This window comes from Rhodococcus sp. H29-C3, assembly GCF_030063405.1.
Classification (GTDB): domain Bacteria; phylum Actinomycetota; class Actinomycetes; order Mycobacteriales; family Mycobacteriaceae; genus Rhodococcoides.
In genome coordinates, this window is the sequence record NZ_JASITC010000002.1 from 66,768 (window position 1) to 124,438 (window position 57,671).

The following is a 57,671-nucleotide window of genomic DNA, read 5'->3' on the forward strand; positions in this document are numbered from 1 at the left end:
GGTGGTCCCCCGCTTCGTACTGTCGGACTATGCGCCCAGACGCTGCTTCAGCGCTTCGAACTCGTCCTTGATTCCGGTGGGAAGCTTCTCACCGACGAACTCGAACCACTCTTCGATCAGTGGGATCTCGGCCTTCCACTCGTCGACGTTCACCGCGAGCGCCTCGGCGACGTCTTCGACGGTGGTGTCGAGGCCCGTGATGTCGAGTGCTGCTGCCGTCGGGACGACACCGATGGGCGTCTCGACGCCTTCGGCCTTGTGCTCGATGCGCTCCACGATCCACTTCAGGACGCGGGAGTTCTCGCCGAATCCTGGCCAGAGGAAGCGCTTGTCGTCGCCGCGGCGGAACCAGTTGACGTAGAACACCTTCGGGAGCTTCGACTCGTCGGCGTTCTTGCCGAGGTCGATCCAGTGCTGGAAGTAGTCACCGACGTTGTAGCCGAGGAACGGCAGCATGGCCATCGGGTCGCGGCGGATGGCTCCGACCGTGCCCTCGGCTGCTGCTGTCTGCTCGGATCCGACGGTGGCGCCCATGAACACGCCGTGCTGCCAGTCGCGAGCCTCGGTGACCAGCGGAACCGTCGTCTTGCGACGTCCTCCGAACAGGATCGCCGAGATCGGCACACCCTCCGGGTCGTCCCACTCGGCCGCCATCGACGGGCACTGAGCCATGGGCACGCAGTAGCGCGAGTTCGGGTGTGCGGCGTTCTGATCGGACTCGGGCGTCCAGTCGTTGCCCTTCCAATCGATCAGATGCTGCGGGTCTCCTTCGAGACCCTCCCACCACACGTCGCCGTCGTCGGTCAGTGCCACGTTGGTGAACAACGAGTTGCCCTGATCGATGGTCTTCATCGCGTTGGGATTGGAATCCCAGTTGGTGCCGGGTGCGACTCCGAAGAAGCCGAATTCGGGGTTGACGGCGTAGAGACGGCCATCCTTGCCGAAGCGCATCCACGCGATGTCGTCACCGATGGTCTCGGCGCGCCAGCCCGGAATGGTCGGCTGAATCATCGCGAGGTTGGTCTTGCCACATGCGGACGGGAATGCCGCGGCGATGTAGTAGGCCTTGTCCTCCGGCGAAATCAGCTTGAGGATCAGCATGTGCTCGGCGAGCCAGCCCTCGTCGTGAGCCATTGCCGACGCAATGCGCAGCGAGTAGCACTTCTTGCCCAGCAGAGCGTTGCCGCCGTAGCCGGAACCGAAGCTCCAGATCTCGCGGTCCTCGGGGAAATGCGTGATGTATTTGGTGCTGTTGCACGGCCACGGGACGTCGTCCTGGCCGTCGGCGAGCGGGGCGCCGAGCGAATGCAATGCCTTGACGAAGAATCCGTCGTTACCGAGCTTGTCCAGTACTACCGAGCCCATACGAGTCATGACGCGCATCGAGACGACGACATACTCCGAGTCGGTGATCTCCACGCCCAACTTGGGGTCCTCGGCGGCGAGCGGGCCCATGCAGAACGGGACTACGTACATGGTGCGTCCGCGCATGCTGCCGCGGTAGAGCCCGGTCATCAGCTCACGCATCTCCGACGGGTCCATCCAATTGTTGGTGGGACCTGCGTCGATTTCTTCCTTGGAACAGATGTAGGTCCGCGACTCGACGCGTGCAACGTCGGTCGGATCGGAATTGCCGAGGAACGAGTTCGGCTTCTTTTCGTCGTTGAGCCGCGTGAAAGTGCCTGCGTCCACCAAGTGTGTGGTGAGTCGCTCCCACTCTTCGTCGGATCCGTCAGCAAAAACCACCCGCTCCGGCTCGGTGAGTTCTGCTACTTCCCGCACCCATGCAAGAAGTTCCTTGTGTTGGGTGGGAAGTGCGGCATCAGTGCCGTTCAAACCGGGAATGGTCGCTGAGGTCATCTAACTCTCCTGGGGTGAGCCGGAACCAGATTCAACTTCGTCGCTGCCGGGCTGAGCAGCGGTACAAAGCAAACCTGATCATCCCTTTCTGTGGGGCGCTGCCCGATTGCCGACTTGCGTATACCGCATACTACCGGTCACGTCAATCGAGAACACGGGCGCCGGGTGTCCTGGTCTCAGGTTAACGCCGAGTGACGCCGTTCCGGAACCGGGGTGTTGTCCGATTGGTCACAAGAACGATTCAGCTGATGGAAAGACGGTTCGCGCCGACGCGCTTATCGGTACTGACATGGAAGAACGATCAACTACAACTAATCGAAAATCTCGCCCGAATCGGTACGCTCCCACCGCGAAGATCCGTCGGCGGTACGAAAAATCTCCCAGGATTGGTAACCGCCGTCACGTCCGAAACTTGTGAAGGTTTCGATCACGCCGTCGGCGTCCGCGTCGCGTGCAATGGTCACCCCTGCATCGGTGTGGGTCACCCGAGTCTCGTCGAACCCATCGCCGTCGACGTCGAACATCTGTGTCGAGAGCGCCTCCGACGGTTCGTCGCGGTCGACCGCGGTGCTCGCGTCTACGAAGAACGCATCGGTAAAGTCCATGGTCCCCACCTCGAAGTCTCGTACGAGAAGTACTCTCGCGCCCTATCTGTTCAGACGCGCCGCGGACCGCGTCGGTTCCACCCTTCGTTCGAGAGATTCTGGGTGAGAATTCGCCGGGTCGGACACGTCGAACTTCTCGATTCCGCGATCCAGCGATGCAAGGTCTCTATCGCACGCTGCGAGAACCGCCGCCCGATGTTGCGCGGCACCTCTCAGTGCGGCCTCGACTCGCCCGAGTTCGGTCTCGACCGAGATCGCCATCGCACGCGAAGTCTCACCTTCCGCCTGCGCGAAGGTGGTTTCGGCGGCGAGGATACGGGCGAGTGCACCCTGCTCCCACAACGACTTGGCCGATCTTGCCCTCTCGTACGCCCACGTACGCACATGTACCCGATCGGCAACCAGCGAGCGGGCGTGCACCAGCCACCACGCAGCGAGGGCGCCGAGTATCAGCGAGAAGGGAATGACGGCGATCGCCAGCGCGGGCACCATCGACAACGGCGACACCGCAATTCGACCCAACCCGACACCGGCGGATGCACCGACGAAAATCATGATGCGGTCTTCCATGCTTCGGCGACGCGAGGTCGGTTCCTCGATCTCGGTCCGAGCCTCTACCTCAGCGGGCACTTCCGCGCCCAAACCTAGATCGGCATCGATCGAGCGCAGTCTCGTCACCAACGAGGATTCCACCCCGTCTCTGGCGCGTTCGAGCATCCGAGTCAGATGAGCGGGTAGTTGAGAGAGCTCCGCTCTGCTCGCGTTCTCGACAGATTCCCTTGCATGAGAGGTGAATTGGCGTACCGCCTCGTTGATCTCGTGCATCGTTTCCGCGCGGCTCAACTGGAGCCTGCTACGCAACGTTGCAGCGCGGTCGGTCCGCCCGCGATCACGTGAGTCGGCGAGACGAGCGCGCTCTGCGCGCAGCCCTGCTGTCGTCGACGCGCTCGTCACCGCCCGCGCCTTGTTCACGATCTCGCGACGCGCACCCGCGGCGGCCGCACGTACTGCTGCGTTGTACTTCCGCTCGCTCACCGTGTGGTCCGCCTGCACCATCGCTGAGCAGACGAACGCCCCGAGCGCATCGATCCCCGACTCGTCCGCGAGCGAGTCGCGCGCGTCGCGATCTGCCGAGGTGCGGCTGCACTCGGCGAGCTTGGCGGAAATGGGCCACAGCGACACGTCGACAGCACGAGGAACGCGGTCGCTGATCACTGCCGACACCGATCGCCGAACCTCACGCCAATCTCGGTGGGCATCGATCTTGTTGATCACCACAGCGACGGTCGTCGACTCCAACGCGGGCGCCAGCTCGGCCAGGGCGTCGCGGCCGAGCGGTGCGGACGCATCGAGTACGTACACCACCACCGCTGCCGTGGTGACGTCATGAGCCCACTCGAGTACCCCGTCTGCTGCCACTGCCAACTCTTTCTCGACGGCAGAGACGCCCGATCCGCCGACTCCGGAGAGATAGACGCCGCGGGGAACCGCGCGTCGTGCGTTCGCGATGTCGTCCGTCCCGATCGGATACCACCGGCGAACGACGCTGTCCATGTCGGCGGGTACGTCGATCACGAGCGTGCTCGCATTCGCAGATACCCCCGCGAGATCGCGCGTGCTGCCCGGCTGTAGTTCGGATCTTCGGTGGATTGTGAGCGTGCGAGCCACAGTGCGGCCGATTCGACCTTGTTCCCCGGCTCGGCCGTCTCGCCGAGCGCATCCAACGCCGACCGCATGATCGCCAGGACTGCCTCGTCGGACGCCAGGAAGGTCTCGAGTTCCTCGGCGCTGGTCGGATGCTCGGCAGCAAGTTCGGTCAACCGGTGCAGTAGGCGCGCCTGCCTTTCGATGCGCACCCGCTCGACGCTCTGCCGAACTGTGTCGGTGAACCGCGCCGCTCCACTGACACCGAGAAGCAGAAGCCGGATCCGCACGTCATCCATCGTGGGATCGGAACCAAGCGCCTCTACTGCAGTGCGCACACCGAGAATTTCGATGCGTTCGACGAGTTCGTCCCGCTCGGCCGCAGTCGGCACGTCCCGCGACTCCGAGGTGTGGCGAATGTCGGCACGCAGAAACCTCTCCCTCGTCAGCATCATGTCCGGGGAAAGGTGTGGAGCCGCTCGGCGAAGCATCTCGAAGGACTTCGGCTCTCCCTCCGACACCGCCCGGGCGATCGTCCCCATCAGCGGAAACACTTCGATACCGACCGCGGACGTCAACCGGTCCAGCGCCCCCACAAGATCGTCGACGGTGTCGGCTTTGGCCAGTACCGGCACTACGTGCGACGCCGACGCCACGGCGTCGACATCCGCCTTCTGGGCGCCACTCGTGAGCACGTAGACCACTACGTCCCCGTCGAGATCGGGATCGGGTGCGCTCGGCACGTCCATCGCAGCGGTCTCGGTGATCTCGACGTCTTCCCAACCGACGTCTGGGAACCGGGAAACAGTGGATGCAGTCAGCACCGCACGCACCGAGGACTTGCCCACCCCGACCCGACCGGACACTTGAATGCGAATCCGGGCGAAGCAGCGGTCGAGCGCGAGACCGATCTCACGGCCCGAACCTGGATCGCGTTCGGACACACTCGACGCAAGAGAGCGTATTCGTCCCTGGTTCACTCCGCTCATGACTTCCCCCCACCGAGATTGCTGCACGTAACCGGGCTTTGCGCTCACGACAGGGTCCCCACCCGTCGTGCGGACCGATTCTGACACAGACCCGCCAGAAACTTTCCACAGAAGACACCCGCTGGCCTGCATTTACACGCAAAGTCTCAACTTCAACTCCAGACCCATCTGTCACACGCTCGCCCGATGGGCGACAATGGTCCAGTGAACGACGCACGAAGCACCACGCCGAACCTCGAACCAGGGGACGACCAGGGCCAGAATCGAGGGTCCCGGCTGTACCCGAGGGTGACGAGCTTTCGCTCCCGGCGCGGAGCTTTGACCGCCGCGCAGCAGACCACCTGGGACACGCTGTGGCCGAAGATCGGCCGCGATGTCGCCGACGACCTCATCGACGTCGATGGGTGGTTCGGCCGTCAAGGGCCCGCGATCCTCGAGATCGGATCCGGAACCGGCACCGCCACGACCGCGATGGCTCAGGCCGAACCGCATGTGAACTTGATGGCCGTGGAGGTCTATCGCCCAGGTCTCGCACAGACGCTGCAGCAAATCGAGCGCGAGGAGATCGACAACATTCGTCTACTTCGCGGCGACGCGATGGACGTGTTGGAGAACATGCTGACCTCTGAATCGTTGACGGGTGTCCGGGTGTTCTTTCCGGACCCCTGGCCCAAGGTCCGCCACCACAAACGACGGCTGCTGCAGGCCCCCACGTTCGCGATGATCGCCGACCGACTGAAGCCAGGCGGAGTTCTGCACGTCGCAACCGATCACGCCGAGTACGCAGAATGGATCACCGAGGCCGGGAACGCAGAACCGTTGCTGACCGTTCTCGATTGGGAGTCTCCGATGACACACGAGCGACCCGTCACCAAGTTCGAGGGCAAAGCCCAACTTGTGGGCAGCTCGGTGACGGAGTTGATATGGGGGAAGATCACACCATGAGCGTCAGCGAAGAGGTACCGAATACAGCTTTCGCTCCTATACCCGCCCTCGACGCAAGTGATTCTCATCACAACAAGCGAGTGCTTCTGGTGTGGGATGCCCCTAACCTCGACATGGGGCTCGGCGCAATTCTCGGCGGCAGGCCGACTGCGGCTTACCGCCCACGGTTCGATGCGCTGGGCCGATGGCTGTTGCAGCGCACCGCCGAACTGTCGACGAACGGTTCGGGGATCCTCGAAGCCGAGGCAACGGTATTCACCAATATCGCTCCAGGCAGCGCCGACGTCGTTCGACCCTGGGTCGAAGCGTTGCGTAACGTGGGTTTTGCGGTGTTCGCCAAGCCCAAGGTGGACGAAGACAGTGATGTCGACGACGACATGCTCGACCACATCGAGTTTCGTAATCGCGGTGGCGGGCTTGCCGGAGTCATGGTCGCTTCGGCTGATGGCCAGGCTTTTCGTGAGCCACTGGAGAGCATCGCCGCAACTGGTGTGCCCGTTCAGGTGCTCGGGTTCCGTGAGCACGCAAGCTGGGCGGTCACATCGGAGACTCTGGAGTTCCTCGACCTCGAGGACATTCCCGGAGTCTTCCGTGAGTCTCTGCCCCGCGTGAGTCTCGACTCGCTGCCGGACGAAGGCGCATGGCTGCAGCCGTTCCGACCACTGTCCGCCCTTCTCGTCGGGCGTCAAGGAGTTTCTTAAAGTGTTCGCCAGATGGGGAGATCTCGTCTACCGCTTGCGGTTCACGGTCATCGGAGTCATGGTGGCCGGGCTTCTGGGCTTCGCAGCGTACGGATTGGATCTCAACGACCATCTGAGCCAGAGCGGCTGGGACGACCCGGGATCGGAGTCGGCCCAGGCCGCTCGCCTCGCCGACGAGACCTTCGGGCGTGATCAGTCCAGCGACGTGATCGTTCTCTACACCGCGCCCGAAGGTAAAACCGTCGACGACCCGAACTTCAACGCGAAGGTCACCGACAGTCTCAACTCTCTTGTCGGCGAGCATCCCGATCAAATCTCCAAGATCAACGGAACCTACTTCAAGGTCGACAACGCCGTCAGCGCCGTGGCGCTGGCTACCCCGGACAGAACCCACGCCATCGCCAGTATCGCGATAGTCGGTGACAACGACACCGAGCTGACCAACAATTTTCAGGAGATCAAGGACGTCTTCTACGTCGACGGCGTCGACGTGCAGGTCACCGGCCTGCAGGCGGTCGCCGGAGCCTTGCAGTCGACCATGGCCGGCGACATCCACCGGATGGAATTGCTCGCCATTCCCGCCGTCGCAGTACTGCTCTTCTTCATCTTCGGCGGCGTAGTAGCCGCAGCGCTGCCCTTGATCGTCGGTGGCCTCACGGTCGTCGGAGCCAACGGAATCGTCAAGGTCTTCACCAACTTCACCGAAGTCAACAGCTTCGTCGCACCGGTGGTCTCTCTCGTCGGTTTGGGCTTGGCCATCGACTACGGGCTCTTCATCGTGTCCAGATTCCGCGAAGAACTCGGCGATGGCTACTCGACCACCCAAGCTGTCCGACGCACGGTCATGACTGCAGGCCGCACCGTGGTCTTCTCGGCGACGATGATCGTCGCCTCGTTGGGCGGCCTACTGCTCTTTCCGCAGGGCTTCCTCAAATCTGTCGCCTACGGCTCGATCGCCACCGTCGCACTCGCCGCACTGACAGCGATCACGATTCTGCCCGCAATGCTCGCGATCCTCGGCCCACGCGTCGACGCGCTGGGTTTGAAGTTCATGCGCAAGACCAAGTCGTCCGAGGAAATCGAGAACGGCATGTGGGGCAAGCTGACCCGCTGGGTCATGCAGAACCCGCTCAAGGTGACGATCCCGATCGTGCTCGGCCTGGTGCTGCTGACGCTCCCCGTCGGCAACATCAAATTCGGTGGAATCAACGAGACCTACCTGCCGCCCGACAACATCACCCGTGAAGCGCAGGGCGAGTTCGACGAACTGTTCCCAGGGTTGCGTACCGAACCGCTCAAGCTGATCATCTCCAATGCTCAAGGCTCATCCCTCGCGCAGATCACCAAGCAGGCCAACGAGGCCCCCGGGCTGATCGAGAAGTTCGCTCCCGACGGCGCGAGCAAAGACGGCGTCATCGTCTTCAAGGCCGGCCTCATCGACCGAAACGACTCCAAACCTGCCATCGACTACCTGCGAAGTATCGACGTGCCCGCCGGGGCGACGGTGATGGTGACGGGAACTCCTGCGATCGAGCAGGACAGTATCGCCGCCCTCATCGACAACCTGCCGCTGATGGCACTTCTGGTCATCTTCGTGGTGACGCTGTTGATGTTCTTGACCTTCGGATCGCTGGTGTTGCCGATCAAGGCTGTCCTCATGACGACGCTCGGGTTGGGCGCGACGATGGGCATTTTGACGTGGATCTTCATCGACGGCAACGGCGCGAGCTTCATGAACTTCACGCCTGGGCCGATCATGGCACCAGTGTTGGTGTTGATCATTTCCATCGTCTTCGGACTGTCCACCGACTACGAAGTCTTCCTCCTCTCACGCATGGTCGAAGCCCGCGAAAAGGGAGCCAGCACCAGCGAGGCAATCCGCATCGGAACCTCGCACACCGGCCGAATCATCACCGCGGCCGCCCTCATCCTCATCGTCGTGACAGGCGCATTCGCGTTCTCCGACCTGGTGATGATGAAGTACATCGCCTACGGCATGATCGCCGCGCTCATCATCGACGCGACGCTCATCCGCATGTTCCTCGTCCCTGCCACCATGAAACTGCTCGGCGACGACTGCTGGTGGGCACCGCAATGGATGAAGCGAATTCAGCAGCGGCTCGGCCTCGGCGAGACGATCCTCGAAGACGAGCTGATGCCGGACGACGTCCCCGAACTCGCGCTCGTCGGAGGACGCCCGGTCACCACCGTGAAGCCGCCGATGAGGCCGACGCCACAAGCCGCGGAACCTCTGACCGAACCGATCCCGATGATCGCGCCATCGAGCGCGGGTCCCGTTCGATCGACCTATGCAGCAAAGGAAGCAGAACGGCGTTCGGCGACGGGCAAGCCTGCCACGGCACCGACCGAAGACACTCGGGCAGCCGAGATCGTTCGGGCCACTCCCCCCGTCGTGCAGCCGGAGCCCCAGAAGCCGGTAGTTCGACGCCAGCCAGTGGTACCAGAGCAGCCAGTGGTACCAGAGCAGCCAGTGGTTCCAGAGCAGCCAGCAAAACCGGAACAGCCAGTGGTTCCGGAGCAGCCAGTGATTCGCCAGCAGCCACCCCGCACCCCGGAGCCCGTACGGGCCGCCGCACCGGACTCCCGCTCGATCGAGAGCTGGCTTGCGGATCTACGTGCGCCTACCGACTCTCCCGAAGCTCCGAAGAAGGCCACAGCGACGCCTGCCGACCGCTCGGTGTCCAACGGTGCCCGTAACGGCTCCTACAGCAGTAGTTCGACCGGCCGTGAGTCCGACAGTTCGCGCACCGGAACCGGTGGGAACCGCGACTACCCCCGAGACAGCGGTTCCGACGCAGATCGCACGACCAACGGATCTCCGCATAACGGCTCCTCAACCAACGGCTCGCACACCAACGGCTCCTCAACCAACGGTTCGCACACCAACGGTTCCGCCGGTAGCGGCGCCGGTGCCCGTCCGAGCGAACCGCGTACGCGCTACGACATCACGACTCGAAATGCGCCTGGCCGACGCAACGAGACCCCTAGTGATCCGCCGACGCCCAGCAGCCCTGAGCGCTCGGACTCGACGGCGGACGCGGACACGCCGTCGCAAGGTCGACGTCGAATGAACGAACCCGTCAATCCTGATCCGTCGGAAGCCGATATCGACAGCGGACGCCACCGCGGCGGGCAGCAGGCCTTGAGCGTCAGCGAACTCCTCGCACGGGAGCGTAGGAAGTAGCCCTAGCGCAGTCGAATTACACCCCCCCGGATCGATCTCGGTGCCGTTCATGCGTAAAACCAAGCCGTCCGAGGAAATCGAGAACGGCATGTGGGGCAAGCTGACCCGCTGGGTCATGCGTCGTCCCCTCGAGTTTGCTGTCACGATCGTGCTCGCACTACTGGCGCTTACCCTCCCGGTGGGAAAGATCGAATTCGGGCTGGTGATCTCGAACGCGCAGGGTGCGTCCCTCGGGCAGATCACCAAGCAAGCCAACGAGGCTCCCGGACTCGACGAGAAGTTCATACCTGTCAGTGCAAGCAATGACGGTGTCATCGTCATCAAAGCAGGCTTCGAAGACCGCAACGATTTCCAGCCTGCGATCGATCACCTGCGCGGCATCGAAGTTCCGGACGGCGCAAGCGTCCAGATCACAGGAACCCCTGCGATAGAACAGGACTCGATCACTGCACTGGTGGATCGACTGCCGCTCACCGCGATCCTGGTAGTCCTCATCGTGACGCTGTTCATGTTCCTGACGTTCGGATCGCTGATTCTACCCATCAAGGCCGTGCTCATGACCGCGCTCGGATTGGGTGCGACGATGGGCATTCTGTCGTGGATCTTCATCGACGGGCATGGTTCAGAGTTGTTGAACTTCACGCCGGGTCCGACCATGGCGATGATCCTGCTGCTCATCGGCGCGAGCGGATGGTCGAGGCGCGAGCGGATGGTCGAGGCGCGAGACAAGGGCGAAAGCGCCATCGACGCAATCCGAATCGGCACTTCACATTCCGGACGCATCATCACCGCGGCAGCACTGATATTCATCGTGATGACAGGCTCGTTCGCATTCTCGGACCTGGTGATGACGAAGTACATTGCCTTCGGCATGATTGTCGCGCTCATCATCGATACGACGGTGATCCGCATGTTCCTAGCCCCGGCAACCATGAAGCTTCTCGGCGACAGCTGTTGGTGGGCACCGGAATGGATGAAGCGCATCCAGCGTCCAACCTGCCTCGGCGAGCCGGTCCTGGAGGATCAGAGCGTCGAGACTTCGGCTGGACACCAATCAACAAGCGCACGTTGATCTCTGGGTTTCGAGTTTGTGTCGGTGGGAGAAGTTACACTCGACAGTATGTTCGAATCAAGGTTCGTCGACACCGCTGACCAGGCGGTTGGCGGCATGCTCGACATCCTCACCGAATGTGCGTCGGCGGAGAATGTTCGTCGCGGCCGCCTGGTCGAGGCAGTATGCGAGATCCTCGATCGCCGCCTCGCCGATGCCGAAGAGCGCGGCGGAGATCCGTCGGAGTGCCATCGTGAAGTGCTCTGTGAGATCTCGACGCAACTGACGGTGTCACTGTCGACAGGTCGCACTCTCCTCGATACCTCCGAGGCGTTGAACCATCTGCCGTTGACGGCGCTGCGGTTGATATTCGGGGGCATCGACTGGGCGCGAGCAGTGGTGTTGGCATCGGTGCTCGGCAAAGCCAGTGCACGCACCGTAAAGGCAATCGAATTCCAAGCTCTCGCGGCAGCCGAAAGTATGGCACCACGCCGCTTGCGCAACCGCGTGTGGAGTTTATGGATGCAGTTCGACAGAGCGGAAGCGACTGCGGCACAGACGGAAGCGAAGGCAAAGGCGACCGGAGTCAATATTCACGAGGATGGGACCGGGATGTCTGTACTGCGCGCGCAGATGTCGGATCTGCAAGGCGCCGAGGCAGAGGCCTTGATTTCGGAGATCGCCGCGACCGTATGCAAGAAGGATCCGCGTACCGGGCAGCAGCGCCGCGTGGATGGATTGTTGGCTTTGCTGTACGGCGAGCATGCCTTGGTGTGCCGCTGCGAGCTCACCGAGGAGTGTCCGGCTGCGGGTATCGCGGAAGAAATCGCTCCGCGCCGCGGTCATCTACTCAGCATCCTCGTCGACGTCGAAACCTTGTTGGGATTGTCCTCGACGCCGGCGACGTTGCCGGACGGGACGGCATTGGATCCGGATCTGGTGCGGATGTTGGCCCAAGACGCACGGTGGCAGGCAATCTTGACCGAGTTGGTCGAGGTGCTCGAGGTAAGCCGAGGTGGAAGCACCGGCTCGGGTACCGAATCTGACACTGTCGAGACCGACGAGACGAGTGTCATGAGGCCCACTAGGAAGAACGCCGCTGAACGCACGGGGGAGGTAGACAATCCTGTTGCCGGACAATCGGATCCAGGATTCACGGCCGATCCCGTCGCAGGATCGAACGGCACTCGCGATGATCGGCCGGAGTCACCCTTACCGCGGGTCGAGCAGGTGCTTCGGCGGATCCTCGGGCGCGGCAGAGTTCGCGGGGCAGCGGAGGTTCCCCGACCGGGTCGATACCAGATCGACCAGCACACCTCAGGGGAGGATTCTGCCCTACGCCGCTACGTCGATTCACTCTTGCGCGAGATCGAGCGTGATCCATCGAAGACTGCGGGAGTGTTCCCCGACGGGCACGGCGGACTCGAGAGTCCACCGCCCGGAGCGTTGACGTATCGTCCTTCGAAAGCTGTGGCCTCGATGGTCCGAATGGCGTACCGTACGTGCACATTTCCGAGCTGTGACACGCCGTCGTCGCGGTGCCAACTCGACCACATCGTCCCGTTCGACCACGACAATCCTCGGGAAGGTGGATGGACGGTCGGGTCCAATCTGCACCCGGTATGTACTTGTCATCATCAAGCGAAGACTGCCCGAATGTGGGCGTGCGCGATGCTGTCCGGTGGCGCGATCCTGTGGACGGGCAACGCCGGTTCCAGACGGGCAACGCTGCCCGACTTCTCGGTTCCGAATTCCCCGCCACTTCGTGTTCGTAAAAGGCGGCCGGCGCCCCCGGAGAATTGCCCGGACGGCCCGACCTGGTGGGAGAAACATATGCCTCCCCACACTCACCCGCCCTCGCGTTCCGAACTTGCCCGGGCGGGCACCGACGAAGCTCGGTCCAGAATCCGCGAGCTTCGCCGCCGCTTCCGGCAACACCGCGCTGCCGAAAATGCCCGCGAACGCCGCCGGCCAGCACCGTACTGAGCCGGCGGGCTCGTCCCGTCTCGGGTTATGCCTGTTCGGCCTCGCGGTCTGCGAACACCTTTGCGTACCTGGTGCCCGCGAAGAGCAACAGAAGTCCGACGACGATGAAGGCGCCGACACGGAAGAGACCGTCGAGAGCAACCAGATCGAACAGGAACAGCTTGGCCACAGCAGCAGCCGTCAGCGACAGCCCCGCCAATAGTGCAGTGTGCGCATACTTCTCACTCCGGAGCCCCATAATCAGCAATGCCATGGCCACCGCCATCCATCCGATGGTGGCCGCACAGTGACCCGCGATGAAACCTGTTGTGCCGCCGATTGCTCCCACTCCGAGCGCGACCGTCGCGGACGTCAGACCGTAGAGCGAGACAACGCCTGCGAACACCCAGCAAGACTGCACGTTCTGCTCGACGATTCCGAGTTGGACAGCAACCAGAACCAGGCCCGCCGCAACCGCTACCAACAGCAGGCCTGCAACCACGACGCCGAAATGTCCGGTGGCGTAGTCCGCATCGATGAGACCGTCGACGGGAGCGACGACAACGAAACCGATAGTCCCGAGTGCGGCGAATGCACCGCCGATGAAGTAGGCGATCTTGGACGAGAGCTTCTGCGCGAGAACGAGTGCCGCAGCAGCGACCGCCAACAGCGTCAGCGGACGCAGCTCCACTGCGGTCGGAACGACGACGGCCTGCAACAACGCCGCCGCACCGACAAGCGAAAGCACAATCCTGGCATGCACCGGCAACCAACGAGCCAAGGCGATAGTTGCCGCGCAGGTAACGGCGACCAGGAGTTCGACCAAGGCGAGTGTCCACCGCTCGAACAGGGTGCCCACCACAAGGATCGGCAGTGCACCGAGCGCCATCATCATCGATGCCATCGTGTCGGCTGCGTTACGGCGAAGGAGTTCGAGCGAGCTTCCCAACCCGAATGCGGCGACGACGGATGCAACGACCAGCAGTGTGACGGCATCACCGGTCCCGACTCCAGCGGACGAGGCCTCCGCTATTCCCAGCAACGTGGCGGCAACGATCGGAAGTGTGCGCGCCACATTCAGCAACGGCCAGTCACGTCCGAGCTGGGCGGGGAAGGTCGCGATGAACGTTGCAGCGAAAAAACCGATGACCGACAACGTGATTCCGCCGCCGACCACTGGTGCACACAGGGCAACTCCGGTAAGAATCAACGCCGCCATCGGCTGCGAACGCCACGACACCGCCAGCGCGATACCAGCCGCTGCGATACCGAAGGCAGCGGCCAAACCGAGAGCCGGCTCGAGCCAGTCGTAGATCACGGTTACGGCCACGACGTCGAGATACAACCCGGCAACTCCGGTCGCCGCGACAGCGATACCACCGACCCTGCCGCCGGATCGACCGAATATGCGGGACCCGATGTAGACCAACGCCAACGAGAATGCCGCTCCCGCACCGACACGTAGTTCGGGCCCGAACCACCCCGCTTGCGCTGCCAGAACCAGCAGCATCACGATGCCGATCAATGTCACTCCGGCACCGGCGATCGCGAGCAGCCGAGAGATCACACCGTCCCGCTGCCACCATGGCTCCTTCTTCGGCGCGGCAGGCCGGGGCGGTGCAGGCCGAGGCGGGGCAGGTTGGGGCGGTCGAGGGAACTGCTGGGGCTGAGGCTGGGCAAACTGCTGGGGCTGGGGCTGGGCAAACTGCTGAGGCTGGGGCGGAGTGAAGGGACGGGGCTGAGCAAACGGCTGGGGCTGGGCAGGGAACATCGGCGCCTGCTGCGCTGCCAGTTGCGTATGCAGCTGCCCTAGTTCGCCGGAAACCTGCCGGAGATGCTCCCCCAGTGCTGCGAACTGGCCTGACAGTCTCGCCACCAATTGCGGATCGACACCGGCACTACGCGGATTCGTCATGGACAGATCATGTCGGACGGTGCCCGGCAACGGCTGAGTATTTCTACTCCTGCTTACCTAGGGGTTTGCCGAACCGCCCTTACGAAGGAACTCAGTTGCCGAACATCCGTCGCAGGGACGTGCCCAGTGGATGCTTGGCGGTGAGTGTCCCGAACCGGACCTTTCCGCGCACGATGACGTGCAGCGGCCCGATCGGCGGGCCGGTGCGTACCTTGTTGTTCGCACTCCCCCCGACTGTTTCGAGGCCGTTGAGGTCAGCGGTAGCAGCCGGGGGCAGGATCAGCGAGATAGTGCTGCAATAGTCGCTCACCATGATCTCGACGACCTGGGTCGACATGATTGCCTGCGTGAAGTCCAGCGTGACGTTCGAAAGCTTGCTGTCGATCGTCATCCGGGGTGGCACGTTCCAAGGACCTTTGCGTGACACCGTCGACATCGTGCCGCGGACGACCGATGCCTGACTTCGATCCCACGACACCGAATGCGCCCGGTCGTAGGTGGGGGCGCTCTGCCGATACGGCGCCGAGGCTGCGGGGACGGTCGGCCGATACTCCTCGGCAATCTGCATCCCGGGCAGATCCGCCACGACAGAGTTCAGCTCACCACGCGTCTTCGCGGTAAGCGCAGTGTCCATACGTTCGGTGAACTCCCCGAGGGACAACATCCCCAGACCCACCGCACGCTGCAGCAACTCACCGACATGTTCTTTTTCGACGTCCGATACTCGCAGATTCCGGGCCTCCATGAAACCAGGATAATGCCCAGGCGGAGCGACTGCCTTGAACTGCAAGGTTCACTGGGCCAGCTCGCGGGTACAGCCCACAGTATGGAGATCACGATCGATGCGACCGGCTCGGCTCCCGCAGGGATGGTGTGGGAGCGCTACATGAACCCCGATCTGTGGTCGACGTGGGCGCCACAGATCAGCGGCGTCGACTACGACGGCGAACGGCTGGTGGCCGACACTTCCGGCCGAGTCGAGGGACCACTGTGGATTCGGATCGACTTCCGCGTGCTCGCCGTCGACGAGGCGGCCCGCACCTGGACGTGGCAGGCCTGGTGGCAGAACCGCGCGCTGGGGTTGACGCTGACCCACGGCGTGGAGTCGCATCCGGCCGGTTCACGGACGTGGTTGACGGTCGACGGCTTCCCAGGGCTGGTGCTTCCATATGCCCCGATCGCCAAGCTCGCCCTCACCCAGTTGGTCAAGAGCTGAGCTACTCGGTTCGCGTCGTGGTCTTCGGGTCCGTCTCGGTGTCGGTGACCTCCGCGGCATCAGGGGTCGGGAACGTCGGCTTGTCGCCCGACCCGTCGAGGTGGTCGTCGAACTCGCGGACGGCCTCCCCACGCTCCGCCACACTCTGCCCACCGTCCGCATCGAGGCCGGCCGACTTCTCGGTCGGGTCCACCGTCGTATCCACTGGCTTGTCCGTCTCACTCATGGGGTGGGGTTGCCCCGAGAGGGCGGCTCACAAACCCTGTTCGATCGCGTAACGCGTCAGCTCGACCCGATTGGCCAACTGCAGCTTGCGGAGTGTGGCCTGCACATGATTCTCCACCGTGCGATGACTCAACGTCAGTTTGGTCGCAATCTGCTTCGCGCTCAACCCCTTTGCCACGAGGCGTAGCACTTCGGTTTCGCGGTCGGTCAGTGTCGGTCGCAGCACTTCGGTGTCTTGTGCGTCCGCGGGGGCGGTCGCAATACGTCGATACTCCCCGAGCACCAACCCGGCCAGACCAGGAGTGAACACGGCTTGTCCGGCGGCGGTTGCCCGCACAGCGTCGAACAATTCCTCGGCCGATGCACTCTTGACCAGGTATCCGCTGGCACCGGACTTGATTGCGTCGAGCACGTCACCGCGCTCGGCGGAGGCCGACAGCACCAGAATCCGACTGTTCGGCGAACCGAGAAGTACCTGGACCGTCGCGTCGGCACCGTTGCCGTCGGTCAGGTGCATGTCCATCAGCACGACGGCTGGTTGCGTGGCCTGAGCGCGACGCCCTGCGGACCCGACTCCGTCAGCGGTGGCAACGACGTCGAATCCGGCCGCGTCGAGATCGCGTGCCACCCCGTCGCGCCACATGGGGTGGTCGTCGACGACCATGACAGAAATCTGCTTCTCCATCACTTCCGCTCCTTCGGTACTCGAATCTCCCACTCGGTCCCCATCCCGACATCGCTATCGAGAACTGCTGTGCCGCCTAGCATCTCAACTCTCCCCAGTATCGACTTGGAGACGCCCATTCTGCCTTCTGCCTCAGCTTCGGCGAGGCGTCCGGCAGCTATCCCGACGCCGTCGTCGCGGATACTCAGGATGATGTCGCCGGCTACATCTTCGAGCAGAACGTACGCGCGTGCACCCGATCCCGCGTGCGATGTCACGTTCGACAACGCTGTCGCGAGAACGGCAGCGAGCTCCTCGGCGACGGGTTTGTGTACGAGTACGGGATCAGTCGGGGCAGAGATCGACACCGTGGTACTGCCCTGTTGTCGGAGCAGACTCCCCAAATCCACCTCTGCATCGCCGGCAGCGACGCGGCTCGGGTTCCCCTGCTCGGAGATCAGCATCCGCAGCGCAACTTCTTGCTCACCGGCAAGATTGGCGAGTTCACCTGCGGCACCGCCGATTTCGGTTCCGCGTCGACGAACCATCGCCAACACTTGCAGGACGCCGTCGTGCACCTGGCGGGCGAGCCGTTCACGTTCTTCGGTGATCGCCGCGAGTCTGATGGCCCGCTCCAATTCCGAGTGTGCGCGCTTGGCCGTGTTGCTCGCCAACCCGAGTGCAAGCCCGACCGACACCAGAACCGGCGCTGTCGCATCCGTCCACAGATCGAAGTTCACCTGATCGCGCACCAGTGTGCTCACAGCCGCGAGCACGATTGCCGACGCGATTCCGCCCCTGGGCCCGAAGAGAATTGCCGCCGAGATCACCGCATTGGTGGCCCACAATGTCGTCGGGAGAGTTTGGTGGGTGCTGTACCACTGGGGATCGGCGACCAACCGCGTCGACGCCATCAACCCGATGACGACGAGTTGGTCGGCGAACACCACCTTCCATCGCGGAATTTTCGGGTTCGAGAGAAGCGCTGCCGAGACCCCGGTCCACACCGCCATCAGCGCCACGAAAAACCAGCTCAGGCGCGGATCGTTGTAGGACGACATCGAGGCGACCTGGTAGCTGACCGCATAGAGCAGGGTGACGAATCGAAACACCTGCGACGCGCGCCAGAGCGGAGTCAGTGCGTCAGTCATCTGGCTTTTCGAGAGTTCCTGGGTCGAGTTGTCGACTACGTGGATGTGGGCTGTCCCCCGTTGCCGGGAACAGCGGCTCCGACGGATCGTGTTCCTCCAGCTCCTCGTAGACCTCGTCCGGGTCGTCTGCCAGCAACGAGCGGATTGCCGTGTTCAGCACTGCCACGATCGGAACGGCCAGCAGGCCACCGACGATGCCTGCCAGCAGGATTCCCAAGGTGATGGCGAAGACGACGGCCAAAGGATGCAGTCGCACCGCGCGTCCCAGCAGCAGAGGTTGCAGTACGTGCCCCTCCAGTTGCATTACTGCGACGACGATGCCGAGCGTGATCAATGCGGTGATCAGACCTTTGGTCACCAGTGCGATGAACACTGCGACGAATCCGGTCAGGAAGGCCCCGACAATGGGGATGAACGCGCCGATGAACACCAACGATGCCAGCGGCAAGGCCAAGGGCACACCGAGAATGGCCAGCCCGGCCCCGATACCGATGGCGTCGGCAGCTGCGACGGCAACCGTGGCGCGAACGTATCCGATGAGGGAGCCGAAGCCCTGACTTCCGGCAAGGCGAATACGACGCCGTGCCGACGTCGGGGCAAGCCTGGTGACGAAGTTCCAGATCTGATCTCCTCCGTACAGGAAGAAAATGAGCGTGAACAGCGTCAGCAACGCGCCGGTAAAGATCTCACCGATGAGCGTCGCGGTGGTCAATGCGCCGGACGTCACCGCTGCCTGATTGTCCTGGATGGCTTTGACGGCGTCGTCGCTCGTCTGCCGGATCTGATCCTCACTGATGTGGAGTGGACCAGTGGACAACCAGGACTGGATGTCGTTGATGCTCGCGGTGAATTGATCGCCGAGTTGCGGTAGGCCCTCGATGAATTGCTCGACGACGAACGTCATGATTCCGACGACGACACCGATGCTGGCGATGATGACGACGACGACTGCTGCGGACCTCGGGACTCCGCGTCTCTGCATCCAATCGACGATCGGCACCAGCATCGCCGAAGCCAGCAGCGCCAGTCCGATGGGAATGAACACTGTTTCGAGCCTGATGACGACATAGCAAAGGGTCAGGAATCCGGCGAACAGAACCAGCAGACGCCACGTCCATTCCGCTCCGACACGCACCAACGGATGGACCGAATCCGCCGGCGATCGGGCACCCGAAGGGTCCTTTGGTGCTTCTGCCCGCGACTCTCCTGTGCCCACCCGGTAAATTTAACCTGTGCTGGCATCTTTCCGAGCGGTCTCGCTCACCCTGAAGAGTCGCTGGCCGCTCTATATGGTCTCGATGGGCCTGTCCAACCTCTTCGGCGCGGTGCTCGTATTCGGCTTCGTTCGCTATGGGCTGCCCATAGCCGAGTCGGAGTCGATCATCGCGGACCGATCACGCAACGTCTGGATCTTCAGCATCTACCTGCTGTTCGGAGGCGGGGTCAGCCTCTATTACGCGTCCCGCCTGTTGCGGACGGTCGTTCGGTGGCAGCTGCGGGGTGGCCCACCCACCCGTAAGGAGCAGATGACTGCGCTGCACGCGCCGTTGCGTCAAGCGATCGTGCATGCCGTTCTGTGGGTCTTCGGGGGTGTTCTGTTCGTCGTCCTCACGGTCGCCGAAATGCCGTCGCTCGCTGTCGCCGTCATCGTCACCGTGGTCATGGCTGCCACCGTCACTTTCGGATTCACCTACATGCTCGGCGAACGCATCCTGCGCCCCCTCGCTGCGATGGCACTGAGCGAGGGTCGATTCGACCGGACCATGACACCCGGCATCGGCACCCGGATGGCGATGACCTGGGGGCTAGGCACCCTGATGCCCGTCATCGGCATCATCTTGCTCTGCGTGACCCAGCTGACCACCGATCTGGTGTTCTCCCCCAATTCGCTCGCGATAGCGATCATCCTGCTCAGCGTCCTCGCAATCGGGCAGGCGTTCATCCTGTCGATGTTGACGGCCAGCCAGATTTCCGACCCGATCCGGCAACTGCGTCGGGCGATCGAGCGGGTCCAACGCGGTGAGAACGACGTCGAGGTCGACGTGTTCGACGGCAGCGAGATCGGCCGACTTCAGGTCGGCTTCAACCGGATGATGGAGGAGTCCGCGGAACGACGCGTCCTGCGTGAACTGTTCGGCGCACACGTCGGCGAGGACGTGGCTCGCCGTGCATTACAGTTCGGTACCGAATTGGGAGGCGAGACTCGCTTCGTCGCGGTGCTCTTCGTGGACATGGTCGGGTCGACGGCAACGGCTTCGGAGCGTCCTCCCAGTGAGGTCGTCGTCCTCCTCAACGAATTCTTCCGCGTCGTCGTCGACGTCATCGATCAGCACAACGGATTCGTCAACAAGTTCATGGGTGATGCGGCACTCGCCATTTTCGGCGCACCCCTCGACCGACCCGATGCGCCGACCGCTGCGCTCGCTGCAGCTCGTGACCTGCGGTTCGCCCTCAACGACATCACCGGACTCGACATCGGTATCGGTGTGTCGGCGGGACTGGCCGTCGCCGGGAACATCGGCGCAGCCGAACGGTTCGAGTACACCGTGATCGGAGATCCCGTCAACGAAGCGTCTCGATTGACCGAACTGGCCAAGCTGAGACCGGGCCGCGTTCTCGCGTCGACCTCCGCGCTCTACTTCGCCAGCGACGAGGAACAGGCGCATTGGGAACTCGGTGATCAGGTTCAATTACGCGGCCGGCGTAGACGCACACATCTTGCGTGGCCGGTCGAGCATCCCTGACAGCGGGCGCAGTGTGGTTACCCTGTGAAGGTGGCCGAACCAAGACCGGAGTCCGTTGCCGACGGGCCACGGAAACGGAATCGTCTCCGCTGGTTCAAATGGGTCGTCGGGATTGCCCTGCTCGCACTGCTCATCGGCGAGGGAATCTACCTCTGGCCGCGGTTGCACGAGTCGTGGAAGGCCCTCACCGAGATTCATTGGGGCTGGCTCGCCGCATGTGTATTTGCGCAAGCACTCTCACTGAGCGCGTTCGGCCGGGTCCAGAAGCAACTGCTCGAAGCCGGCGGAGTTCGCGTCCGTCAGTCCAAGTCGGTCTCGGTCATCTACGGCAGCACTGCCATGTCGTTGACGCTGCCCGCCGGACAGGTCTTCTCCACCGCGTTCACCTACCGTGAGACCCGACGGTGGGGCGCGAGTCCGGTAGTCGCCTCTTGGCAGCTCGCGATCTCCGGAGTCATCGCGGCGGCGGGGCTCGCACTCCTCGGCGTCGGTGGCGCCCTCCTCGTGGGTGGATCGGTCAACACGTTCACCCTGGTACTGCCAATTGCGGGCGTCATCCTGATCGTCCTGGGAGTGCGGTACATCTCCGCACACCCGCAGGCGATACGCAGCACGGCCCAGTGGACGTTGCGCAAGATCAACGACTTCCGTAACCGGCCCACCGATACCGGCGCCAAGCGTATCGACGAGATCATCGAACAAGTTCAATCGGTTCGACTCGGCACACGCGACGGCGTGCTCACCGTGTCGTGGTCGGCGGTTCACCGACTCGCCGACGTCGCCTGCCTCAGCTTCGCTTGCTTCGCCGTCGGTGCAGACCCCCGACTCTCCGGTCTGCTCATCGCCTTCGCCGCAGGCAAGGCCGTCGGATCCGTGCCGCTCGCGCCGGGTGGGCTCGTCATCGTCGACGCCACCCTGATCGCCTTTCTCACCAGCGCGGCCAGCATCAGCGCGTCACAGGCCGTCGCAGCCGCCTTCGTCTATCGCGGTGTCAGTTTCATCCTCGTCGCGATCGTCGGCTGGGTTGTTTTCCTCGTCGTGTTCCGTAACCACCAGCACGAGAACCTCGAATACGACATCGCCGTCGAGCAGCGGGAAGCCGTCGAACAGCGGGAAACCAGGGACCTGTACGAAGGGTCACGGCTGCCTCGGGAAGCTCCGCCGCGGGCGGACAACGCCGATCCCGAGTCTGGATAACGGGCTTTCCCTCCCACTTCGAACTGTGATCGGCCTTTTTATTCGACATCAGGGAATAGATGCGGACCCCGGTCCGCTTATGTACTATGTAAGTTGAACCTTCAACCCCACAGCTAGAGGAGCTCGCATGACCACCGCGATCGCATTGCCAGAATTGTCCGCAGGCACCTGGAACATCGACCCTTCGCACTCCACCGTCGGCTTCTCCGTGCGCCACCTCGTCGTCAGCAAGGTCCGCGGCCGTTTCCAGGCCTTCACCGGCACGATCACCGTTGCCGCCGACGGCACTCCTTCCGTCGCCGCCGAAATCGACGTCACCTCGATCACCACCGACAACGCGCAGCGCGACGGCCACCTCGAGACTGCCGACTTCTTCGAGGTCGAGAAGTACCCGACCGCCACCTTCGTCTCGACGTCGGTACAGCCCCAGGGTTCCGATTTCGTTGTGACCGGTGACTTCACCCTCCACGGCGTGACCAAGTCGATCGACCTGGTACTCGAGTTCAACGGCGTCAACGCCGGCATGGGCAACGGTCCGGTCGCCGGCTTCGAAGCCACCACCACCATCAACCGTCGCGACTTCGGTCTCACCATCGACATGCCTCTCGAAGGCGGCGGCGCAGTCGTCGGCGACAAGATCACACTGACCCTCGAAATCGAAGCAGGCCTGGTTTCCTAGATCGCCATTTTCACCAGAACGGGCCCGCGGACATACTGTCGGCGGGCCCGTTCTCTATTGTGGGACCGGTGAGCAAGCGCAACCCGATCATCGCCGCCGTACCGGGTCGTTTCGCCCCGATCTACATTCCTGCAGTCATAGATCTCGTTCTGGTGCTGATCTTCTGCGCCGTCGGTCGACGCAGCCACGACGAATCGGGTGCACTTGCCGGATTGGCGACGACCGCCTGGCCGTTCCTGATCGGCGCGGCCGTCGGCTGGGCCGCCACCTGGGCGCTCTACCGCGACAAGTTCGACGCGTTCCTCCTTCTCCCGACCGGCATCATCGTGTGGGTGTCCACTGTCGCGATCGGCATGGTGCTGCGGGCGATCAGCGGGCAGGGAACTGCCTTCAGCTTCGTCATCGTCGCCACGACCGTGCTGGCGGTGTTCCTTCTCGGCTGGCGCGCCCTCGCGCGAGTCGTATCCGCCCGGAAAAACTGACCCCACCCGTACCCTCGGGGCACTCGTACGTGGGACAGTTCTGTAATGGCGGATGTGACGGACAAGCAGGACACCGGGTTCTTCGGGCAGCCATTCGCACTGGCGAATCTGTTCGGTGTCGAGATGTGGGAGCGGTTCTCGTTCTACGGGATGCAAGGCATCCTCATCTATTACCTCTACTACTCGGCGTCCGACGGCGGACTCGGGATCCCCGAGGGCTCGGCGACGTCGATCGTCGGTGCATACGGCGGCACCGTGTACCTGTCGACAATTCTCGGTGCGTGGATCGCCGATCGTCTTCTCGGTTCCGAACGCACCCTGTTCTACAGCGCCATCCTCATCATGTTCGGCCACATCGCACTGGCGGTCCTACCCGGCTTTCTGGGGGTCGGTGTCGGCTTGATTCTGGTCGCGTTCGGTAGCGGCGGTCTCAAAGCCAACGCGACATCTCTGGTGGGAGACCTGTACGAGGAGAAGGATCCTCGACGGGACGCCGGCTTCTCGCTCTTCTACATGGGCATCAACATCGGCGCGTTCATCGGCCCGCTGCTCACCGGCTTGGCCTGGGACAAGATCGGATTCCACGCCGGATTCGCGCTGGCCGCTGTCGGTATGGGGCTCGGACTCATCCAATACACGCTCGGCCGGAAGCATTTGCACGGCATCGGCGCTGTCGCCCCCAATCCGCTCCCCTCGACCGAGCGAACCAAGTGGGTCGCGATCGTTGCGGCGGCCATCGTCGTCGTCGCCCTGCTCTCGGCCTTCGGAGCGATCAGAGCTTCGAACCTGTCCAACGTCGTCGTCGGAGTCACGGTCGTCGCTGCGGTCGGGTACTTCGCGATCATTTTGTCCAGCAAGAAGATCACCGCGATCGAGCGTCGTCGGGTCATCTCGTTCATTCCGATGTTCATCGCCAGTGCTGCGTTCTGGTCGCTGTTCCAGCAGCAATTCACCACAGTGCCACTCATCGCCGACACCGAACTGGACCGCAATCTCTTCGGCTGGGAGTTCCCGCCGTCATGGGTCCAGTCCATCAACCCGGTGTTCATCATCATCTTTGCGGGCATTTTCGCCGCAATGTGGACCAAGCTCGGTAACCGTCAGCCCTCGACGCCCCTGAAGTTCGCTGCAGGCGTGGGCATCATGGGCGTGGCTTTCCTCGCATTCGTGCCCGCCCTCGCCGGCGACAACATGCCACTGCTCGCCCTGATCGGCATCTTGCTGATGTTCACCTTCGCGGAGCTGTTCCTCTCCCCGGTCGGCCTGTCACTGTCCACCAAGCTCGCACCGGAGAACTTCCACACGCAGATGGTCGCGTTGTTCTTCCTCTCCGTCGCCCTCGGTTCAGCCATGGCCGGCACTCTTGCCGGCTACTACGACCAGGACAATCCGAACCCGTTCTTCTACAGCGTGGGAGCTGCATCCATCGCGGTCGCCGTGGCACTGGTTGCGCTGACCCCGTGGATCAAGAAAATGATGAGCGGTGTGAAATAGCAACGCCTGCAGCTACTTCCACATCAACCATGCTGCGAGCCCGAGCCCGAGAATTCCAACGGCGATGCGCAGGAACGTCGGGGGGATGAGCTTGACCACGGGCGGGCCGCAGTAGCCACCACAAAAAGCTCCTATCGCCAGCGCCAGCGCAGCGAGCCAGTCGACTTGGCCGGAGAACGCAAAGATCACGGCCGCAACGAGGTTCGCGACGCCCAGAAAGAAACTCTTCAGAATACTGGCGCGCCATATCGTTTCGGACGTGGCGATCAGGGCGAGCGCCAAGAAGATCACCCCGGCACCTGCCCCGAAATACCCGCCATAGATAGCAACCAAGAACAGTGCGAACGGATACAGCGTCGGAAACTGTCGATTTCCGGACAGCTTTCGAATCCTCGGTTGCAGTAGCAGCGCGAGGGCAGCGAACGCAACGAGGAACGGCACCACCAACTCGAAGGATCCGGCGGGCGCAACGAGCAGAACAACGGCACCGACAAGCCCACCCGCTGCCGAATAAACGGCGTAACGAACCAGCTGCTTGCTGTCCTTGGCAAGTTCGGCCGAAGCATTCGTCGTTGCGCCGACGCCGACGCCGACGGCGACCATCGCCACCGTGTTGGTGACGTTTGCGCTCACCGGAGGCAACCCGACAGCCAGCAAGGCGGGATACGACACCAGCGACGCCATTCCGGTCACGAAGCCCACGAGGCCGGCGAAGTAACCGGCGACGATGAGCAGACCGAAATGCAGTACAGACACAAGGGCTAAAGCTACCCTGGCTAACTAATCGAAGGTCTACTCGGCAACGCCGGAGTCCATGCCTCGGATCAGTCGAGTACTCATCTTCACGGCCTGGTCCGTTCCGTCCGCATCCTCGATATAGACGGCAAACGCAAGATCACCTCTGTTGGCAATGAACCACCGGTCGTCGCCACTGTTACCAGCGAAACCTGTCAAACCCGCATACGCGTCGAGTCCTTCGGCACGAGCGGAGTCCACCAGCATCCCTCGAAGCCTGGCCAGGGCTTCAGGGGGAATCGAATCGGTCGGCTGGTCGGCGACGGCGGTCTGACCGACGACGATCGACGGGAGGGGCGCTGCTCCGCGGGAGATCGCCGCACCCATCTGAGCCAGGCCGAACGGCGTCATCGCCTCCGCAGAGCTCTCGTTTCCGACGGACCGGATCCGATCGATCGACCCACCAGGTCCGGAACGCTGACCGGCGAAGGCGTCGAGTCCGGGCATCGAGTAGTTGACCCCGAGGCCGAGCTGAGACGGCGTGCCTGGGTTCTCACCGGACTGCAGGGCGTCGAGCAATGCCGTTGCCGATCCCGCCGGATACATCCCCGAGAACGCGATCTGCCCTTGCTCGTTGGCGTAACTGTTCTGAGCAGCCGCGACAATGGCGCCGGTCGACGGCACGATTGCCACGATCGACGCGGAGGTCCCGACGCTGACCACGGCATCCTCGGCGGCCAACTGAATCCGAGGATCGAGCGTGGCATGCAGGTCAGGACCCGCGGGGCCCTGGAAACCCACCTGACGCACCGGAACTCCGTTGGCACCGACGACATCCACTGCCCAACCGGACGTAGCGTCGCGGCCGAGTTGCCAGGCGTCACGAATCGAGTCGAGTAACGGGGAGGTGATGCGTCGATCGCCCGCGATCAGTTTGGGTGTCTGCGAGATCACGACTCCAGGAATGGCACGCAGATCGTCCTCGAGAACCGCGAAGTCGTCGTCGCGCAGGTTCACCGCAAGTACGGGGGCACCGGGTACTGCATTCAGCTCAGAGGTCAGCGACTCGGTGGTGATCAACGGCGCTACGACGTCGATGACGTCGGCGAGTCGCGACGCGGACGCTGTCGGGTCGGGCATCTGCGCTGGGTCGAGGGAGACGGCGTTGATGGTGCGTTCGCTCATCAGGACGTTCTGAGCAGCGTCGAAGACCAGGGGTGGCGGCGCGTCCGTTCGGGTGTAGTGCACTGCGCTGGCCAGGCCCGGTGCGAGGATTTCCGGCTCCCAGGTGATCCGCCAGCCGACGCTCAATTTCTTCGTGCTGCCGCGCGTCGAGTACTCCCAGTCCTTGCCCTCACCGAAGTTCCACGCCGAACCGAGGGTGAAGAACCCCGAGTCCTGGTCGAGGTCGATGAACTGCGAGAGTTCGAACTGCGAGGATGATTTTCCGCCTGCGGACAGGCCGTCGAACATCTGTGAGATCGACGTCGCCGCCGCGTTGGGGTACGAAGTCAGCTCGGCGGCCGCTTCGACGTCGCGGTCGTTGAGTGCCTCGACGAAGTCGGACACCGTGGATTCAGCGCCGCTAGTGGGGCGATCGAGGGTCCACGTAGTAAGTGATGCGGCCAAAACCAACGTTGCGCCGAGCGCCACCACATATCGGACACGAATACGACGAGGCATCAGTGACCTTCCAGAACTCATGGGTCACAATATTCACTGTAGCCACAAGGGTAACAAGCACGACAGACATACACTCCGGTCACGATTGGGCCACATCAGGTATCTGCCCTGCTGGGCCCTACCGAAGGAGCCTACCCGCTGCCTCGAGCGCGGGACCCGAACTCTGACCACCCGCGACAAAGACCGCGAAGGCGAGATCGCCCGCGATCCCGACGAACCAACCGTGCGCGATCTCGTTGTTCGGCCCGAACTCGGCGGTGCCGGTTTTACCCAGTAGTCCGGGGATGTCCTGCAACTGCGTGGCCGTGCCATTGGTGACGGTCTCGCGCATCATCGCCTTCACCTGTTCGGCTACCTGTGAATCCACAGGTTTCGGCGTCGCGTTCGCTACACCGGGCTGTCCGTCGAGGAGGGTCGGAGCCTTCAACGCGCCACTCGCGATCGACGACGCGACCAAAGCCATCCCGAACGGTGATGCCGTCACCTGCCCCTGGCCGATGGCGGATTCGACGCGTTGCGCCGGAGTAGCGGCGAGAGGGACGTTGCCGGTGACCGAGGTCAGCCCGGGCGTCACATAATCGACACCGAGGCCGTACTGCAGTGCCGTCTGCTGCAATCCGTCGGCGGGGAGTCCGACGCCGAGGCGGCCCATCGTCGTGTTGCACGATCGGGCGAATGCCGTGTGCAACGGGATGTCGCCGAGATCGAAGTTGTCGTCGTTCGGAATCTGGCGGCCCTCGATGTTCTCGGTTCCTGGGCACGGCAGGATCGTGTCGGGGGTCGCTGTCCCGGCTTCCAGCGCCGCCGACGTCGTCACTGTCTTGAACGTCGACCCGGGCGGGTACAGACCGGTCAGCGCGATCGGGCCTTCGGCGTCCGCCGCAGCGTTCTGCGCGACGGCGAGGACGTTGCCGGTCGAGGGCTGCAACGCGACGATCGCAGCCTGCTGCGGCAACGACGCGAGAGCGTTCTCGGCTTTGATCTGAAGGGCGGAGTCCAGCGTCGTCGCGATATCCGGTGCGGGCTGGGCGTCGATTCCCGCCAGCGGTTCGACGGATCCGTCGGCCTTTACCGACTGAACGGACCAGCCCTTGTTGGCGTCGAGTTGTTGCTGCCACAGCTCTGATATCCCGTTCAGCGCTGGTGACGCGAGCGCGCGATCGGTGGTGAGGAGCCGGGCCTGCGGCGCAAGCGTCACGCCCGGCATTGCGGCGAGCTGCGCAGCAATAGGGTCGACGTCGGACGCTCGCAACGACACGAGAGTCCCCGTCTTACCCTGCGCACCCGCGACGTCGGCTGCGATCGACTGTGCAGTGATCGTCGGAACGATCGGCGTCAGGAGCGCTGCGACGGCCGCGGGATCGGCGGTCGCGTCGACGTTCACGAGGTTCACGACCTGCTGTGACATCAATTCGCCCCCGGCACGATCGAACACCTTGGCGCTCACGAGCGCATCGGTCGGCGTGAACCGGATGGTGCTGTCGGCCGCGAGCGTCGGGGCCAACACTGCGGGGTCCCAGTCGATCCGCCAGCCTTGGTCGGTCTCGGTGGCCGTTGCCGTGGTGTCGTATTGCCACTGCTTCGGTTCACCGTCCGGCTCCTCGGTGCCGTCCTGCGTTGTCGAGAAGCGCCACGTGGCGTCCAGCGTGATCGTCCCGCCTTCCGCGGAAGTGTCCTCCACGGTGAAATCGGGTGTCGCTGTCACCGTCCCCCCGGCACTCAGACCGTTGTACAGGCCCGCCAGTGCTGCTGCAGCGGCGGCCGGGTCCGTCGTCAGCGCGGCGGCTGCCTCGGCATTTCCACCGTTGACGGCATCGACGAACTGCTGGGCTGTGGTGTGCGGTTCCGGCGGACCGCCGTCCGAGCAACCGGCAAGTAGCAGCGCGGTGACGGCAACGAGGGCGGACACCGTTCTCTTCGAAGTGAGCACGGGGACGATCATGCCTCAGTTGTGGCGGATATCGGATTTACGGTGTAATCATGTAATTAGACTTACACAACCAACGAAGGATTCGACATGAGACACCAAGGACACAAGTTCGGCCGCCCCGGTGGGTGGCAACAAGCCGACGCACCCGATGCCGGGGATGCGGCGCAGTGGTTCGCCGGCCGACTGCCCGACGAGTGGTTCGCCGGTGCGGCCACCGTCGAGGTGGACCGCGAGGAGATCGTCGTCATCGGTGAACTACCCACGCCCGACGACGCTTCGGCAGCGACCACCGAGGGCCGTATCGCTCGGTTCCGCGAGACGACGCGAGCGGACCGGATGAAGATCGCCGACGAGGCGGAGGCACGGTACGGCCGCAAGATCGCGTGGGGCGTCGCCGTCGATGGTGAGGCCGTGCTCTTCACTCACCTCGCGGTTCCGGTGATGACCAGGCTCCGCCAGCCCGAGCGCAAGGTTCTCGACACTCTCGTCGACGCCGGTGTGGCGCGCTCACGCGCGGACGCTGTGGCGTGGGCGGTCAAGCTCGTCGGCGAGCATACGCAGGAGTGGCTCGGCGAACTACGCGAAGCCATGAGCACTGTGGACGACCTACGCAAGAAGGGTCCGTCGTAAATAGGGTTGCGAGGCCCGCAGTCTCGGTCTAGCCTGAATTTTGCCTTTGTCGCCAACCGATTCGGAGAGGCACTTGCTCTTCTAGAGGTTTCTTACGCCTGCACTCTCGCACGCACACCTCTGGAGCACTTATGTCTACTTCATCCTCCCTGCGCATTTCCGATCTCGAGTTCGCCTGGCCCGACGGCGAGAAGGTCTACGATTCCCTCGGTATCGTATTCACCTCTGGCAGAACAGGTCTCGTCGGATCGAACGGATCGGGAAAATCCACACTCCTCAGACTCGTCGCCGGTGAATTGAAAGCGCATCGCGGGTCGATCAGCACCGACGGGGAACTCGGCTACCTGCCGCAGGACGTCACTTCGATGCCCGGCCGTCGAGTCGATGAGGTCCTCCGTCTTCGTAGGATTCGAGAAGCACTGCAGCACATCGAGTCCGGTGACGGTACCGAATCCGACTTTTCGACAGTGGGGTCCCGGTGGGATGCCGAGGATCGTGCCGTCGCATTGCTCGACAAGCTCGGACTCGACCACATCGTCTCCACGCGAGACGATCTCGACCGCACTCTCGGAACGTTGTCCGGCGGGGAGTCGATGCTGCTGGCATTGACCGCCGAACTCCTCGCCGAACCCGAGGTGCTCCTGCTGGACGAGCCGACCAACAACCTCGACGTCGACGCCCGTGCGCGGTTGCACTCTGCCGTACTGGAGTTTCCGGGGGTTCTCGTGGTCTCGAGCCACGATCTGGAACTTCTCGACATCATGGACAGCACCGCTGAAGTGCGCGCCGAGCGCGACGGTGTGCGCACCATCCGGATGTTCGGCGGCAACTACTCGCACTATCGGTCGGTGATCGACGCCGAACAGCGATCAGCGGCAGCCGCATTCAGCGATGCCAAGAATGACGTGCGCAAACAGAAACGCGAATTGATCGAGACCAGGACGAAGATCGACAAGCGGGTTCGCTACGGCAAGAGGATGTTCGAGCAGAAACGCGAACCGAAGATCGTCATGGGCGCCCGAAAGCGCGCGGCACAGGTCTCCGCCGGAAAACTACGCGGAGCCCACGAGAACAAGGTCTCCGACGCGCAGGCTGTGCTCAGCGCGGCCGAGGACCGCCTGCGTGATGACCGCGAGATAAGAATCGATCTTCCATTCACGAACGTGCACACGGGGCAGAAGGTAGTCGTCACCGAAGAGATCGAGATCGTCGGTCCCGAACGGATCGCCCTGATCGGGCCCAACGGCAGCGGCAAGACGACACTGCTGCGAAAGCTCGAATCCGCAGGCCCCTCGGTACCGTGGCGGTACCTGCCGCAACGGCTCGACGTTTTCGACGAATCGAGAACGGTGGTCGAGAACGTTGCCGACGTGGCTCCGCACGCGTCGAACGAACAGATTCGCGCCCAACTGGCCCGGTTCCTCTTTCGTGATCACGACGCAGACGCCGTCACCTCCACGCTGTCCGGCGGCGAGCGACTACGTGCAGCGCTGGCACGCATCCTGCTGGCCGAGCCACCACCGAAATTGCTCATGCTCGACGAGCCGACCAACAACCTCGATATCGCCGGCCGAGCGCACCTCACCGAGGCGCTGGCGACCTACGAGGGCGCACTCGTCGTGGCCAGCCACGATCTGCCGTTTCTGCGCAGCCTTGCACCGACGCGATGGATCGAGCTCTAGACCCAATCACCACGGTGATCCGCTCCAGGGTCGATACTCATGCCATGTCGCGGACGGGAGGGACCAAGGCGTGGACGGCAAGTCTCGGCCGGCTGCCCGGAATCGCCACCGCCAGGACCTACCAGCGCGCATGGCTCCGCAGCGACATCACAGCTGGGCTGGTCCTCACCGCCCTGTTGATCCCAGCCGGAATGGGTTACGCGCAGGCGGCCGGGTTGCCCGCCTACGCCGGGTTGTACGCCACGATCGTTCCGCTGCTCGCCTATGCCGTCGTGGGGCCGTCGAAAATTCTCGTCCTCGGCCCCGACTCTTCGCTTGCGCCGCTCATCGCAGTGGCAGTAATCCCGCTGGCAGTGACCGACGACCCGGAGAGCGCACTCGCGCTGGCCGGGATTCTAGGAGTTCTCGTCGGACTCATCCTCGTACTCGGCGGATTCCTTCGGCTCGGCTTCGTGACCGAACTGCTCTCCAAACCCATCAGGCTCGGCTACCTCAACGCGATCGCGCTCATCGTAGTCATCGGACAGGTACCCAAGCTGCTCGGGTTTTCCGTCGATGCGTCCGGCGTCCTCGGCCAGGCCAAGGAGACCGCACAATCGGTCGCGGCGGGCGAGATCGACCCCATTGCAGCCGCCGTGGGCATCACCTCGCTGGCCGTCATCCCGATCTTCAAGCGATGGGTCCACCGCATCCCCGGGGTTCTGGTCGCCGTGATCGGGTCGATCGTCCTGTCCGCGATACTCGGACTCACCGAGGACATCGAGATGGTCGGCGCACTACCGTCCGGGCTTCCGCTGCCGTCGTTCGGCGGCGTCGACTGGCAAGATGTAGGACATCTGATCGGACCGGCGGCAGCTATCGCACTGATTGCATTCGCCGACACCGGTGTGCTCTCTCGCACGTTCGCGGCGAGGCATGGTGAGGACGTGAACGGTAGTACCGAAATGAAAGCAATCGGTGTCGCCAACATTGCCGGTGGGTTGTTCGGTGGCTTCCCCATCTCGGCCAGCGGGTCGCGGACCCCGGTGGCCGAACAGAGCGGTGCCCGTACCCAATTGGCGGGCGTGGTGGGAGCGCTTGCCGTCCTGCTCTTCGTCCTCGTTGCACCCGGCGTCACCGCGTATCTGCCCGATGCGACGCTCGGAGCGGTGGTGATCGTCGCGGCCGGGGCGCTGATCGACGTGCGCGGCATGGTTCGCATGTGGCATATGAGCCGAGTCGAATTCGCTCTCGCCGCAGCCACCTTCCTCGGGGTCGCCCTCGTAGGCGTGCTGCAGGGCATCCTTGTCGCGATAGGTCTTTCCTTCCTCGCAGTGGTCGTACGGGCATGGCAGCCGTACCGCACCGAACTGGTCCGCACGACCGACCGTCCTGGCTTCCACGACATCGAACGGCATCCGGACGGGCAGCGCATCCCAGGGCTGGCCATGGTTCGATTCGACGCGCCTCTCTTTTTCGCGAACGGTGAGATCTTCGATCAATACGTGCGCTCGGTGGTGGCGGACGCGCCGTCCCCGGTCGAATGGGTAGTCATCGCCGCCGAGCCCATCACCGGACTCGACACCACCGCCGTCGACGAACTCGTCGACCTCGATCGAAATTTGGAGAGTCGCGGGATTCGGCTGATATTTGCCGAGATGAAGGGTCCGATCAAGGATCGACTCATCCGTTTCGGAGTCGGCGGCAGATTCGACACCTCGCGTTTCTATCCCACTGTCGAAGCAGCCGTGGAGGACTTCCAGCGGCGCGTGGAGCAACCGTGATCGGCCCGAACGAAGATGCCGTCTCTGATCGTGCTTCGAAAAGTCATCTGAACAATTGAGCAGATGATGAAAATTGGGGTTAGTGTTCGCTGGTGACTGCTCCAGCTCCCGATAGGAGCAACATCGAGATGAGCGAGAACGTCGCAATGCACATGAGCGACGGCATCATCGACCTCCCAACCTCGCTCTTGTTCGGACTCATCGCACTCGTGGGTGTCGGACTGTGCGCGTGGAAGGCACGTTCGGAACTCGACGAGCGGACCGTGCCCATGGCCGGACTGGTCGCCGCGTTCATCTTCGCCGTCCAGATGGTGAATTTTCCGATCCTCCCCGGCGTCAGCGGACATCTGCTCGGAGGCGCGCTCGCTGCCATCCTGGTCGGCCCGTTCACCGGCGCGCTCTGCGTGTCGATAGTGCTCGTCGTTCAAGCGCTGCTCTTCGCCGACGGCGGATTGAGCGCGTTGGGGGCAAACATCACCAACATGGCGCTGATCGGTGTTGCCGTCGGATACGGCGTTGCCGTCGGACTGCGACGCGTCATCCTTCGGCGGCGAAACCTGGCCGGACTCGGCACCATCGCGTTCGTGGCGGCGCTGTGCGGCACGGTCGCCGCGTCGGCCGGGTTCATCGTCGAATACTCGCTCGGCGGAGCCTCCCCTACCTCGGTCGGCACCGTCGCGGCATACATGCTGGGCACCCACACTCTCATCGGCATCGGTGAAGGCATCATCACCGCGCTGACGGTGGTCGCGGTGGCGCGCGTACGACCAGATCTGGTGCATCTCCTGCGTACTCGCAAGCAGGTGGCGGTATGACGCGCAGGTTCTATGTCGGCTTCGCGGTGGCGGCTCTGCTGATCGCCGGAATCGTCTCCTACTTCGCCAGTTCACACCCCGACGGTCTCGACTCGACAACTCTGCAGGGCTGCCAGGTGGTCGAGACCGACACCGGTGAGACGCTGACCGGGTCGTGCATAGCGCAGTCTGCGACCGAACATGACATGACCGGTACGCCCTTGGCGGACTACACCATCGGCGGCCGTGATTCGCTTACCGGTGTCGCTGGAATCATCGGAGTCATAGCCACCTTCGCGGCTGCCGGAGGACTGTTCTGGCTGATCGCACGGTCGCGGCACAGCCGAGTGGACTGAACCGGCATGGGCATCGCGCTGTATCGCGAGGTTCGTTCACCGCTGCACGAGGTGCCCGTCGAGGTCAAGATAGTCTGTGCCGCCGTCGCCGTCCTGGCTGTGGTCGCGACTCCGCGAGAAATGTTGTGGCCCTACGCTCTGTACGCGATCGGCCTGCTCTGCCTGTGGCGGATAGCATCCATCCCGTTGACGTGGATCGTCCCTCGGATGCTCATCGAGTTACCTTTCGTCGTACTCGCGGTGTTGCTGCCGTTCGCGGAGGGTGGGGACAGAATTGCCGTTCTCGGCATGGAAGTGTCGAGAACAGGACTATGGGCTGCATGGGGCATCATCGTCAAAGGCACTCTCGGCGTTGCAGTCTCCCTGACCCTGGCCGCCACCACCGATCCTCGCGAACTACCCGTCGGTCTCACGAGGCTTCGCGTACCGTCCTTCATCGCGACCATCGTGGTATTGATGCTCCGCTACGTGGAACTGCTTGCAGCCGAGGCAGATCGGATGCGGATCGCACGCCTGGCCAGAGGTGATGACCCGCGGGCCTTCCATCAGATCGCGGCTACGGCCCGCGGGGTCGGTGGATTGTTTCTCCGGTCCTACGAGCGTGGTGAGCGCGTACATCTAGCCATGGCCTCCCGCGGGTTCGACGGCGCAATACCCGCAATGGACGGGATCGCAGGCGTCTCCGCCGCCGCAGTTCGGCGTGATTGGATCCTGGGCACGACGCCCGCTGTCGTTGCTCTCGGAATTGCATTGGCAGCATGGCTGGTCCGATGAGCCTGACACTTCACGATGTGTCCTTCGCCTATCCCGACGGCACGGCCGCATCGACCGCACTGAACCTCGAGATCTCACACGGCGAACGCGTCGCCATCCTCGGACCCAACGGAGCAGGAAAGACGACGCTGATGCTTCAGCTCAACGGCGTCCTCACCGCAGACCAGGGAACCGTGGACGTCAGCGGAATCCGTCTGAGCAGCAAGACAGTACGTGAAATCAGAAGACTCGTCGGGATCGTCTTCCAGGATCCCGACGACCAACTGTTCATGCCCACCGTCGCCCAGGACGTCGCATTCGGCCCCGCCAATTTCGGTGTCACCGGTCCCGCGCTCGTCGCTCGCGTCGCCGCTGCCCTGAAGGTCGTCGGGATGGCCGAGCATGCCGACCGCAACTCCACGCACCTCTCGGGTGGCCAGCGCCGACGCGTTGCACTCGCCACGGTCCTCGCCTGCGAGCCGGGCATCCTCGTTCTCGACGAGCCGTCCGCCAATCTCGATCCGGTCGCGCGTCGCGAACTCGCCGAGACGCTGATGGAACTCGACACCACGATGCTGCTGGTCACGCACGACCTGCCGTATGCCGCTCAGTTGTGCACGCGGGCCGTCATTCTCGACGACGGTGCACTCGTCGCGGACGGCCCGATCGCGGACATTCTCGGTGATACCGAACTCCTCGCCAGGCACCGTCTCGAACTACCGTGGGGGTTCACCCTGCCCCTCTCGAGTACAGATCGTCCTCCCGAATGAGCAATATTTCGCCGAGCGCCGACGCTACTACTTCAGCCCGGTGAACTGATCGTCACGCCACTCGGCCGAGAGCACCTCGCCGGAGTCCTCGCGAGCCCGAAGTTCGACGCGTCGGATCTTGCCCGAGATCGTCTTCGGCAGTTCGAAGAACTCGATCCTTCGGATTCGCAGGTACGGGGCCAGATGCTCGCGTGCGTATTTCAGGATCTGAAAGGCGGTCTCCTCGTTCGGCTCCCAGCCTGCCGCCAGGGCCACGTACGCCTTCGGGACTGCAAGTCGTGTTTCGTCGGGTGCCGGTACGACGGCAGCTTCGGCGACGGCGGGGTGCTCGATCAGCACGCTTTCGAGTTCGAACGGTGACACCTTGTAGTCCGAGGCCTTGAAGACGTCATCGGTGCGACCGACGTAGGTGATATAGCCGTCTTCGTCGCGGGAGGCCACATCGCCTGTGTGGTAGTAGCCACCGGACATGACTTCCTCGTTGCGAGCCGGGTTGCCGAGGTATCCCGTCATCAGGTTGAACGGTTTCTTTGCCAGATCGAGACAGATTTCGCCTTCGTCGGCTTCCTCGCCCGTCACCGGATCGATGATGACGACCGGGATACCCGGCAACGGACGGCCCATCGCACCGAACTTCAGTGTCGCTCCTGGCGTGTTCGCTACCAGAGCAGTGGTTTCCGTCTGACCGAACCCGTCCCGAATGTTGAGGCCCCACTCGTTCTGCACCCTCGAGATGACCTCGGGGTTCAGCGGCTCCCCTGCGCCGATCGCTTCACGCAACGCGCCACCTCCGCCGGAGATGTCGGCCTGAATGAGCATGCGCCACACGGTCGGTGGAGCACAGAACGTCGTCACCTCGGCGCGACGGATCTGGTCGAGGAGGGCACTCGCGTCGAAGCGCGTGTAGTTGTAGATGAAGATGGTGGCTTCGGCGATCCACGGCGCGAAGAAGCAACTCCATGCATGCTTCGCCCAGCCTGGCGAGCTGATGTTCAGGTGAATGTCTCCCGGCTGCAGGCCGAGGAAGTACATCGTGCTCAAATGCCCTACCGGGTAGGAGACCTGAGTGTGCTCGACGAGCTTGGGCTTACTCGTAGTTCCCGAGGTAAAATACAGGAGCAAACGGTCGGACGGGGCAGTCACGGTCTCGAACGGCTCAGGACTCTCGGCGTCGTAGGCTGCGTGAAGGTTGGTCCACTCGTCCGCATCTCCGACCGCGATTTTCAGGTAGTCCCCGGGCACTTCCTCGAACTTGGAGGTATCCGTTGGGTTCGCGATGACGGCTCGCGCCTGGCCGCGTTCGACTCTGTCGGTGAGATCGGCCGAGCCGATCGCCGTGGTCGTCGGCATCAGTACCGCGCCGAGCTTCATGACCGCGAGCATCGAATCCCACAGCTCGACCTGGTTTCCGAGCATGAGAATCACGGAATCCCCGCGGCCGATACCGAGCCCGGAGAGCCACCGAGCAACCTGATCCGAGCGGTGCGACATCGCATCGAAGCTGTACTTCGCTTCGGACCCGTCTTCTTCGACGATCCAGAGCGCCGTCTTCTCGTTGCCGCGGGCGATACCGTCGAACCAGTCGATTGCCCAGTTGAACCGTTCACCCAGATCGGGCCAGCGAAAGTTCGATACGGCCGCGTCGTAGTCGCCGTAAGCATCGAGAAGCAGATCTCTGGCCGACTTGAAGGCGTCGTATTCCGTCACGTTCGTCATGTTTCTCCCTGCTGTGGCGCACGTCTCTCGCTAGCTCGACTCACGCTATGACTCACAGCTACCGATGCGCTACCCCCGAACAGGGGTAACCCGGTTACGGTCCAGAGTCCACGTAATGCAGCGCGTCAGCGAGTCGAGAGAACACCACGAGGTCGGGATCCTGGCCGATGATCTCGATGGACCTACGCGCCGCATGGGTGGTGGCGACGATCGCCAGCGCAGTCAGCATATTGCCCCGTACCAGGTCGACGAGGCAGGACAGCCCCGACACACCAAGGAACGTCACTCCGCGAATATCGACGATGAGTGCACCGACCGTCCTGTTCGATGCACTGAAGAGTGCAGCCCGGAACTGAGAGACCGTCCCGAGGTCGACTTCACCGCTGACGACGACGCGAAGACACTTTCCGTGCCTGCTTTCGGAAACATCGAGACTGGGAACGTCGAGAGGTGGGGATGGATCCAGGATGAGCACGCGTGGCGCACCACGTGAGAGCATCGAATGCGCGTCCGAAAGACCTGGCATAGTGGCCACCTCCAAGCGTCGTTGAGGGACCAATGATGCACGGTGTCGATGTCGAGCGAGCAGCGGGAAAGATAACAGAACAGCCGACGTTGAATCACGGATCGATAACACCGACCCTGCGCGTGTGCGGAAGCTCGGAGGGAACCGAGCTACCGCACACGTAAGAGACAGCGCCTAGATCCGCTCGCCGGTTTCCGGATGGAACAGGTGAACAGCGCCGTCGAGCCTGCTCAAACCGATGCTCTCACCGATCTTCGCCGGCGCACGCACCGCCGAACGCGCGACGAGCGATACCGGTCCGCCGTCGAGGCCCTTGACCTTCGGATCATCGAGATGCGCGTACACGTAGGACTCGCTGCCGAGCTCTTCGATCAGATCGACAATGCTCGCGAAACCACGGCCCTCGAAGCCCTCCCCCGTGCCGTGCACGATCCCGAGCTGCTCGGGCCGCAGGCCGATCGTCACGTTGTCGAGATCGAGGCTCGCGAGCTTGGTGAGCTCCTCCCGCTCGAGCGGCAACAGGAAGTTTCCGATCTGGACACCCCCCGATCCGATGGGGACCGTCATCAAGTTCATGGCAGGAGAGCCGATGAAACCGGCCACGAAAGCGTTGACAGGGTGGTCGTAGAGATCCGTCGGAGTTGCGAACTGCTGCAGCTTGCCCCCGCGCAGCACTGCAACGCGATCGCCCATCGTCATCGCCTCCACCTGGTCATGGGTGACGTAGACGGTCGTCGTGCCGAGCCTGCGCTGCAACGCAGCGATCTGGGTACGAGTCTGCACGCGCAGTTTCGCGTCGAGGTTACTCAACGGCTCGTCCATGCAGAACACCTGCGGTTCACGAACGATGGCGCGGCCCATGGCAACTCGCTGACGCTGACCGCCGGAGAGCTTCCCCGGCTTGCGATCCAGGAAGTCCGTCAGGTCGAGAATCTTGGCCGCGTCGGCCACCTTCTTCTTACGCTCCTCGAGCGGAACGCCGCGCATCTTGAGCGCGAACCCCATGTTCTCCCCGACGGTCTTGTTGGGGTAGAGGGCGTAGTTCTGGAACACCATCGCGATATCGCGATCCTTCGAAGGGACCCCGACCATGTTCTGCCCACCAATTTCGATGGCTCCACCGTCGATCTCCTCGAGGCCCGCGAGCATCCGGAGTGCCGTGGACTTACCTGAACCGGAAGGTCCGACGAGGACTACGAATTCGCCGTCCTGGATGTCCAGATCGAGTGAATCGACAGCGAGCGAGTCGGCACCTTCGTAGACGCAGGATGCCTTTTTGTACTTGATTGCAGCCATGACTTGTTCTCCTGGTTCGTGAAAGGGCCGAGTTACTTGATGGCGCCGAAGGACAGACCGCGCACGAGCTTGTTCTGCGCAAACCACCCAGCGAGGACGACGGGGAGTGCTGCGAACGTCGCAGCGGCGGACAGCTGAGCCCAGTACAGGCCCTGACCCGTGATGAATCCGACGAGATAGACCGGAATGGTCTGTGCCTGAACAGCTGTGAGGTTGACTGCGAAGAAGAACTCGTTCCACGAGAAGATCACACAGATCAGCGACGTCGCAGCGATTCCTGGAGAGACGAGAGGCAGAATCACCTCACGGACCGAGGTCCACAGCGACGCACCGTCCATGCTCGCGGCCTCGAGTAGTTCGCTCGGCACCTCGAGGAAGAACGAACGCATCATCCACACCGCGATCGGAAGGTTCATCGCGGTGTAGAGGATCACCAGCGTCCAGATGTTGTCCAACATGCCGATGTCACCCACGATGACGTACAGCGGCACGATGGCCGCAACGACCGGGAGCATCTTGGTGGAGATGAAGAAGAACAGCACGTCCTTCGTCTTCTTCACCGGCCGAAGCGACAATGCAAAGGCAGCCGGAACACCGAGCAGCAGAACGAGAAGCGTCGATACGATCGTCGCGAAAGCAGAGTTGAGCAGCGCAGTGCCGATACCACTGTCGAGTACCCCGCGGTACTGATCGAGCGTCGGGGTGAAGAACAGTTTCGGTGGATCCGAATACGCGTCGGCCTCCTGCTTGAAGCCGGTGAGGACCATCCAGAGCACCGGGAAGAAGAAGACGATCCCGGCGACCCACGCAACGACAGACCAGACGGTGCCCGGCCCCCAGTTGCTCTTACGCTTGATCGCCACGCCGTCCGAGGTCTGCGGCACTGCTTTCTTACGCTTCTTGTTCGTGGTTGCCGTACTCATCACGCAGCCTCCTCGTTTCCACTGAAGCTCTTGAAGATCAGTCTCAGCGCCAGGGTGCTGACGATGATGGTTGCGACCACGGTGACCACGCCCATGGCCGCTGCCTGGCCGATGTCGAATCCGAGGAACGCACGCTGGTAGATGTAGAAGGGCAAGTTGGCACTGGCGACGCCGGGTCCGCCGGAGGTCATCATGTAGACGGCGTCGAAGGTGTTGACCAGGTAGATCGCGCCGAGAACGGCGCCGAGTTCGATGAAGCGTCGCAGATGCGGGAACGTGAGTTCGCGGAAGAGCTTGAACGGCCCTGCACCGTCGACGCGGGCAGCCTCGGCGATGTCTTTCGGCATCGACTGCAGACCGGCGAGGATCAACAGCATCATGAAGGGCGTCCACTGCCACACCAGGTTCGTCATCACCGCGGCCAACGGAAAGCGTGAGACCCAGTCGATCTGGCCGACACCGAACGGGCTGAGAGCGAAGTTGATCAGACCGAAGACCGGGTCGAACATCGTGGTCTTCCAGATCAGTGCGCCGGCAACCGGGGTGATCAGGAACGGCGTGATCAGCAGTGTGCGAATCAAGCTGCGGCCGATGAACTTCCGATCGAGCAGCAACGCGAGGAAGAGCCCCAGAATGACGGAGATGAGGACGGTTCCGACAATCATGATCACGGTGTTGAGGGCGACCTGACGGAACTGACTGTCACGGAACACGTCGACGTAGTTGTTGAGCCCGTTGAACTCCTGCGACCCTGGCCGCACGAGGTTCCATGATTGCGTCGAGTAGTACAGCGTGAACAGGAACGGCACCTGGGTGACGATGATCGCAAAGACCATGGCCGGTAGCAACGGCCCGCGACGACGCCAACCCTCCGCTTTCGAGATCGCCCTCGGTCTAGGTACGAACTTTCCCGAATCCACCTGTGGCGATTGCACTTCGGTTGTGGTCATCCCTGGCCCTCCTGATACGTCTTACCGACCACTTCGGCGTACTGCTGCGCTTGCGCGAGCGCGTCCTGGACGCTGATCTGTCCTGCCACTGCAGCGCTGATCTGTTGACTGACGCGGGTTCCGAGATCCTGGAATTCCGGGATGGTCAGGAACTGCACTCCGGTGTAGGGAACCGGATCCACGGTCGGCTTGTTCGGGTCCGCACCATTGATGGAGTCGAGGGTCACCTGGCCGTACGCAGCCGATGCTAGTTTGTACTCGGGAATCTCGTAGGTCGACAAGCGGCTACCCGGAGGCACGCGCTCCCAACCTAATTCGTTGCCTACCTTGTTCAGGTATTCCTTACTGGTCATCCACGACACGAACTTCCACGCTTCGTCCGGATTTTTCGACGTCTTCGGGATGCCGAGAGCCCACGAGTACAGCCAGCCGTTGTCGCCCTTGACCGCACTCGGCGCCTTCGCATACCCGATCTTGCCGACGACATTGCTCGACGTGGGATCCTCGAGCACCGACACTGCCGAGGTGGCGTCATACCACATCGCGGTGTTTCCCTGCGAGAGCTGAGTACCGCACTCACTGAACCCACTGGTCGCTGCACCTGCTTGACCGTGTGTGCGAACCAGGTCGACGTAGAACTGGACGGCCTCTTCCACCTGCGGACTGTCGAGCTGTGCGTTCCAGTTCTCGTCGTACCAACGTCCACCGAACGCATTGATGACGGTGTTCAAAGGCGCGAGAACTTCACCCCAGCCCGGCTTTCCGCGTAGACAGATTCCGGAAACATCGTCATTGTCGAGCTTCGCGGCTGCATCGGCGACCTCTTGCCAGGTGGGCTCCGCGGGCATCGTGATGCCTGCCTCCTGCATGAGGTCCGTGCGGTACATCAGGAACGAGGACTCACCGTAGAACGGCACCGAGTACATGCTGCCCTCGTAGGAGAGCGAATCCTTCAGTGTCGGAATGAAGTCGTCCTCGTCGTAACCGGGAGTGTCGTTCGCGTACTCCGAAAGGTTGGTGAGCCAACCGTTCTCGGCCCACTGCGGCGTCTCGAAATTACTGATCATCACGACGTCGAACTCACCGCCACCGGTCGCCACGGAGGCAGTGATCTTCGCGCGCGCTTCGTTCTCCGACAGTGAGACGAACTTCAGGTTGATTCCTGGGTTCTCCTCCTCGAACTCCGGTGCCAGCGAAATAGCGTCGGACATTTGCGAGTTCGAGACGATGGCCACGGTGATCGTCGTGCCGTCACCGTCACCGCCGAACGATCCCGCGCCGGCACAGCCGGACAGCACCAGGGTCATCGCGAGCGATGCCGCGACGGCCACTTTCGGTAGAACTCTCACTTGGATACCTTTCCCTCTTGGTCGTTCATGCAGGCTCCACTGTCAGCCTTCGTGTGCGCCATCAACCAACGTGCACTTTCGATATCGGTCACCAGCACAGTTGCGAATCCTCCGCGAAGTGCACCGAGAATGGCCTGATGCTTCTTGATGCCACCGGAGATCAGGATCGCCCGATCACAGTCACGGATGGCGTCGAGTCCGACCGACACGGTTCGCCCCGGCAACGATCCCCCGGTAGGAGTGCCATCGAGGTCGAAGAACCTGCCGCCGATCTCGCCGACCGCGCCGAGGTGGCGCAGTTCGTCGAGAATGTTCAGGTCGATGAAGCTGCCCTCGAACAGGGTCGTGGACGTGGAAACTGGACCGAGACCGTACATCATCACATCAGCCTCGGTCCCGGCTTGGAGGGCGCGAGATATCACCGAATCCTGCTGCAGGGCGGTCACTGTGGCCGGATCGGCGTACAACGGCGCGTTCAGGCGCACCGGCTTCGCCTGCAGGTACTGCGCACATCGCCCCAGGGTGTATTCGACGCCTGTTTGATAGTCGGCCGAACTCATCGAACCGTCGAGTTGGACCACACGGTCGCATCGCGCTCCACGCGTCTTGAGTGACCGGGCGACGGCGACGGTTTCCGGCCCCCAGGTGAATCCGAGGACGTCGGCGCTCTCCAGGCGTCGAGAGAGCATCGCCGCGGCGGACCGCCCCAACGATCCGTACCCGGTGTCGGTGCCGTCGATGACGTCGGGAACGACAAGGGCTTCGGTGAGGCCGAACTCGCGCTCCAAGTCGGCTTCGATGTCGGCGTACACGGTGCCCTGGAGTTCCTCGGGCACATTGATCTCGATGGTCACCAAACCCAGCGCTCGGGCCTTGGCGACGAGTCGGCCGGCGGTAGGACGCGAGATACCGAGTTTCTTCGCGATCTCGGCCTGAGTCGCGCCCTCCAGGTGGTACATCGACGCGGCGCGGAGAGCGAGTCGGAGGTCGTCGCTCGACTTCGACGAGCGCTCCACTCCCGACACCTCGGGGACCGATGCGATCACGATCACTCCCTCAAACCAGTGAGCAGATGCTCACGATGTGTTCTTCTGCTCATTAAGCTAACATTAAGGTGTGATCTACACAACACCTACCAAGAGCGGAGTCAGCGTGATCAGAGGAGCGGAAGCAGGGAGATCCTTGTGACTCAGTCCATGCAGGTCAGCGTCCTGAGCGGTCCGCAGGAAATCCGTCTGGAAAGCCGTCCGGTGCCCTCCCCCGCGGCGGACGAGGTTCTCGTGCAGGTCACCGCGGTCGGCGTCTGCGGTTCCGATGCTCACTATTACCGTGAAGGCCGCATCGGCGATCACGTCGTGAACGGGCCTTTGGTGCTCGGTCACGAAGCTGCTGGGGTCATCGTCGGCGTCGGTTGCTCCGTCGCCGATACGCGCATCGGGCAGCGGGTGTCGATCGAACCGCAGCGCCCGGACCCGACCAGCTCACAGTCCAGGGCGGGCCGGTACAACTTGTGCCCGTCGATGGAGTTCTTCGCCACACCGCCCATCGACGGCGCGCTGGCAGAGTACGTTCTCATCCAATCGGCGTTCGCGCACTCGGTTCCCGACGAGATTTCCGACGAGGCTGCGGCGTTGTTCGAACCGTTGTCGGTGGGGATTGCGTCGGCGCAGAAGGCCCGCATCACAGCCGGATCGAGCGTGCTGATCGCAGGCGCCGGTCCGGTAGGTCTCGTCACTGCCCAGGTGGCTCGCGCGTTCGGCGCCACCACGATCATCGTCAGCGACATTGCACCCGACCGCCGCGAGAATGCGAAGAAATTCGGCGCAACTCAGTTGATCGACCCGATGACCGAAGACGTCCGGGCTCTCGACGTCGACGCGTTCATCGATGCGTCGGGTGCGCCACGGGCAGTCGTCGACGGCATCCACGCCGTCCGTCCCGCCGGTACGGTCGTTTTGGTGGGGATGGGTGCGTCCGACTACGCGTTGCCGATCTCACTGATTCAGAATCGTGAACTGGTCCTCACTGGAGTCTTCCGCTACGCGAACACCTGGCCGATCGCTCGCGAGCTCGTACTCTCCGGCCGCGTCGATCTCGACTCGATGGTCACCGGCCGCTTCGACCTCGCACACGTCGAGGATGCGCTCAACGCCGACGCACTGCCGGGAAGCATCAAGGCAGTGGTAATACCGTCCTCGCACAAGGAGACCGACGTATGAAGCTCAATTCGCACACCCTCGCCGACTTCATCGAAGACGTCGAGGTACCCACTTACGACAGATCCGAAGTCACAGCCGGGATAGTGCACTTCGGTGTCGGCGGTTTTCACCGTGCGCACCAAGCAATGTATGTGGACCGGCTCCTCCAGCGGGGGGAAGCGTCCGAGTGGGGAATCTGCGGCGTCGGAGTGCTGCCCGGGGACCGAAAGATGAGAGAGGTCATGGAGGCGCAGAATTGCCTCTACACGCTTGCGCTCAAGCATCCCGACGGAGCGTGGGACACCCGGGTGATCGGCTCGATAATCGAATACCTCTTCGCACCCGAAGACGCAGATGCCGTCATCGAGAAGATGGCAGCCGAGAGTACCAAAATCGTCTCGCTCACCATCACCGAAGGGGGATACAACTTCTCAGCCACGACGGGTGAATTCGATACCGAGAATCCAGCGATCGCGGCGGATCTCGAGCCGGATGCGACGCCGTCGACCACGTTCGGTCTCGTCGTGGAAGCCCTTGCGCGCCGCAAAGACCGGGGAATGAAGCCGTTCACCATCATGTCCTGCGACAACATCGAGGGCAACGGCCACATCGCGGAATCGACGTTCACCACGTTTGCTCGCCTGAAGGACCCCGCTCTGGCGAAGTGGATCACCACCGAGGGGGCCTTCCCCAACTCGATGGTCGATCGAATCACCCCGGTCACCACTCCCGAAGTGATACAGGAGCTTTCGGACCGGTACGCACTCGACGACCAGTGGCCCGTCGCAGGTGAGCCGTTCACCCAGTGGGTATTCGAAGACAAGTTCACGCTCGGGCGGCCGGCGTTCGAACACGTCGGAGTTCAGGTCGTGGACGACGTCACTCCGTACGAGTTGATGAAGCTCCGCCTACTCAACGCGAGCCATCAGGCGCTGTGCTATTTCGGGTACCTCAGCGGATACCGACTGGTGCACGAGGTTGCACAGGACTCGTTGTTCGCCGAGTTCTTATTGGCGTACATGGACGACGAGGCCACCCCCACACTCCAGGCGGTTCCCGGTATCGACCTCGACGAGTACAAGAAGACCTTGATCGAACGCTTCTCCAACCCGGAGATCCGCGACACCGTCGCACGCCTGTGCGCCGAGTCCTCGGACCGCATCCCCAAGTGGCTGTTGCCCGTCATCCGCACGAACCTCGACACCGGCGGACCGATCACGTTGGCTACCGCCGTGGTCGCGAGCTGGGCGCGGTACGCCGAGGGCATCGACGAACAGGGTCAGCCGATCGACATCATCGACCAACTGAAGGATTCGCTCGTACCACTCGCGCTCGAGCAGAAGGACGACCCGACCGCCTTCATCGCAAACCGAGCGGTGTTCGGCGATCTCATCGACAACGAGCGATTCGTAGCGGAGTACACCAAGGCGCTCGCCTCGCTCCACGAGAACGGGGCGCGGGCGACGTTGGAGGGACTCCGTAACTGAGAGAACACAACTAAGAGGCCGCCGCTAGCCTCGCATTTCGGCGTACCGCTCACGGACTGCCAGATCCGGGTCGGCCTCGTAGGTACGCACGGGCGCCGATGCCCAGCGCGGTGGCTCGGGCGTGCCCGCCAGCGCCCACGCTGCTTGGCGTGCCGCACCGTCGGCAACGTATTCTCCGGCCTCGGGGACGACGACGGGTACGCCGAAGATCGCCGGGGCCAACTCGCGCAACGCCGCAGATTTGGCCCCGCCACCGATCAGCAGAACGCGACGGGTCTCGATTCCTGCTGCACGCAGCGCGTCGATCCCGTCCGCCAGTCCGCAGAGCAGTCCCTCCACTGCCGCGCGGGCAAGGTGCCCCGGCGTCGAATTACTCAGTCTCAAACCATGAATGGCGCCCGATGCATCCGGCCGATTCGGTGTCCGCTCACCTTCGAAATAGGGAATCAACACCAGACCCTCGCTTCGAGTCGACAAAGCCAACCTGGACAGTTCGGCGTGGTCGACGCCCAACAACGACGCTGTAGCGTCGAGCACACGGGCTGCGTTGAGGGTGCACACGAGCGGTAATTGCCGGCCGGTAGCGTCCGCGAATCCGGCGATGATGCCCGAGGCATCTGCAGCAGCAACGTCCGTGACGGCCGACACGACACCCGAGGTACCGACCGAGACGACGACATCACTGACACCGACGCCGAGACCCAGTGCGGCAGCGGCATTGTCTCCGGTTCCCGGCGCGATCACTGCTCCCGACGACGTGACACCGATTCGCTCCGAGGGTCCCGCAACGCGAGGAAGCCGAGGCTTCCGTCCGCGCATGGCCTGTTCCAGTAAATCCTCGCGATAGTCGTCGGTGGCGGCGGAGTAGTAGCCGGTGCCGCTCGCATCGCCGCGATCGGTCGCCAGTGAATCGAATCCGGCCGCACCACCGAGATGCCAACTCAACCAATCGTGTGGAAGACACACCGCTGCGGTTCGATCGGCATTGCCGGGTTCGTTGTCTGCAAGCCACCGCAACTTGGCGACGGTGATCGCCGCCAGCGGCACGACGCCGACCGCGTCGACCCATGCCTTGCCACCACCGCGTTCGTTCACCAGATCCTGACCGGAGGATGCCGAGCGGGTGTCGTTCCACAACAACGCCGGGCGAACGACACTCCCGGCATCGTCGAGGCAGATCATGCCGTGTTGCTGCGCGCCGACGGCGACCGCATCCACGTCGTCGAGACCTCCGGCGTCGGCGATGGCAGTGTCGAGTGCAGATTTCCACAGCGCCGGGTCGATCTCGGTGCCGTCGGGGTGACTTGCCCACCCGCTGCGGACGAGATCGCCCGAATCAGCATCGCGGACAAACACTTTGCACGACTGGGTGGAGGAGTCTATTCCTGCGACGAGAGCCAAGATGGCCGCCTTTCCTGTACACCGAGAGCGTACGAACGACACTACCGTGGCGCCGATCGTCAACCCGGGTGCAACGCGATCGGTAGCAGCAGCGGAAGAATCTCGACTACGTTCTTGGACTATGCGAGACTCCGAGGATTCCGATGCCTTCCGCCTTTCGGTGGCGAAGGCGGCACTCGATCTGTTCGCAGTGCAGGGATACGAGGCCACCTCCGTCGACGACATCGCCGAAGCATCGGGCATTTCGCGTCGGACGTTCTTTCGTCAGTTTCGCGGCAAGGACGACGTCATCTTCGCCGACCACGAAATACTGCTCGAACAGACCGCAGCGTTTCTCGGCCGGCCGCACCCGGACCCCTGGACTGCCGTGTGCGATGCGGCCCAGCTGGTATTCGAACGGTTCTCCGGGTGGAAAGAGCAGTCACGACTTCGCTACCAGGTGGTCCACGAGAACCCTGCGCTACGGGATCGCGAGATCGTGACTGTCTTTCGCTACGACAGGCTGTTCGTCGACTACCTGCGCGCGGCGTTACCCGAGCATTCACACCTGGAGATTCTCCAGTTTTCGGCATCGATCACAGCCACCCACAACTACATCTTGAGACGGATGATCCGCGACGGTATTCCGACCACCAGCAGTGACCTGCAGGAAGCACTCCATAAGGTCAGAGCCGGATTCGATACGAGCGCGGACCAGATCGTCGTTGCAGTCTTTCCCCGAGGCACCTCGCGTGCGGCTGTCGTCGAGGCGCTGGCGGAGCATACGAAGTGACTCCCCCTTGCGCTTGAATGTGCTGTTCAAGACATCTGATCGTATGAATGGACCATTGAAGCGGTTACGGGCGCGCGTTTGGCACCGAGTGCCATCAGGGGGTTGATGGTCGCCCACAGGTGGCGTAGACTGGACAAATCCGTGGCACTGAGTGCCCTAAAGTCAAGCCCTAGGAGTGTGGCACCCATGGCCGGTAATCCTGATTTCGATTTGTTTCAACTTCCCGCCGAGCACGACGAACTGCGCGCGGCAATTCGCGCCCTTTCAGAGAAGGAGATCGCTCCGTACGCCAAAGCGGTGGACGAGGACGCGCGCTTCCCGGACGAGGCGCTGACCGCGCTCAACAACTCCGGCTTCAATGCAATCCACGTACCCGAGGCGTACGACGGCCAGGGTGCCGACTCCATTGCGACCTGCATCGTCATCGAAGAGGTTGCCCGCGTCTGCGGTTCTTCCTCGCTGATCCCCGCGGTCAACAAGCTCGGCACCATGGGCCTGATTCTCAAGGGCTCCGAGGAGCTCAAGAAGCAGGTCCTCCCCTCGCTCGCAGGTGGCGCAATGGCGTCGTATGCACTGTCCGAGCGTGAGGCCGGTTCGGATGCAGCCGGCATGAAGACCCGCGCAAAGGCCGACGGCGACGGGTGGATACTCAACGGCTCCAAGTGTTGGATCACCAACGGTGGCAGGTCCGATTGGTACACCGTCATGGCCGTCACGGACCCTGACAAGGGCGCGAACGGTATCTCATCGTTCATCGTGCACAAGGACGACGAGGGATTCGTCGTCGGACCGAAGGAAAAGAAGCTCGGCATCAAGGGCTCGCCGACGGCTGAGCTGTACTTCGAGAACTGCAAGATTCCCGGGGATCGCATCATCGGTGATCCAGGTACCGGCTTCAAGACAGCCCTGGAAACCCTCGACCACACCCGCCCCACCATCGGTGCGCAGGCTGTCGGTCTGGCGCAGGGTGCACTCGACGCAGCCATCGCATACACCAAGGATCGCAAGCAGTTCGGTCAGTCGATCAGCAGCTTCCAGGCCGTGCAGTTCATGCTCGCCGACATGGCGATGAAGGTCGAAGCAGCTCGTCTGATGGTCTACTCGTCCGCGGCTCGGGCCGAGCGCGGTGAAAAGAATCTCGGTTTCATCTCCGCTGCGGCGAAGTGCTTCGCCTCCGATGTTGCCATGGAGGTGACTACCGACGCTGTGCAGCTCTTCGGCGGCGCCGGATACACCACCGACTTCCCGGTCGAGCGGATGATGCGTGACGCCAAGATCACGCAGATCTACGAGGGCACCAACCAGATTCAGCGCGTCGTGATGTCCCGGGCGCTGCTCAAATGAGCAGCATCGAATTGGTAGGCGTCATCGGGGGCGGCACGATGGGCGCCGGCATCGCCGAAGTATGTGCTCGCGCAGGCAGCTCCGTCGTCGTGCTGGAAACGAACCAGGCCGCGGCAGATGCGGCGGAAGCTCGCCTCGACAAGTCGTTCGCCCGCGCCGTGAAGTCCGGCCGTATCGAAGCCGACGCAGCGGAGAAGGCCCGCGCTGCAATCACACTGACACTCGACATCGACGACTTCGCCGATCGCGATCTCGTGGTCGAGGCAGCGCCGGAGATCGAGTCGCTGAAGCTGGATTTGTTCGGGAAACTGGATTCGATCGTGAAGCCGAGCGGGATATTGGCGACGAACACTTCGTCGATACCCGTCATCAAGATGGCCAATGCGACACAGCGACCGGACAAGGTCGTCGGAGTTCACTTCTTCAACCCGGTGCCGGTGCTACCACTGGTAGAGATCGTCGTCAGCCTCGTCACCAGCGAGGAGACGGTCGCAACCGTCACCGACTTCGCCTCGAACACGCTCGGCAAGAAGACGATTCGCTCCGGTGACCGCGCCGGGTTCATCGTCAACGCGCTCTTGATCCCGTTCCTGGTGTCCGCGATTCGAATGCTCGAGTCCGGTTTCGCCACGGCCGAGGATATCGACGAAGGCATGGTCAACGGATGCGCGCACCCCATGGGTCCGTTGCGTCTGGCAGACACCGTCGGCCTCGATGTGACGCTCGCCGTCGCGGAGTCTCTGTACGCGGAGTTCCGTGAGCCGCACTATGCGCCGCCGCCACTGTTGCAGCGCATGGTGGACGCCGGAATGCTCGGACGCAAGAGCGGTAAGGGCTTCTACACTTACTAAGCCCATATCGACAGAAATGGGCCATCGCAGCAGGCTGCGGTGGCCCATTCGCGTGCCCGGGGGGCAGATCCCCGACCGACTTCAGTCTTTCGGACCACCTGCGGCATAGACGATCTGGCCGGAGATGAAGCCCGCCCCTTCACTGACGAAGAAGGACGCGAGGTGCGCGATATCGTCCGGATTTCCGACGCGATTGACCGGAATCTGTGATGCTGCAGCGGCTTTGAAGTCCTCGAATGGGACGCCGACGCGTGCGGCTGTCGCGGCGGTCATTTCGGTTTCGATGAACCCGGGGGCGATGGCGTTGGCGGTGACGCCGAATTTGCCGAGCTCGATGGCCAGTGTCTTGGTGAAGCCCTGCATGCCTGCCTTGGCCGCCGAGTAGTTGGCCTGGCCACGGTTGCCGAGTGCGGAGGTGCTCGACAGGTTGACGATGCGACCCCATTTGGCGTCGATCATGTGCTTCTGGATCGCGCGGGTCATCAGGAAGGATCCGCGTAGGTGAACCCCGAGTACGGAGTCCCAATCTTCGACGGTCATCTTGAACAAAAGATTGTCCCGGGTGATACCGGCATTGTTGATGAGCACGGTCGGCGCACCGAATTCGTTGGCGATCCGGTCGACGGCCGTCTTCACAGACTCTTCGTCTGCCACGTTGGCACCGATTGCGACGGCCTGACCGCCGGCGGCTTGGATGGCACCGACGGTGTCCGCACAGGAATCCTCGTCGAGGTCGACGACTGCGACCCCAAATCCGTCCTTGGCCAGGCGCTTGGCTACTGCAGCGCCGATTCCGCGAGCACTTCCCGTTACGACGGCTGTCTTGATCTGATCGCTCACGTGCATCTCCTATGGTCGGGATCTTTGTACTGTTCTGTTGCCATCGAGCTACTGCTCAGTACGCTGCGACCGCTCCGTCGACGGCTTTCTGCAATCCGGCAGCGACGACGCGCGCGATCTCGATCGGCTTGTCCGGCAGTTCGGTTATCGGCTCGTCGATGTAGATGCTCGCAGATTTGAGCTTCGACGAGCCGGGTCCGTAACTGAGGCCGATGCAGATCAGGACCGGCGCGACGCCGAGCTTGCGGGCCCGTGCCGCGATGTGGCCGATTCCGCTGCCGACGTGTTGAACCTGGGTGGCGTCTTCGAGGTTGCAGGTGCCTTCGGGGAACACGGCAAGGTCGTCGCCGCGTCGCATTCGCTCGGCACTGACGTCCATCATCCGACTGCCTGCTGCGCTGACTGCGCGAAGCCCGTGGTTCTTTCCACGGAACACCGGGATGCCACCCATCATGTCGATTCGCTTGCGCTGCTTCGATTCCTGAAAGAGCTCGTCCTTCGCGAGAACACGAGTGCGCCCGATCCCGGGTCGCAGAGGACTGGCCCACGCGGCGGCAGCGAGGGTGTACGGGTCGCTCTCGGTCAGATGGTTGACGGCAATGATGAACCGCGTGTCGTCGTAGACGAGCCTACGAATTTCTTCACGCGCGCCAGCAGGGTAGCTGACCCGCGGCTTGAACCGTCGGGCCAGCGTGGCGTACGCGATCCTGGCCACCTGCCGGTTCTGCTGATGCTCGAGGTAGAAGTCGTAGACAGCGTCGTCGTTAGCGAGAATTACTGCGGGTCGATCCATTGATTCAGCTTACCTAGCCAAATAGCGGAAGCTCTGAAAATCCCGCCGCGAAACTCGGGATACGTCCCGCGTGTGAACCTCTACCGAGCGGGTATACCGCAACACAAGTCCGACGCTTTTAGGAGCCGTCACGGACTGCTGAAAGGACGGAAGTCATGGCCGAAGACAAGAAGGACCACGGACCGCGCTGGATCAAGACTGCTGAGAACCGAATCGGAGTCATCATGATGATGGCCGGTGTCGTGGCTGCAGGTTTGCTCCTCACCGCGTTGGGCGGCGGCTTCAGCGGGTGGGCCTGGATCGCCGGGGCGGCGACGATCGTGCTGATCGGTGGAGGCTTTCTTTCCCTGCGTGCGGGCGCTCTGCGAAAGGGAGAAACTGGTCCCATCCTGTATCACCCCGACTCCCCGGATGTCGTCTTGGACATCGACCGCGAAACAGGGAATCGCTCACCGCATCACGATTGAGCGACACGTCTGCGACCTACACAGGGCGCAGGATCCACCACCCGCCGAGTACGAGGCATCCGACCGTCACGACGAAAAACAGTCCGACCCAGACTATTCCGGGCAGAAATGTCAGTCGGGCCAGTTGATCGGCGTCGGAGTCCCGCGCTCGTCCTCGGCTACGTGAGCGTTGAAGTTCGAGTACCGGCCGAGGGCCTGCGACGAGCAGGAACAGTGTGATGAAGTACGCCGCGGCTACTTGCTGTTCACCGGTCCCCCACCACGACACCGTGAACAGCAGTGCCCCGAACACTACGAGCGAGATGAACCCGAACACGTTGCGAACCATGATGAGCATCAGTGCAATTGCGATGACACCGATCCACAACACGGCAATCGCGTGCTGCGTGCCGAGAATCCAGGCAGCACCGAGCCCGATCAGCGACGGCCCGACATAACCAGCGAACGTCATCGCGATCACCCCGAGGCCGGTCGGTTTGCCTGAAGAAATGGCTACGCCCGAGGTATCGGAATGCAATCGAACACCCATCAACCTGCGGCCGGTCAGAAAAGCCACGAGTAGATGAGCGAATTCGTGGAAGATCGTCACCACGTTGCGGGCAATGCGCCATGTCTGCGGAACAAGGACGATGAGCACGGCTACGAGCGCTGCGATCTGCACGATCCAGGCCGGCGGAGTTGGACTGACCGCGCTGATGCGGTCCCAGAATTCGGTCACTGTTCATTATGGCGGCTGCCGTCGGCGCCATCCGCCCCTAGGTCTCGACGGGGAGATCTAGGACGCCTTCCGCTCCGCTTTGGCGGCTTCGCGTGCGAGGGAACGATCACGCATTTCTTCGAACTTGGTGGCCTGACGCTCGAGGTCTTCGAGGAACACGGCCAATTCTTCACGCTTGGCCTCCCCGACGCCGGTGAAGTCCTCACGTTCGAAGATCTGCCACTTCCGCAGGACCGGCCACACCACGTCCTCGAGGTGCTGACGCAGATCGTAGATACCGTGCTTGGCCATCAACACACCGTTGCGGCGGAAGTTCGGCATCCCGGCACCGGGCATCTGGAAGTTCATCACGATATGCGAGATCGCTTCCAACGTCTGATCCGGCGCGATGTCGAGGGCTGCAGCGGTGACGTTGCGGTAGAACATCATGTGCAGGTTCTCATCCGCCGCGATGCGCTGGAGCATCCGGTCGGCGATCGGGTCGTCGCACACCTTGCCGGTGTTGCGATGCGAGACGCGCGTGGCGAGTTCCTGGAAGGTGACATACGAGACCGAATGCAACAGTCCGGTCTGTGCGCCCGCCGGTGAGGCGAAACCGTTGGTCATGTGAATCATCCGGGCCTGCTCGAGCGCGACCGGATCGACACCGCGGGTGACCACCAGGTAGTCGCGCATGACGATGCCGTGCCGGTTCTCCTCGGCGGTCCACCGTCCCACCCAGGTGCCCCAGGCGCCGTCCTGCGAAAAGTTTTCGGCGATCTCGCGGTGGTACGAGGGCAGATTGTCCTCGGTGAGCAGGTTGGTGATCATCGCTGCTCGCGCTACCTCGGAGAGGTCGCTTTGCTCCGGGTCGTAATCCACCCCACCGAGTGCAGCGAAGTTGCGGCCTTCGTCCCACGGCACGTAATCGTGCGGGTGCCACTCCTTCGCCATCGACATGTGGCGGTTCACGTTGTCTTCCGCAACAGGAACCAGCTCGTGTAGCAGCTCCAGCTGTGTCAGATCCCTCGCCATCACATTGCCTCCTCTAGTGAAAACTACCTATGTGAGGGTAGGTCGGTTTCCCACCGGCGAGGACGTTCACGCGAGACTCTGTTAGATGTGGCAACCCCCGCTCATCACACTTGGGCGCCCTCACATGTGCTGGGCGCCGGCCACCTGAGCCCTGGAGTGGTCCCAATCTGCAAGCAAGGTGAGCAGGCCCGACACCAACGGCAACGGCTGATCCAGCATGACGTGATGTCCGGCCAGCGGAATCTCGATCACCGGCGCCGATCTGCCGAACATTTCGTACATGTCCGACGCTATGTCCTGGGTGACCATGCCGCGTTCGGCGCGGAACAACGCAGCCCGGCAACGAACCGATCGAAGCAGCTCCGGTGACGGGCGGGCGCTGCCGAACATGCTCGGATCGAACTTCCACGACCATCCTCCGTCGACCTCTCGCACCGACCCGCGGGCAACGTGGTCCATCACGTACGGCAACGAGTCGGCTTGGTCGGGAACGGTGCGGAAGCGCGCCAAGGCTTCGTCCAAAGCGGCATAGACCTTCAGTGGTCCGAACGCTCGTTTGTCGCGCGCTGCGGTCTGCTCGGGCGAGGGAGATCTGAGCGGGGTGTCGATGACGGCGACGCCCGCAATTCTGGCGTCGCCCTTCGCGGCGTCCATGCAGACCCAACCGCCCATACTGTGCCCGATCAACACCGGGGGGTGGATGAAGTTCGACGCTTCCGCCACCGCGAGAACTTCGGCAGACCAGTACTCGACTTTGTAATCTTCACGCCATGCCGAGTCGCCGTGGCCGGAAAGATCGAGCGCAACGACGCGATGGCCGCGCGCAAGAAATGGTGCGACGTGATCCCACCATCCCGAGTGCGCAGCACCGCCGTGGACGAGAACGACGCCGGGAAGATCTTCCTCACCCCACGAGCGGACATGGATCGAGGCGCCGAGCACCTCGATGTCGCTTTCGACCGGCTTGACCGCCACCGCATCCGAGAACCACTGCGGTGCATCGACATTCGTCATCGCGCAAGTCCGGCTTCCAGTGGGAACGTCAACGGTTCCGGGGGGCGTTGACGGAAGCGGCTACTCATTCGAGGGACTCTCCTTTTGCTGGACACACTTTCGGACTGCCGATTCGGCGCGATTTCCTCGGTCGAGACCCTCGGTCTTGCACGAAACAGCGCCGTCATCACGAATGCAAGTTTTGCATAACCTAGTTTCCAGGCTTTTCTCCCGCTGAGGATTTGTCCGTTTCAGCGGTCGGCACACCCAGAACCAGCGGATGTGTTCGTCCTGCCGAACCATTTTCGGAACCGAGCCCCTGAGGATCGGCGACGGATGCCAGCGCGATATCGAGTTCACCGGTCCATTCGCGCGCGATCTGAGTATCCAGGGCGTGCACACGTGCCACCAGGGGGGCATGTTGCTCGACTGGGCAGTAACCGAGCAGGGTGTTCAACAACGAGCGGAGTCGACGCTGCACTTGAGTGGAGTTGGTGCTGAAGTGCCGGATCTCGTCGGTCGAGATAGCCACGTAATCGGCCCAGGTTCGGGTTGTTCCACGTATCCGTGTCGACACCGAGTCCGACGCTTCCAGTCGAACTCTCGGCGCCAACGTCAAGAGCAGGTCTTCGAGATGGTCGATTGCCTGCACGGCCCTGCCTGGGTCGTTGATCGCGGGTGAGAGCGCTTTGAGTGCGATGTCGACGATTGCCTGCAGCCCGGCAGCCGGACTGACCGTCGGACTATGCGTGTCACCGAATATCAGGCACGCCATCAACTGGTGTGGGCGCACCCGCAATTGCGGACCGTTCACCTCGAACAGCGCAGCGTCCTGCGCGACGAACTCGCCGACATAGGGCAGCACCTCGATAGTGACTCCCCATACCGCGGCAAGTCGCTCGATACCGGCGAGATTGACTGCCAACAGAATTCGACCGTCAGGAGAGAGTTGCCGGAGTCGAACCGTGGTCGAGCTACCCAGCGGCTCGAACTTGTACGGATCTCTCCACGCTGTGAGGGGCGGTGTCGTCAGAACCGGAGCAGCGGAGACGACTTCCCTCCGCCCTTGCTCCATCTTTTCCGTGAATCCCGGATAGGTTCGCACAATGGACGAGCGGCTCTGTGCCGCGATCCAGCGCAGCAACCGCGAGGAATTGAGCACCATCCCCACGCGCGCCACCAGCGCGATGAAAAGAAACGCACTCACGAATGCCAACAGTATGGCAATGGACGTCGACAGAACGGGTGCCGTCGACTCGCCGGACAACGCCAGATCCGAGGCGATGACGACTGCGACGACGAACGTGGACAGGAACATCCCGATCGACCATCGCATGATGGCTTCCTGTTGCAGCATCGGCACCACACGTACCGAAATCTGCGAGGCACCGAACTGCATGGCCAGGGTGATGGCAGTGAACACCAGGCCGGTGAGCGTGATCATGCCGCCGGCGATGACGGCGAGCAACGTGGCTGTGGCTCCGATATCGAATGTCGATTCGATGCCGGCCGCAGAATCGGTGTCACCGACTTCGCCGTCCAGGTCCACGAGAAGGGCCGCCAACACGATCGACAACGACACCAACGTCATCGGTAGCCGCCAAGTCGGTGTCCTCCGCAAGCGGCGCCGAGTGTGATTCCACCGTATTGCTGTCAGGAGTCGATTGGGAACATTGGTCACCCGCACTGGCTGATCCGTCACCGTCGCCGCAGCAGTCGGCGCGGCCGTCTCGATCGGTATACCGAAGCGTCCTGACAGCGCCTCCTGAACGACGATCTTCGCCCGAATGACCGGTTCACGGAACCGCTTCTCGCGGGTGAACGCCTTCGCTCGTTTTCCTGGCTTGTCGGCGTATCGCCATCGATCCCACGGTGACAACGGTCGACCGAGCCGGATGGCACCGACGATGAGGAGCGGGGTGAAGAACAGGCCGACCAATCCCGTCCACAGCTTGCCCTTGAGCAGGGTGATTGCCGCGAGCCCAAGCTGAAGTGCCAACCCGAAGAGGATCAGGGCAAGCGTGATCAGCGATCGATCCTGCTGATAGACGTCGAAGTCTCCGGTGAATCCGATGGGGTGAACGCCGAGAAGATAGAGACCGGAGATCGCGACGGCCACGAAGACCGCGTCGATCGAGGACCGACCTTCTTCCGCCCAGTAAACGTCACGAAGATGCAGGATCAGTGCGAACTCGTCGAGCATCA

50 protein-coding genes and 1 pseudogene (1 of these 51 only partly in view) are annotated in these 57,671 nt (G+C 62.8%); 24 read left to right on the forward strand and 27 right to left on the reverse strand.

The window, feature by feature from the left end:
• Positions 1–27: 27 nt before the first annotated feature.
• The 4 genes from QMK32_RS04375 to QMK32_RS04390 form a co-directional block, all read right to left on the reverse strand.
• Positions 28–1,860 (reverse strand): phosphoenolpyruvate carboxykinase (GTP), encoded by a 1,833-nt coding sequence (locus tag QMK32_RS04375; RefSeq protein ID WP_283473276.1) that lies wholly within the window; start codon positions 1,858–1,860, stop codon positions 28–30.
• Between the two features lie 311 nt (positions 1,861–2,171).
• On the reverse strand, positions 2,172–2,465 hold the full coding sequence (locus QMK32_RS04380; protein WP_283473277.1) for a DUF6802 family protein: 294 nt from the start codon (positions 2,463–2,465) through the stop codon (positions 2,172–2,174).
• A 42-nt stretch (positions 2,466–2,507) separates the two neighbouring features.
• On the reverse strand, positions 2,508–4,040 hold the full coding sequence (locus QMK32_RS04385) for a hypothetical protein (RefSeq protein ID WP_283473278.1): 1,533 nt from the start codon (positions 4,038–4,040) through the stop codon (positions 2,508–2,510).
• Positions 4,037–5,146 carry a hypothetical protein gene (locus QMK32_RS04390; protein ID WP_283473280.1) on the reverse strand — a complete coding sequence of 370 codons (1,110 nt, stop codon included), beginning with the start codon at positions 5,144–5,146 and terminating at the stop codon, positions 4,037–4,039. The genes QMK32_RS04385 and QMK32_RS04390 overlap by 4 nt, the downstream gene beginning before the upstream one ends.
• A 138-nt stretch (positions 5,147–5,284) precedes the next feature.
• Here QMK32_RS04390 and trmB point away from each other — a divergent pair, with 138 nt between their 5' ends.
• The 5 genes and pseudogenes from trmB (at position 5,285) to QMK32_RS04415 (ending at position 12,986) form a co-directional block, all read left to right on the forward strand.
• The gene (trmB, locus tag QMK32_RS04395; RefSeq protein ID WP_283473281.1) at positions 5,285–6,043 is read left to right on the forward strand and encodes a tRNA (guanosine(46)-N7)-methyltransferase TrmB; all 759 of its coding nucleotides are present in this window, start codon (positions 5,285–5,287) and stop codon (positions 6,041–6,043) included.
• The gene (locus QMK32_RS04400) at positions 6,040–6,744 is read left to right on the forward strand and encodes an NYN domain-containing protein (protein ID WP_269301581.1); all 705 of its coding nucleotides are present in this window, start codon (positions 6,040–6,042) and stop codon (positions 6,742–6,744) included. The genes trmB and QMK32_RS04400 overlap by 4 nt, the downstream gene beginning before the upstream one ends.
• A gap of 1 nt (position 6,745) precedes the next feature.
• Positions 6,746–9,949, forward strand: coding sequence for an MMPL family transporter (locus QMK32_RS04405; RefSeq protein WP_283473283.1), 3,204 nt, complete (start codon positions 6,746–6,748; stop codon positions 9,947–9,949).
• Between the two features lie 31 nt (positions 9,950–9,980).
• Positions 9,981–11,021, forward strand: a pseudogene (locus tag QMK32_RS04410) (MMPL family transporter); the annotation flags it as partial.
• A gap of 48 nt (positions 11,022–11,069) precedes the next feature.
• Positions 11,070–12,986, forward strand: a complete 1,917-nt coding sequence (locus QMK32_RS04415) for an HNH endonuclease signature motif containing protein (protein WP_283473284.1) — start codon at positions 11,070–11,072, stop codon at positions 12,984–12,986.
• Positions 12,987–13,011: 25 nt separating this feature from the next.
• Here the strand turns inward: QMK32_RS04415 and QMK32_RS04420 are convergent, their stop codons facing one another.
• Positions 13,012–14,880 (reverse strand): DUF2339 domain-containing protein, encoded by a 1,869-nt coding sequence (locus QMK32_RS04420; RefSeq protein ID WP_283473285.1) that lies wholly within the window; start codon positions 14,878–14,880, stop codon positions 13,012–13,014.
• 91 nt (positions 14,881–14,971) lie between these two features.
• Positions 14,972–15,625 carry a DUF1707 SHOCT-like domain-containing protein gene (locus QMK32_RS04425; RefSeq protein WP_283473287.1) on the reverse strand — a complete coding sequence of 218 codons (654 nt, stop codon included), beginning with the start codon at positions 15,623–15,625 and terminating at the stop codon, positions 14,972–14,974.
• Between the two features lie 81 nt (positions 15,626–15,706).
• On the opposite strand from QMK32_RS04425, the gene QMK32_RS04430 reads away from it, so the two are divergent.
• A complete protein-coding gene (locus tag QMK32_RS04430; RefSeq protein WP_283473288.1) occupies positions 15,707–16,096 on the forward strand; it encodes an SRPBCC family protein in 390 nt (129 codons plus the stop codon).
• A 1-nt stretch (position 16,097) separates the two neighbouring features.
• On the opposite strand, the gene QMK32_RS04435 is transcribed toward QMK32_RS04430, so the two are convergent.
• Genes QMK32_RS04435 through QMK32_RS04450 form a run of 4 tightly spaced genes read right to left on the reverse strand, consistent with a single transcriptional unit; the run spans position 16,098 to position 19,352 of the window.
• The gene (locus tag QMK32_RS04435; protein WP_269301586.1) at positions 16,098–16,322 is read right to left on the reverse strand and encodes an autophagy-related protein 2; all 225 of its coding nucleotides are present in this window, start codon (positions 16,320–16,322) and stop codon (positions 16,098–16,100) included.
• 27 nt (positions 16,323–16,349) lie between these two features.
• Positions 16,350–17,006, reverse strand: coding sequence for a LuxR C-terminal-related transcriptional regulator (locus tag QMK32_RS04440; protein WP_283473289.1), 657 nt, complete (start codon positions 17,004–17,006; stop codon positions 16,350–16,352).
• Positions 17,006–18,136 (reverse strand): MacS family sensor histidine kinase, encoded by a 1,131-nt coding sequence (gene macS, locus QMK32_RS04445; RefSeq protein WP_283473290.1) that lies wholly within the window; start codon positions 18,134–18,136, stop codon positions 17,006–17,008. The genes QMK32_RS04440 and macS overlap by 1 nt, the downstream gene beginning before the upstream one ends.
• Positions 18,129–19,352 carry an AI-2E family transporter gene (locus tag QMK32_RS04450; protein WP_502943527.1) on the reverse strand — a complete coding sequence of 408 codons (1,224 nt, stop codon included), beginning with the start codon at positions 19,350–19,352 and terminating at the stop codon, positions 18,129–18,131. Before QMK32_RS04450 ends, macS begins: the two co-directional genes overlap by 8 nt.
• A 73-nt stretch (positions 19,353–19,425) precedes the next feature.
• Between QMK32_RS04450 and QMK32_RS04455 the strand changes: the two genes are divergently transcribed.
• The 5 genes from QMK32_RS04455 (at position 19,426) to QMK32_RS04475 (ending at position 24,732) form a co-directional block, all read left to right on the forward strand.
• Positions 19,426–20,880 (forward strand): adenylate/guanylate cyclase domain-containing protein, encoded by a 1,455-nt coding sequence (locus QMK32_RS04455; RefSeq protein ID WP_269301790.1) that lies wholly within the window; start codon positions 19,426–19,428, stop codon positions 20,878–20,880.
• A gap of 30 nt (positions 20,881–20,910) precedes the next feature.
• Entirely contained in the window at positions 20,911–22,077 is a 1,167-nt protein-coding gene (locus tag QMK32_RS04460; RefSeq protein ID WP_283473292.1) for a lysylphosphatidylglycerol synthase transmembrane domain-containing protein, read from the forward strand.
• 127 nt (positions 22,078–22,204) lie between these two features.
• On the forward strand, positions 22,205–22,756 hold the full coding sequence (locus QMK32_RS04465) for a YceI family protein (protein WP_283473294.1): 552 nt from the start codon (positions 22,205–22,207) through the stop codon (positions 22,754–22,756).
• A 119-nt stretch (positions 22,757–22,875) separates the two neighbouring features.
• Complete coding sequence (locus tag QMK32_RS04470; RefSeq protein ID WP_283473961.1) at positions 22,876–23,238, forward strand: DUF3054 domain-containing protein; 363 nt, start codon at positions 22,876–22,878, stop codon at positions 23,236–23,238.
• A gap of 45 nt (positions 23,239–23,283) precedes the next feature.
• Positions 23,284–24,732 carry a peptide MFS transporter gene (locus QMK32_RS04475; protein ID WP_283473295.1) on the forward strand — a complete coding sequence of 483 codons (1,449 nt, stop codon included), beginning with the start codon at positions 23,284–23,286 and terminating at the stop codon, positions 24,730–24,732.
• A gap of 12 nt (positions 24,733–24,744) precedes the next feature.
• Here QMK32_RS04475 and QMK32_RS04480 read toward each other — a convergent pair whose 3' ends face one another.
• From QMK32_RS04480 to QMK32_RS04490, 3 genes are all read right to left on the reverse strand, one after another.
• Entirely contained in the window at positions 24,745–25,488 is a 744-nt protein-coding gene (locus QMK32_RS04480) for a sulfite exporter TauE/SafE family protein (RefSeq protein ID WP_283473296.1), read from the reverse strand.
• Positions 25,489–25,524: 36 nt separating this feature from the next.
• Positions 25,525–27,150: an NTF2-like N-terminal transpeptidase domain-containing protein gene (locus QMK32_RS04485; RefSeq protein ID WP_283473297.1), complete on the reverse strand. Its 1,626-nt coding sequence runs from the start codon at positions 27,148–27,150 to the stop codon at positions 25,525–25,527.
• Between the two features lie 118 nt (positions 27,151–27,268).
• On the reverse strand, positions 27,269–29,092 hold the full coding sequence (locus QMK32_RS04490; RefSeq protein ID WP_283473298.1) for a penicillin-binding transpeptidase domain-containing protein: 1,824 nt from the start codon (positions 29,090–29,092) through the stop codon (positions 27,269–27,271).
• 75 nt (positions 29,093–29,167) lie between these two features.
• On the opposite strand from QMK32_RS04490, the gene abmR reads away from it, so the two are divergent.
• The 7 genes from abmR (at position 29,168) to QMK32_RS04525 (ending at position 35,828) form a co-directional block, all read left to right on the forward strand.
• Entirely contained in the window at positions 29,168–29,710 is a 543-nt protein-coding gene (abmR, locus tag QMK32_RS04495) for an ATP-binding transcription factor AbmR (protein ID WP_269301595.1), read from the forward strand.
• A gap of 131 nt (positions 29,711–29,841) precedes the next feature.
• Positions 29,842–31,392: an ABC-F family ATP-binding cassette domain-containing protein gene (locus QMK32_RS04500; protein ID WP_283473299.1), complete on the forward strand. Its 1,551-nt coding sequence runs from the start codon at positions 29,842–29,844 to the stop codon at positions 31,390–31,392.
• A 44-nt stretch (positions 31,393–31,436) separates the two neighbouring features.
• The gene (locus QMK32_RS04505; RefSeq protein WP_283473300.1) at positions 31,437–33,155 is read left to right on the forward strand and encodes a SulP family inorganic anion transporter; all 1,719 of its coding nucleotides are present in this window, start codon (positions 31,437–31,439) and stop codon (positions 33,153–33,155) included.
• Positions 33,156–33,283: 128 nt separating this feature from the next.
• Positions 33,284–33,970: an energy-coupling factor ABC transporter permease gene (locus tag QMK32_RS04510; protein ID WP_283473963.1), complete on the forward strand. Its 687-nt coding sequence runs from the start codon at positions 33,284–33,286 to the stop codon at positions 33,968–33,970.
• Positions 33,967–34,305, forward strand: a complete 339-nt coding sequence (locus QMK32_RS04515; RefSeq protein WP_283473302.1) for a PDGLE domain-containing protein — start codon at positions 33,967–33,969, stop codon at positions 34,303–34,305. The genes QMK32_RS04510 and QMK32_RS04515 overlap by 4 nt, the downstream gene beginning before the upstream one ends.
• Positions 34,306–34,311: 6 nt before the next feature.
• Positions 34,312–35,079: a cobalt ECF transporter T component CbiQ gene (cbiQ, locus tag QMK32_RS04520; RefSeq protein ID WP_283473304.1), complete on the forward strand. Its 768-nt coding sequence runs from the start codon at positions 34,312–34,314 to the stop codon at positions 35,077–35,079.
• Positions 35,064–35,828, forward strand: a complete 765-nt coding sequence (locus tag QMK32_RS04525; protein WP_283473306.1) for an energy-coupling factor ABC transporter ATP-binding protein — start codon at positions 35,064–35,066, stop codon at positions 35,826–35,828. Before cbiQ ends, QMK32_RS04525 begins: the two co-directional genes overlap by 16 nt.
• 27 nt (positions 35,829–35,855) lie before the next feature.
• On the opposite strand, the gene QMK32_RS04530 is transcribed toward QMK32_RS04525, so the two are convergent.
• The 7 genes from QMK32_RS04530 to QMK32_RS04560 form a co-directional block, all read right to left on the reverse strand.
• Complete coding sequence (locus tag QMK32_RS04530; RefSeq protein WP_283473307.1) at positions 35,856–37,544, reverse strand: AMP-binding protein; 1,689 nt, start codon at positions 37,542–37,544, stop codon at positions 35,856–35,858.
• A 94-nt stretch (positions 37,545–37,638) separates the two neighbouring features.
• Positions 37,639–38,070, reverse strand: a complete 432-nt coding sequence (locus tag QMK32_RS04535; protein ID WP_283473308.1) for an STAS domain-containing protein — start codon at positions 38,068–38,070, stop codon at positions 37,639–37,641.
• A 174-nt stretch (positions 38,071–38,244) separates the two neighbouring features.
• Complete coding sequence (locus QMK32_RS04540; protein ID WP_283473310.1) at positions 38,245–39,366, reverse strand: ABC transporter ATP-binding protein; 1,122 nt, start codon at positions 39,364–39,366, stop codon at positions 38,245–38,247.
• A 32-nt stretch (positions 39,367–39,398) separates the two neighbouring features.
• The gene (locus QMK32_RS04545) at positions 39,399–40,289 is read right to left on the reverse strand and encodes a carbohydrate ABC transporter permease (RefSeq protein WP_269301620.1); all 891 of its coding nucleotides are present in this window, start codon (positions 40,287–40,289) and stop codon (positions 39,399–39,401) included.
• On the reverse strand, positions 40,289–41,239 hold the full coding sequence (locus tag QMK32_RS04550) for a carbohydrate ABC transporter permease (protein ID WP_283473311.1): 951 nt from the start codon (positions 41,237–41,239) through the stop codon (positions 40,289–40,291). Before QMK32_RS04550 ends, QMK32_RS04545 begins: the two co-directional genes overlap by 1 nt.
• Positions 41,236–42,546, reverse strand: a complete 1,311-nt coding sequence (locus QMK32_RS04555; protein WP_502943543.1) for an ABC transporter substrate-binding protein — start codon at positions 42,544–42,546, stop codon at positions 41,236–41,238. Before QMK32_RS04555 ends, QMK32_RS04550 begins: the two co-directional genes overlap by 4 nt.
• A gap of 38 nt (positions 42,547–42,584) precedes the next feature.
• Complete coding sequence (locus QMK32_RS04560; protein WP_283473312.1) at positions 42,585–43,634, reverse strand: sugar-binding transcriptional regulator; 1,050 nt, start codon at positions 43,632–43,634, stop codon at positions 42,585–42,587.
• A gap of 150 nt (positions 43,635–43,784) precedes the next feature.
• Between QMK32_RS04560 and QMK32_RS04565 the strand changes: the two genes are divergently transcribed.
• Positions 43,785–44,807: an NAD(P)-dependent alcohol dehydrogenase gene (locus tag QMK32_RS04565; RefSeq protein ID WP_283473967.1), complete on the forward strand. Its 1,023-nt coding sequence runs from the start codon at positions 43,785–43,787 to the stop codon at positions 44,805–44,807.
• Complete coding sequence (locus tag QMK32_RS04570; protein ID WP_283473313.1) at positions 44,804–46,273, forward strand: mannitol dehydrogenase family protein; 1,470 nt, start codon at positions 44,804–44,806, stop codon at positions 46,271–46,273. Before QMK32_RS04565 ends, QMK32_RS04570 begins: the two co-directional genes overlap by 4 nt.
• Before the next feature lie 24 nt (positions 46,274–46,297).
• Here the strand turns inward: QMK32_RS04570 and QMK32_RS04575 are convergent, their stop codons facing one another.
• On the reverse strand, positions 46,298–47,674 hold the full coding sequence (locus tag QMK32_RS04575; protein ID WP_283473314.1) for an FGGY-family carbohydrate kinase: 1,377 nt from the start codon (positions 47,672–47,674) through the stop codon (positions 46,298–46,300).
• A gap of 121 nt (positions 47,675–47,795) precedes the next feature.
• Between QMK32_RS04575 and QMK32_RS04580 the strand changes: the two genes are divergently transcribed.
• The 3 genes from QMK32_RS04580 (at position 47,796) to QMK32_RS04590 (ending at position 50,641) form a co-directional block, all read left to right on the forward strand.
• Positions 47,796–48,446 (forward strand): TetR family transcriptional regulator, encoded by a 651-nt coding sequence (locus QMK32_RS04580; RefSeq protein ID WP_283473315.1) that lies wholly within the window; start codon positions 47,796–47,798, stop codon positions 48,444–48,446.
• Positions 48,447–48,623: 177 nt separating this feature from the next.
• Positions 48,624–49,790 carry an acyl-CoA dehydrogenase gene (locus QMK32_RS04585; RefSeq protein ID WP_283473316.1) on the forward strand — a complete coding sequence of 389 codons (1,167 nt, stop codon included), beginning with the start codon at positions 48,624–48,626 and terminating at the stop codon, positions 49,788–49,790.
• A gap of 5 nt (positions 49,791–49,795) precedes the next feature.
• Positions 49,796–50,641: a 3-hydroxybutyryl-CoA dehydrogenase gene (locus QMK32_RS04590; protein ID WP_283473969.1), complete on the forward strand. Its 846-nt coding sequence runs from the start codon at positions 49,796–49,798 to the stop codon at positions 50,639–50,641.
• A gap of 81 nt (positions 50,642–50,722) precedes the next feature.
• Here the strand turns inward: QMK32_RS04590 and fabG are convergent, their stop codons facing one another.
• Complete coding sequence (gene fabG, locus QMK32_RS04595; protein ID WP_283473317.1) at positions 50,723–51,481, reverse strand: 3-oxoacyl-ACP reductase FabG; 759 nt, start codon at positions 51,479–51,481, stop codon at positions 50,723–50,725.
• Positions 51,482–51,536: 55 nt separating this feature from the next.
• The gene (locus QMK32_RS04600) at positions 51,537–52,274 is read right to left on the reverse strand and encodes a lysophospholipid acyltransferase family protein (RefSeq protein WP_269301628.1); all 738 of its coding nucleotides are present in this window, start codon (positions 52,272–52,274) and stop codon (positions 51,537–51,539) included.
• Between the two features lie 155 nt (positions 52,275–52,429).
• Between QMK32_RS04600 and QMK32_RS04605 the strand changes: the two genes are divergently transcribed.
• Positions 52,430–52,741 carry a hypothetical protein gene (locus QMK32_RS04605; protein ID WP_269301629.1) on the forward strand — a complete coding sequence of 104 codons (312 nt, stop codon included), beginning with the start codon at positions 52,430–52,432 and terminating at the stop codon, positions 52,739–52,741.
• Positions 52,742–52,757: 16 nt separating this feature from the next.
• On the opposite strand, the gene QMK32_RS04610 is transcribed toward QMK32_RS04605, so the two are convergent.
• The 4 genes from QMK32_RS04610 to QMK32_RS04625 all read right to left on the reverse strand — a co-directional run.
• Positions 52,758–53,459, reverse strand: a complete 702-nt coding sequence (locus QMK32_RS04610) for a M50 family metallopeptidase (protein ID WP_283473318.1) — start codon at positions 53,457–53,459, stop codon at positions 52,758–52,760.
• A gap of 57 nt (positions 53,460–53,516) precedes the next feature.
• On the reverse strand, positions 53,517–54,473 hold the full coding sequence (locus tag QMK32_RS04615; protein WP_283473319.1) for an acyl-ACP desaturase: 957 nt from the start codon (positions 54,471–54,473) through the stop codon (positions 53,517–53,519).
• Between the two features lie 120 nt (positions 54,474–54,593).
• A complete protein-coding gene (locus tag QMK32_RS04620; RefSeq protein ID WP_283473320.1) occupies positions 54,594–55,487 on the reverse strand; it encodes an alpha/beta fold hydrolase in 894 nt (297 codons plus the stop codon).
• A 190-nt stretch (positions 55,488–55,677) separates the two neighbouring features.
• Positions 55,678–57,671, reverse strand: the 3' portion of a protein-coding gene (locus QMK32_RS04625; RefSeq protein ID WP_283473321.1) for a DUF2254 family protein. It continues 292 nt past the right edge of the window; the window shows 1,994 of its 2,286 coding nt (coding positions 293–2,286); its start codon lies off the right edge, out of view; its stop codon occupies positions 55,678–55,680.

Coding starts and splice junctions, on each gene's coding strand:
- QMK32_RS04375 (WP_283473276.1), bottom strand. CDS start 1,860: ATGACCTCAGCGACCATTCCCGGTTTGAACGGCACTGATGCCGCACTT.
- QMK32_RS04380 (WP_283473277.1), bottom strand. CDS start 2,465: ATGGACTTTACCGATGCGTTCTTCGTAGACGCGAGCACCGCGGTCGAC.
- trmB (WP_283473281.1), top strand. CDS start 5,285: ATGGGCGACAATGGTCCAGTGAACGACGCACGAAGCACCACGCCGAAC.
- QMK32_RS04400 (WP_269301581.1), top strand. CDS start 6,040: ATGAGCGTCAGCGAAGAGGTACCGAATACAGCTTTCGCTCCTATACCC.
- QMK32_RS04415 (WP_283473284.1), top strand. CDS start 11,070: ATGTTCGAATCAAGGTTCGTCGACACCGCTGACCAGGCGGTTGGCGGC.
- QMK32_RS04420 (WP_283473285.1), bottom strand. CDS start 14,880: ATGACGAATCCGCGTAGTGCCGGTGTCGATCCGCAATTGGTGGCGAGA.
- QMK32_RS04425 (WP_283473287.1), bottom strand. CDS start 15,625: ATGGAGGCCCGGAATCTGCGAGTATCGGACGTCGAAAAAGAACATGTC.
- QMK32_RS04430 (WP_283473288.1), top strand. CDS start 15,707: ATGGAGATCACGATCGATGCGACCGGCTCGGCTCCCGCAGGGATGGTG.
- QMK32_RS04435 (WP_269301586.1), bottom strand. CDS start 16,322: ATGAGTGAGACGGACAAGCCAGTGGATACGACGGTGGACCCGACCGAG.
- QMK32_RS04440 (WP_283473289.1), bottom strand. CDS start 17,006: ATGGAGAAGCAGATTTCTGTCATGGTCGTCGACGACCACCCCATGTGG.
- macS (WP_283473290.1), bottom strand. CDS start 18,136: ATGACTGACGCACTGACTCCGCTCTGGCGCGCGTCGCAGGTGTTTCGA.
- QMK32_RS04455 (WP_269301790.1), top strand. CDS start 19,426: ATGGTCTCGATGGGCCTGTCCAACCTCTTCGGCGCGGTGCTCGTATTC.
- QMK32_RS04465 (WP_283473294.1), top strand. CDS start 22,205: ATGACCACCGCGATCGCATTGCCAGAATTGTCCGCAGGCACCTGGAAC.
- QMK32_RS04475 (WP_283473295.1), top strand. CDS start 23,284: ATGGCGGATGTGACGGACAAGCAGGACACCGGGTTCTTCGGGCAGCCA.
- QMK32_RS04485 (WP_283473297.1), bottom strand. CDS start 27,150: ATGCCTCGTCGTATTCGTGTCCGATATGTGGTGGCGCTCGGCGCAACG.
- QMK32_RS04490 (WP_283473298.1), bottom strand. CDS start 29,092: ATGATCGTCCCCGTGCTCACTTCGAAGAGAACGGTGTCCGCCCTCGTT.
- abmR (WP_269301595.1), top strand. CDS start 29,168: ATGAGACACCAAGGACACAAGTTCGGCCGCCCCGGTGGGTGGCAACAA.
- QMK32_RS04500 (WP_283473299.1), top strand. CDS start 29,842: ATGTCTACTTCATCCTCCCTGCGCATTTCCGATCTCGAGTTCGCCTGG.
- QMK32_RS04505 (WP_283473300.1), top strand. CDS start 31,437: ATGTCGCGGACGGGAGGGACCAAGGCGTGGACGGCAAGTCTCGGCCGG.
- QMK32_RS04510 (WP_283473963.1), top strand. CDS start 33,284: ATGAGCGAGAACGTCGCAATGCACATGAGCGACGGCATCATCGACCTC.
- QMK32_RS04515 (WP_283473302.1), top strand. CDS start 33,967: ATGACGCGCAGGTTCTATGTCGGCTTCGCGGTGGCGGCTCTGCTGATC.
- cbiQ (WP_283473304.1), top strand. CDS start 34,312: ATGGGCATCGCGCTGTATCGCGAGGTTCGTTCACCGCTGCACGAGGTG.
- QMK32_RS04525 (WP_283473306.1), top strand. CDS start 35,064: ATGGCTGGTCCGATGAGCCTGACACTTCACGATGTGTCCTTCGCCTAT.
- QMK32_RS04530 (WP_283473307.1), bottom strand. CDS start 37,544: ATGACGAACGTGACGGAATACGACGCCTTCAAGTCGGCCAGAGATCTG.
- QMK32_RS04535 (WP_283473308.1), bottom strand. CDS start 38,070: ATGCCAGGTCTTTCGGACGCGCATTCGATGCTCTCACGTGGTGCGCCA.
- QMK32_RS04540 (WP_283473310.1), bottom strand. CDS start 39,366: ATGGCTGCAATCAAGTACAAAAAGGCATCCTGCGTCTACGAAGGTGCC.
- QMK32_RS04545 (WP_269301620.1), bottom strand. CDS start 40,289: ATGAGTACGGCAACCACGAACAAGAAGCGTAAGAAAGCAGTGCCGCAG.
- QMK32_RS04550 (WP_283473311.1), bottom strand. CDS start 41,239: ATGACCACAACCGAAGTGCAATCGCCACAGGTGGATTCGGGAAAGTTC.
- QMK32_RS04555 (WP_502943543.1), bottom strand. CDS start 42,546: ATGACCCTGGTGCTGTCCGGCTGTGCCGGCGCGGGATCGTTCGGCGGT.
- QMK32_RS04565 (WP_283473967.1), top strand. CDS start 43,785: ATGCAGGTCAGCGTCCTGAGCGGTCCGCAGGAAATCCGTCTGGAAAGC.
- QMK32_RS04570 (WP_283473313.1), top strand. CDS start 44,804: ATGAAGCTCAATTCGCACACCCTCGCCGACTTCATCGAAGACGTCGAG.
- QMK32_RS04580 (WP_283473315.1), top strand. CDS start 47,796: ATGCGAGACTCCGAGGATTCCGATGCCTTCCGCCTTTCGGTGGCGAAG.
- QMK32_RS04600 (WP_269301628.1), bottom strand. CDS start 52,274: ATGGATCGACCCGCAGTAATTCTCGCTAACGACGACGCTGTCTACGAC.
- QMK32_RS04605 (WP_269301629.1), top strand. CDS start 52,430: ATGGCCGAAGACAAGAAGGACCACGGACCGCGCTGGATCAAGACTGCT.
- QMK32_RS04615 (WP_283473319.1), bottom strand. CDS start 54,473: ATGGCGAGGGATCTGACACAGCTGGAGCTGCTACACGAGCTGGTTCCT.
- QMK32_RS04620 (WP_283473320.1), bottom strand. CDS start 55,487: ATGACGAATGTCGATGCACCGCAGTGGTTCTCGGATGCGGTGGCGGTC.